The organism is Caulobacter sp., assembly GCF_017744445.1.
Taxonomy (GTDB): domain Bacteria; phylum Pseudomonadota; class Alphaproteobacteria; order Caulobacterales; family Caulobacteraceae; genus Caulobacter.
Genome location: NZ_JAGIBH010000001.1, coordinates 487,839 through 543,474, shown reverse-complemented (window position 1 = coordinate 543,474; position 55,636 = coordinate 487,839). Strand labels below are relative to the sequence as shown.

Here is a 55,636-nt window from a genome sequence, read left to right as displayed (position 1 = left end):
AAGCCCACGCGCACGTAGCGCGGCTCTTGGTAGGCGATCGGCTTGCGGTAGTTGGCCGAGTAGCCGCCACCGGTCGTTTCGCGGCGCTCTTCGTAGGACGTGATGGCGTCCGAGTTGAACACGTTGAAGACGTCGGCGCGCAGGACCAGGTTGCCACCCAGAGCCATGATCTTTTCCGGCACGGTGTAACGGACCGACAGATCGAGGGTCGTCTGCCAATCGGTTTCCTGAGCCGAACCGCGCGGAACCGGAGCGCTCGGGGCCAGCAGGGCGCCCGTGTCGCTGAAGGTCTTGCACCAGCGCGAAGCGGCGCCGTAACCGGCCGAGTTACCGTCGGTCGGGTGACGACCCAGGCAGCCCTGGTGCTTCGGCGAGATGACCGACGCGTTGGCGCCGAACATCAGGTTGTCGGTGAGGGCGTAGGTGCCGAACACCTTGAACTGGTGGGCGTGGTGGTTCGGCAGCAGACCTTGCTGGTAGTCGGTCAGACCGACGAAGTCATACAGCACGGTCGAACCGGCGTCGGCCTGGTTGTTGTCCGACAGAACGGTGCCTTCGTAGTTACCCTTGCTTTCCGACAGGGTGTACGAGCCTTGCAGGCCCCACTTGCCGTCGAAAGCGCGCTCGAAGGTGAACTCCAGAGCGATGTACTCACGCTTCGGCTTGGGGAAGCCCAGCTCTTGAGCGGTGAAGGTCAGTTCCTTCGGCAGGGCGGCGGCGGCGGCGATCGTCGCGGCGTCGTGCACCAGGGCGTTCGGCTGACGCAGCTTGATCGTCAGGTCTTCACCCGGGTTGAAGACGATGTACTGCCACGAGTTGTTGAAGATGTTCTCGCAGGCGGCCAGCGTCGCGCCAGCGACGTGGGCGTTACACCACTTCACGACGAACGGGTCGAGGGTGGTGTCTTCCGAAATGCGGTTCAGCTTGCGGTACGTCAGGTTGACGCCGCCCTTCCACAGTTGGTTGAACTGACGCTCGTAGCCGATCGTGAATTCGTCTTCTTGCGAAGCCTTGATGCCTTGAGCGGCCTTCGAGTAGGCCGGCTCGGCGACGCCGAGGCCGTAGGACACCGTACAACCGATCACGTTCGGCGAACCGGCGACGACCGACGACGGACAGACCGTCAGCGTACCAGCCGGGAGGCCCGGGTTGGTCGTGGTGGTGATCTGCGTGCCCAGGGCGGTCGGGGCCTGGTTGGCGCCCTTCACGAAGTCCGGGCCGTTCGTGGTGCCGTTGACATAGCCCGGCGCGTAGAAGAACGCGCTGTAGCCCAGGTCGGCGCCGCGGTAGCTGAGGTTCGACGCCGGCGGGATATAGTAGCGGCCGAACGAGAACGAGATCTTGTCCTTGCCTTCGCCGACCGGATCCCAGGTCACGCCAACGCGCGGGCCCCAGTTGTTCTTCAGGTTCAGGACCTGTTCGCCCAGCAGGTTGTCCAGGGTGAACTTGTCGTTGCGGATGCCCAGCTGCAGGCTCAGGTCCGGGGTGATGTCCCAGGCGTCCTGGATGTACCAGGCTTCGTTGACGCCGTGCACCGGCGCGCCGCCGAAGCGGTTCGTCTGCACTTCGACATAGTTCACACCGCCCAGCACGCCGTTGGCGTCACGAGCGGTCGGGTTGGTCGCGTCGAACTTCGGACGGTGATAGACGTAGGCGATACCCGTGGCGCCCGGACCGGTGTTGATCGAGGCGTGGTTCAGGGTCGTCTTTTCGTGGTCGAAGCCGCCACGGACGTGGTGCTTGCCCAGGAAGTCGAAGTACAGGTCGCCGTCGATGCGATAGAATTCACGCAGCGTCTTGCGGGTTTCGATCGTGGCTTGCTTCTGGTTCGAGATCGTCGTCGTGGCCTGGCCGTCGACGTCGCTGGTGACCAGCGGGTCAACGGTGTTGCCTGGCAGCACGCTGTTGGAGTCGCGGTTCTTGCCGTAGGCGGCCGACAGGGTGAACCAGTCGGTGAACGTGCCCGTATAGCGAGCCACGTAGTTCACGCCGCCCTGACGGTAGACGGTCGACGGCAGGGCCGCGCCGATGGTGTCGGTCGCCGCCGTGTAGCCGAAGGCCGAACGGTTGATGGTCTTCTGGGTGTCGAAATAGGTCAGTTCGACGCGCTGCTTGTCGGTGATGTAGCCGTCGATCTTGGCGCCCCAGAACGGGTCGTTCGACTTGTCGACGACGTACTGGCCGGTCGTCTTCTGGGCTTGCGCCGTCGTCAGATCGCGCTGCTGGTTCATCACGTAGAAGAACAGGTGGTCCTCGATGATCGGACCGCTGACTTCGAACGTGGCGCTCTTGTCAGTGCGCTTCGAACGGTGGTTGGCGATGATGTAGGTGTCCGGCGAGTCCTGGCGCCAGGCGTCGGCTTCGTAGTTGCCATGGACGCCGAAGCGGAAGGTGTTCGAACCCGACTTCGTGACGGCGTTGATGACGCCGCCGGTGGCGCGACCGAACTCGGCGGGATAGCCGCCGGTCTTCACTTCGATCGACTTGTAGAAGTCGAACGGCACTTCGGCGGCGCCGATGTACGTGTCGAAGTTCGTGATGTTCAGGCCGTTCACGTAGAAGGCGTTTTCAGCGACCGAGCCGCCGCCGACCGACGGTTGACCGCCGAAGTTGGCGGCCGACGGGGCCGTGGTGACGCGCGACGAGCTGCCGGTGACGACGCCCGGAGCCAGCTGGACAACGGCCGTCAGCGAGCGGCCGATCGGCGCTTGCTTGGTCAGGGTTTCGATGTCGACGGTCAGACCCTTGGTCGTCGCGGCGAAGTCGAGCTGCGGGTTGGCGGTGGCGGTGATCACCACTTCGCTGACCTGCTCGCTGGCGCCGGCCAGGGTGAAGGTATAGGCGGTCGAACCACCCAGGCCGACGCGGACGTTGCCGTCGTTGGTCGGTTGGAAGCCGTCCTTGTTGATCGCGACCGAGTAGCCGCCGATCGGGATCAGGGGAACGCGGAACTGGCCCTCGTCGTTGGTCGTGACCGAGCGGGTGAAGCCCTGGTCCAGCGACTTCACGGCGACGGTGGCGCCGGCGACCGGAGCGCCGGAAGTGTCGCGCACGGTGCCGACGAGCGAGCCCGAGCTGTAGTCCTGAGCGCTGGCGATCGTGGGCGCCATGGCCGCGACGGTCGCGATCGCAACCGGCGTGGCGACGGTCGCCAGACCGGCGAGCAGCGTCGTCGTCAGTAGACGCGCGCGGGCGCTACCTTTGGTGGAAAGCATGCTGTTCAAATCCCCTCTGAGCATGGCGAGAGCGGCAGATCGGACGAGTCCCCCTCTAGAAACTTTGTCCGAACTGGAGCGGAAATCCGCGTAGTTCACGCCACGAGATCACTGGTGTCCCGGAAACATTTCCCCGGTTGCGGCGACGTTAGGGGCCGCTACGGCCGAGGGTCAATTGTCATTGCAGAACTGTAATCCACATCGACAGCCCCTGTCGCAAAATCGCCACAGCCCCGCCACCATTCGGCAAACCGGCGATCAATAGGGATACCTTGACTATAAAATGGTCGGGCATGAGTTGATCATTGTCTTGTTTTGACGAGGTTATTTCGACCTCGAAGACCGCCGGTATCGCGCAACGCGTTTCGAAGAATTTTTTGCGACAATCTTGCCCTCGGCAATTGACAGGCAACAAATCATCCTCGCGACCGACCGGTTCTAGATAAAATTCTTTTAATGAACCCCGCCCTCGCGGCATGTTCTCCCTACGCATGGTCATTCCAAGTGCACGCTTGGAGGCGGCGGTGACCATTGCCTAGGCGCCCGCAGGTCGCGACAATGCGGAGCGGCGAAATTGCGTCGCGCCTTCCAGTTGCGGCGAACCGATGAGCGATTTCCGACGAGTCACCGAATCCCTGTCCGTCAGCCCGCAGGTGACGGAGGCCGATATGGCCCGCGCCGCGACCGAAGGATTCGTGCTCGTGATCAACAACCGCCCCGACGGCGAGGATCCCAGCCAGCCTTCGAGCGCGGTCATCGAGGCGGCGGCCCGCGCGGCGGGCCTGGACTATCTGCATGTGCCGGTGCGCGGCGGCCCCACCCAGGAGCAGGTCGACGCGGTGCGCGCGGCGGTCGAGGCGGCCGACGGGCCGGTGCTGGCATTCTGCCGCTCGGGCACGCGCTCGATCGTCACCTGGTCGATCGGCCAGGCGCTGGCGGGCGAGGACCGCCAGACCCTGGTCACCCAGGGCCTCCAAGCGGGCTATGACCTGTCGGGCGTGCTGCCTTCTTAGGCAGAAGGATTCTAGAAGGCGGCCGACTCGCGGGCCACCATCGGGGTCGGTTCGGCCTGGCAGCTGGCCAGGACGAACTGAGCCATGATGATACACACGATGGCGAAGGCCGCGCGCTGGAGCCGTTTTGAGACAAAAATCGCCGCGTCCGCCGCCATGGCCCGTCCTCCGAAGGTTACTGGAGGGTAAAAGCGCAAGACTGGCGCCGCCCCGGTCCGCGCCTTTTTGGAGACGCTCCCGATGATTCCCTTCGTTCGCGAGCTGGAATTCGAATACGGCCGCTGCGACGAGGTCTCGCCGCGGATCCGGCGGGTCATCGCCCGCAATCCAGGGCCGTTCACCTATACCGGCACCGGCGTCTACATCATCGGCCAGGGCGAGGTGGCGGTGATCGACCCCGGTCCCGACCAGGAAGAGCATTTCGAAGCGCTGAAGGCCGTTTTGGCCGGCGAGCGCGTCACCCATGTGCTGGTCACCCATCACCACCTGGACCACTCGCCCCTCGCCCATCCGCTGGCCCAGGCCTTCGGGGCCAAGGTCTATGGCCTGCCCGCCCCTGCCCCGCACGCCAGCGATGCTCCGGCCCTGGAGGAAGGCGGCGACGACCGCTTCCGTCCCGACGTGATCCTGGCCGACGGCGACGTGCTGTCCGGTCCTGGCTGGACGCTGGAGGCGATCACCACGCCGGGCCACACCTCCAACCATGTGTGCTTCGCGCTGAAGGAAGAGAACGCCCTGTTCTCCGGTGACCACATCATGGGCTGGTCGACCACGGTCATCACCCCGCCCGACGGCGACATGGGCGACTATTTCGCCAGCCTGGAAAAGGTGAAGGCGCGCGGCTTCCAGACCCTGTGGCCCACCCACGGCGCGCCGGTGCGCGAGGTCGGGCCGTTCATCGACGCCTATGTCGCCCACCGCCGGGCCCGCGAGGCCCAGATCGTCGAGGCCCTGGCCGCCGGTTTCACCACCATCAAGGCCATGGTTCCCAGCCTTTACGCCGCCGTGGACCCTCGCCTGCATCCGGCCGCCGCCCACTCGGTGCTGGCCCACATGCTGCAGCTGGTCCGCGAGGGACGCGTCGCGGCGACCGGCGATGGCCTGGACGCCGAATACCGGCTGGCCTGAGCGCAGAACCGCAAGATCGGTCGAGAAGGCTCCAGCCGTCAGCGCGTAACTGACGCCGCCACGGAAGAAGCGGGAGACGATGAAGGCGGCGCCCAAGACCTATCTCGAGACCTATAACGCCCGGATGCAGAGGGTGCTGGAGCATGTCGACCAGCATCTGGACGGCGATCTGGACCTGGAGGCGCTGGCCCGTGTGGCCGCCTTCTCCAAGTTCCATTTCCACCGGCAGTTCATGGCCACCTTCGGGGTGTCCGTGCACCGCTACGTCCAGCTGGCCCGGCTGAAGCGCGCGTCGCATCGGCTGGCCAATACGGGCGCTCAAAGCGTCACGCAGATCGCGCTGGAGGCCGGCTACGACGCCCCGGACGCCTTCGCGCGGGCCTTCCGGCAGCGGTTCAAGCAGTCGCCTTCGTCGTTTCGCAAATCGCCCGACTGGGCGCCGTGGCTTGCGGCCTTCGGGCCCTTGGACAACGCCAGGAGCAAGCTGATGCACATTACCTACGAAGCCGAAGACGTGATCATTCGCGACGCGGCCGCCACGCCTGTGGCGATCATGGAACACCGCGGCGACCGCGCCACGCTGCCGGCCACGATCGAGCGCTTCATCGCCTGGCGAAAGGCCGCCGGCCTGACGCCCGACAAGAACCCGACCTTCAACATCTTCCGCTCAGAGCGGACGCCTGAGAACCCCGCCGAATACGCCATGGACCTCTGTATCGGCACGGACATGTCGGTGGCGCCAGACGACCCGGACATGAAGGTCGGCCAGATCCCCGGCGGCCGTTGCGCGGTGCTGCGGGTGGCCCAGAACACCCACAACCTGGAGCCCGCCGCGCTCTATCTCTACCGCGAATGGCTGCCGGCCAGCGGCGAGGAGGCGCGGGACTTCCCGATCTACGCCCAGCGGCACTTCACGCTCTTCCCCGACAGGCCGGTGCATGAGGTGGTGTGCGAACTGTTCCTGCCGTTGAAATAGCGCCGCGCCTCACTGACCCTTCACCGCCGTGATCAGCTCGCCGATGCGGGCGCAGTTGCGGCCCTGGTCCGGACCGGCGTCGCGGCCGATCGAGCGCAGGTCGAGGCGCGAGCCTTGGGCGTCGGGGCGCACACGCACCACGACGTCGTCGGTCAGGCCGTACCAGAAGCTGCGGGCCGTGGCTTCCAGGCGGCCATCCACCGGGTCGTCGGTGACCAGGGTCATGCCCTTTGCCATGACCGCGGCCTTGATCGCCTCGTAGACGTCGCCAGGCGCGCGCTCGCTGACCAATGGGCGGGCGACGGGACAGGTCTCGGCGTTGATCTCGGCCAGGCGGCGGCCGGCATAGGCGGCCGAGCCCACCGGCAGGGACGGATCGTCGTCCACGATCTCGGCCGAGCCGCCGCGCGCGGCCATGGCCGCGTCGGAGAAGCCCAGCGGCGTCTTCCAGTCGGTCGAAACGTCGTGGATCGGCGGCGACTGGCCCACCAGCGCCTTGGCCGCGAACATCACCCCGAAGGTGACGGCCGTGGTGACCAGGGCCAGGATCGCCGCGCGGCCCAGACGCTTGAAGCCGGCGATCAAGGCGATGACCAGGCCCAGCAGGCCCGTGGCGACGCTGACGAAGGCCAGGCGCGGGGCCCAGTCCAGGGTCATGGCGGTGTAGCCCAGCGGCAGCGGGATCATGCCCAGCTTGACGCCCAGGGCGCCGCCGCCGGCCAAGATGGCCGGGGCCAGGGCGACCAGCAGGGCCAGATCCAGATAGAACGAAGCCCAGGCCGGCGGCTTGCCGGACGCCTTTTTCTCTTCGGTCTTCTTGGCCGCCTTGCTCCGCTTGCCCGGCGTGATCGGCATGGCGAACGGCAGGGCCTCGCCGGCGTCGGCCAGGACCGGGCTGGGCTTCGGCTCATGCAGGCGCAGAGGCGCTTCCGGCGCGGGCTCGGGCGGCGGCGCCTTCACCGGCGCGGCCTCGGCCCTGGGCTCGGGCTTCGGCTCGGCTTCGGCCACCGCCTCGGCGGCGGCGATCGCGGTGGCCTCGGCGATGATCGCGTCGGTGGCCGAGACGGTCTCGGGTTCGGGCTCCACGTGAGCCACGACTTCCGGTTCTGGCGGCGGCGCTTCGGGTTCGGGCTCCGGCTCGGCCAGGACGGTCTCGGCCGCGACCTCTTCCACCGGCTCGGGCGCGTAGATCACCGCCGCCTGCGAACCGTCGGCGGCCGCCAGGGTCGGGGCCGGCGGCGAAGGCTGCAGCGGCGTCGCCGGCAGCTCATAGCCCTCGTCGGCCAGGCGCTTGCGGATCACTTTCTTGTCGATCTTGCCGGTCGCGCCCAGCGGGATGTCGTCGACAAACAGCACGTCGTCGGGCATCCACCACTTGGCGATCTTGCCGTGCAGGAAGTCGATGAACTCCTGCTTGGTGGCGGTCTCGCCTTCCTTGAGTTTCACCAGCAGCACCGGCCGCTCGTCCCACTTGGGGTGCGCCGCGCCGACCACCGCCGCGAGGGCCGCCTTGGGATGGCCGACGGCGATGTTCTCGATCTCGATCGTGCTGATCCACTCGCCGCCGGACTTGATGACGTCCTTGGCGCGGTCGGTGATCTGCATGAAGCCGTGGTCGTCGATCGTGGCCACGTCGCCGGTGTCGAAGAAGCCCTCGTCATCCAGGATCTTGCCGCCGGCGCCCCGGAAGTATTCGGCGGCGATGATCGGCCCGCGGATCTTCAGGTGGCCGAAGGCCTTGCCGTCGTGCGGCAGCGGATTGCCCTCGTCGTCGCGCAGGCAGATCTCGACGCCCAGCGGCGGCCGGCCCTGCTTGAGGCGATATGGCATCTGCTGGTCGTAGGGCAGCTTCGACAACTCGTCAGTCATGACCGACAGCGTCCCGACCGGCGAGGTCTCGGTCATGCCCCAGGCGTGGACCACCTCGACATCGTACTTCTCCTGGAAGGCGCGGATGATGCTCTCGGGACAGGCCGCCCCGCCGATCACCACCTTCTTGAGCACCGGCAGCTTGGCGCCCGTGGCCTCCAGGTGCTGCAGCAGCATCTGCCAGACGGTGGGCACGGCGGCCGAGAAGGTCACGCCCTCGGTGTCCAGCAGTTCGAAGATCGAGGCGCCGTCCATCTTGGCGCCCGGCATCACCATCTTGGCGCCCGTGCCGGGGGCCGAGAACGCCACGCCCCAGGCGTTGGCGTGGAACATCGGCACCACCGGCAGGATGGTGTCCTTCTGCGACAGGCCCATCACGTCGGGCTGCAGGGTGATGAAGGTGTGCAGGAAGTTCGAGCGGTGCGAATACAGCACGCCCTTGGGGTCCCCCGTCGTGCCCGAGGTGTAGCACAGGCCGGCGGCCGTGCCCTCGTCGAAGCCGCCCCAGGCGCAGTCGGCAGACTGCTCGGCCACCAGGTCTTCGTAGCAGAGCAAGCCCTTGAAGTGCGGGGCCTCGGCCGCCAGCGGGAACTCGGCGGGCATGTGGGCGCGATCGGTGAAGACGATCACGTGCTCCACATGCGGCAGGCGCGGCAGCACCGCCTGCAGGATCGGCAGGAAGGTCAAATCAACGAAGATGGCGCGGTCGCCGGCGTGGTCGGCGATCCAGGCGATCTGCTCGGGAAACAGGCGTGGGTTCAGGGTGTGGCAGACAGCGCCGATGCCCATGATGCCGTACCAGGCTTCCATGTGGCGGCCGGTGTTCCAGGCCAGGGTGCCGACGCGGTCGCCCGGCTTGATCCCCATGGCCAGCAGGGCGTTGGAGACGCGCTTGGCCCGGTCGTGGATCTGGCCGTAGGTCGTGCGCACGATCGCGCCCTCGACCGAGCGGCTGACCACTTCACGATTGCCGTGCCATTTGGCGGCGTGGTCGATGATCTTGTCGAGGGTCAGCGCCCCATGCTGCATCAGCCCCTGCATCGACTCCCGCTCTCTCTCGGTTGCTTATCGTTGTTCAGGCGAGGCTATCGGGGGCAGACGCAACACGCAACGCGGGGCCGCTTCACAAGGGAAATCGACGAAAAGTGATCGGTCGCCTAGTCGACGCACGCGCTGATCGGTCGCACGCGTGTTAAGGAGACTCTTGGTTGCCGGCGGGGGATAGTCGCAACGTAGGCGAACAAATCGTCGTCGTCCAAAGAGGCGAGTCCTTGGGCTGGTGGGCCGATACCTTAGCAGATGAGCGACTGGACGAGGTCGCGGCCGACATTCGGCGGCTGGGTCCTTCGCGCATTATTTCCGGTTGTCTGGCGGCGGGCGTCATCGGCGTCGGTCTGGGCTATCGCACCGCTTTCGCCTGGCTTCTGAGCTTCCTGGTCGCCGAGGGTCTGGCGGCCCTGGCCACCCGCAACTTCGGCAAGGGACGTCCGGGCAGCCGCACCGATCGCGCCGCCTTCATGTTCGCCGCCATTCCGGTCAACGGCAGCTGGGCGGCGCTGGCGGCCCTGCTCTGGCTGCACGGTCCCGCTCACCTGAAGATCGCCGCCGTCGCCATCTGGTGCGGCCAGCTGGTGTTCATGCAGCAGTACCGCCACCAGCCGCTGGCCCTGCTGATCCTGAGCGGCGTGGCGCCGATCGTCAGCCTGCTCGCCTTCCCGTTCCTGTTCATGCCCGGCGGCGACCCGGCGACCCACGCCATGCGCTGGTCGCTGGTGCTGCTGATCGGCATCACCATCAATGTCGCCCTGCGCAACCGCGCCGCCGCCCGCCGCATGGACCAGCTGACCCGCGGCCTGCGCGACGAGCGCGAGCGCGCCCTGGAAGCCGCCCGCGCCAAGTCGACCTTCATCGCCGTCACCAGCCACGAGCTGCGCACGCCGATGAACGGCCTGCTAGGCATGGCCCACGCTCTGGGGCGTTCGAAACTGACCGCCGCCCAGCGCCAGCAGGTCGAGCTGATGATCAAGTCGGGCGACAGCCTGATGCAGCTGCTCAACGACGTGCTGGACCTGTCGCGCGTCGAGGCCGGCAAGGTTGAGCTGGCCCCCGAGATCGTCGAACCGCGCGCCATCGTCTCGGACGTGGTCGACGCCTGGCGCGACGCGGCCGAGGCCAAGGGCCTGTCGCTGTTCGCCCGCTACGACACCGAGGTTCCCGAGTGGGTCCGCGCCGATCCGCTGCGGATCCGTCAGGTGCTGACCAACCTGGTCTCCAACGCCGTCAAGTTCACCGCCCAGGGCCATGTCCGGGTGGCGGTCAGCGCGGAAAATGACGGCGATCAGCAGGTCATCCGCTTCGCCGTCTCCGACACCGGCCCCGGCGTGCCGGCCGAGGCCGCCGACCGCGTGTTCGACAGCTTCACCCAGGCCGACGAGACCATCTCGCGCGGCTATGGCGGGGCGGGTCTGGGCCTGGCCATCTCGCGCTCGCTGGCCCGCCAGCTGGGCGGCGACCTCGTGCTGAAGCCCACCCCGAGCGGCGCCTGCTTCGTGCTCAGCGTCCGCGCCCCGCTGGCGTCCGCGCCGGCCCCGGCCGAACCGGAACCGCAGGTCGACGACGAGAGCCTGGGCCAGATCCAGGTGCTGATGGCCGAGGACAACGCCGTCAACCAGCTGGTCGTGCGCACCATGCTGGAACCGGCGGGCGTGGCCCTGACCGTGGTCGAGAACGGCCAGGAAGCGCTCGAGGCCATGACCCAGCAGCACTACGACTGCGTGCTGATGGACATCAACATGCCAGTGATGGACGGCATCACCGCGCTGGAAGCCATCCGCGCCGGCCGCGCCGGCGACCCCGCCCTGCCCGTCATCGCCCTGACCGCCTCGGCCATGGCCGGCGACCGCGAACGGTTCCTGGGCCTGGGCTTCGACGATCACCTGGGCAAGCCGGTCAAGCCGATGGACCTGATCACGGCGATCATCCGGGCGGTGAACCCGGAGCCGCCGGATGAGGGGGCGTTGCGCGGGGCGGCTTGATAGATGCTCCCCCGTGATACGGGGGAGCTGTCGCGAAGCGACTGAGGGGGCGAGCTGGACGCGCGCCGCGTTAGCCCCCTCCGGCCCTCTGGGCCACCTCCCCCGCATCGCGGGGGAGGATCTTCATTACCCCATCGTCTCCGCCAACGCTCGGGCTTCGTCCTCGAACGCATTGACCGTATCCACCTTGCGCCAGGTGATCTCGCCGGCGTCGCGGGTCAACTGCGTCTCCAGCACCGCCACGTCGGCGTCCGAGGCGTCGTTGACGCGGGCGGCGACGCGCTGGCGCAGCACCTCGGGCGGAGCCTCCAGCCACACGCCTAGGAAGCCGACGTCCGCGCTCTTGGCCAGAGCCTCGGCGCGGGCGCGTTCCTCGGGCTTGAGGAACACCGCGTCCAACACCACCGAGCGGCGGGCCTTCAGGCACAGCTCGGCGTCATGGAACAGCTGGTCATAGACCTTGGCGCTCATCTCCGGCGTATAGGCCTCGCGCGGCAGGCGCTCCAGCGAGGGCACGCCCCACAGGCGTTTGCGGATCTCGTCGGTGCGCAGCACCACCGCGCCGGGGGCCGAGCCCAGGCCGGGGGCGCAGACGCGCGAGAAGGTCGACTTGCCCGAGCCCGACAGGCCGCCGGCCGCCACCAGGCTGACCGGCTTGGGGGCCAGGTGATCCAAGGCGGTCTGCAGATAGGCCCGCGCGGCCTCGTCGTCGCCGGTATAGGCCCAGACGTGGGTGCGCACGGCGGCGCGGACGCTGAGCATCAGCGGCAGGGCGGCGAGACCCGTCCACAGGCCTTCGCCGAAGGTGCGGGACGCCTCGTCCAGATAGGCGTTCAGCACCCGGCCGGCGGCGTCGCGGCGACGGCGGAAGTCCAGGTCCATCAGCAGGAAGGCCAGGTCGTACTGCACGTCGATGTCCGACAGGGTGTCGTTGAACTCGATGCAGTCGAACAAGATCGGCTGACCGTTCTCAATCAGGATGTTTCCGAGATGCAGGTCGCCATGGCAGTGGCGAGCGAAGCCGTCCTTGGCGCGGCCGTCCAGCAGCGGACCCAGACGCTCCAGGGCGATGTCGGTCTCATGCACCAGGCGCTCGACCGCCTGCTTGCCCAGGCGCGAGGACAGGCCGCGCAGCAGGTTGGCGTTCGAGCGGATCGTGTAACCGAGCGCCGACACGCCGCCGCCTTGCGGACGCAGGCTCGAGCCGGCGTGGAAGCGGGCCACCGTGCGGCCCAGCGAATCCTCCAGCGCGTCGTCGATCGCCCACGGCTGGGTGGCCAGGACGCCGTTCTGGTCGAAGCGGCGCATTTCCAGCAGGTACTCGACGATCTCGCCCGCGCCGTCGAACTCGATGCCGCCGTCGGCCGTCCGCGTCAGGCGGCGCACCTCGCGATAGATGTCAGGCGCGGCGGCGCGGTTGAAGGTCAGCTCGCGCTCCAGCGCCCAGCGGCGCAGCTCCAGCGTCGAATAGTCCAGGAAGCCGAAGTCGACCGGGCGCTTCACCTTGAAGGCCGAGCCGCCGATCAGGAACACACGCGCGCACGAGGTCTCGATCGTGCTTTCGGCCCGGCCTTCGAACCAGGCGGCCACTTCCTGCTCGCGCGCGGCTTCCGCGTCCTTGATCACGCCGAAAATCCCATCTGTCCGCGCACGAAATCGGCGCCGGGGCTGCATAGCCGAAAGCCGAACGAGAGTCCTCTAACGTCAGCCTTGCTTACCCCTCGTTTTCGCGGCTAGATTGCATCGAAGCCATCCAGTGTGAGTGCACATATGCTTGTCGGCGCGGGTTTGAAGCGGTCGGGTCACAAGCGCGAGGAAATCCTCGGCTCTGCCAGGAGCCTGTTTCTTCGCCAGGGTTACGCCGATGCCGGCATGGAGGTGGTGGCCCGTGCGGCGGGAGTCTCGACGGCCACGCTGTACGCCTACTTCCCCAGCAAGGCCGACCTGTTCAAGGCCATCGTCATGGAGACGGTCAGCGGCATCGCCGCCCCGGTCCGCGAGGCGGTCCGCACCAAGGGCGACGCCCGCACGCGGCTGACGGCCCTGGCCAATGCCTACGCCCTGTTCTTCTCGCGCCCCGACACCCGCGCCATGTTCCGCATGGTCACGGCCGAGCGCCGCCGCTTCGAGGACGTCGCCGAATATTTCCTGCAGAGCGCCCGCGACGAGCTGGGCGGCGCGGCGATCGCGGTGATCAACGACCTGGTCCGGGCCGGCGAGCTGAAGGTCGACAAGGCCTCATGGGCCGCCGGCCAGCTGATGGGCATGCTGGACCACGTGACCCTGGTGCTGGGCCTGTCGGCCGGCGACGATGTCCAGCCCCGCCGGCCGATCAAGGCCATCGCCGAGGACGCGGTGGAGACGTTCCTATGCCGCTACGGCGTCCGATAGTCGCAAGAGCCCTGCCCCGACTTGTAGCCGCGCTTCGCATCGGCTAGTCCTGCGTCTGCATCAAGAGTTGGGCCGCGCCCAACGCCAACCTGCCTTCCCGGGCAAGGTGGCGCTCCTTCCGAGGAGGATGTGGCCGAGACGGCAACGAAACGGGTGATCTCCACCTCCGTCCCGCGTCGATTGTTGTCGAAGTCCAGGGGCGAAGCCTTGCCGATCAAGATTCCGGATTCACTGCCTGCCCGCGCCACCCTCGAAGCCGAGGGCGTGGTCGTCATGCGCGAGACCGACGCCGCCCGCCAGGACATCCGTCCGCTGCGCATCGGCCTGCTGAACCTGATGCCGGACAAGCCCAAGACCGAGACCCAGTTCGCGCGCCTCCTGGGCGCCACGCCGCTGCAGGTCGAGCTCTCTCTGATGCAGCTGGCCAGCCACACCCCGCGCAACACCCCGGCCGAACACATGGCCGCCTTCTACCGGTCGTGGGACGAGATGCGCGACCAGCGCTTCGACGGCTTCATCGTCACCGGCGCGCCGGTCGAGACCATGGCCTTCGAGGAGGTCGCCTATTGGGACGAGCTGCGCCGCATCTTCGACTGGAGTCAGGCCCACGTGCACAGCTGCCTGACCATCTGCTGGGGCGCGCAAGCCGCGCTGCGCCACTTCCACGGCGTTGACAAGCAGGTGCTGCCGGCCAAGCGCTCGGGCGTCTATGCCCACCACCTGGTCGAGCCGACCTCGGCCTATCTGCGTGGCTTCGCCGACGAGGTCGACATCCCGGTCTCGCGCTGGACCGAGGTCAGCCGCGCGGCGGTCGACCAGGCGCCCGGCCTGAAGGTGCTGCTGGAATCGGACGAGGCCGGCCTATCCCTGATCGAGGACGCCCAGCGCCGCTCGCTGCACATGTTCAACCACCTGGAATATGACGGCGAGACCCTGCGCGACGAGTATGTCCGCGACAGCGCCAAGGACCCGTCGACCCCGCAGCCGGCCCACTACTTCCCCGGCGGCGACGCCAGCCGCGCCCCGCGCAACCGCTGGCGCGGCCACGCTCACCTGCTGTTCTCCAACTGGATCAACCAGATCTACCAGACGACTCCGTTCCGCCTGGACGACATCGGCCGGACCTCTTGAACTCCGCGCGTCCCCGTGACCCTCTAGAGGCGTCGGGGACAGACGGAGATCATCCATGTTCAGGCCCTTGCCCACGGCGGCGCTGATCGTCGCCCTCGCCGCTCCGGTCGCCGCTTTCGCGCACCACGGCTGGAGCTCCTACGACGCCGAGAAGGTCATCAAGGTCACCGGGCCGGTGACCGAGGTCTCGTGGGGCAATCCGCACGGCGCGGCCAAGGTCCGCTACCAGGGCAAGACCTGGGACGTGGTTCTGGCCCCCGTGGCCCGCATGGAAGCGCGCGGCCTGTCCCAAGCCATGCTGGCGCCCGGCAAGGCCGTGACCCTGGAAGGCTATCCCCGCAAGGACGGCGTTCCCGAGATGCGTATCGAGCGCGTCACCGTCGACGGCAAGACCGTCGAGCTGCGCTAGCGGATGGAGGCCATCGCGGCGTTGCAGGCCTCGGCGTTCGGTGCCTGGGCGCGCGGCTCGGCCTATGCCTATCCGCTGGCCAACCTGATCCACCTCTTGGGCCTGCTGTTGCTGGTCGGCGGCGTAGGCGTGCTGGACATCAGGCTGGCGGGGCTCTGGCGCAATCTGCCGGTCGCGGCGCTGTCGCGAGCCCTGACGCCGCTGGCGATCGCGGGTCTGGTTCTGATGCTGCCCAGCGGCTTCACGATGTTCGCCGCCGACGCCAAGACGCTGGCCGCTTCGCCGCTGTTCCTGTGGAAGCTCGCCCTGATCGGACTGGCGGTGATCAATGCCGTCGCCTTCCGCCTGGCTTGGGGCAAGCGGCTGGATCGCTGGGGTCACGCGGTCCCGCCTGGCGCGCGGGCCATGGCGATCGCTTCGCTGAGCCTGTGGCTGGTGGTCGGCGCCCTGGGCCGGCTGATCGCCTACGCCTGAGGCCTCATTTAACCGTGTAGGCGACCGCGATCTTGAAGTTCGAGCCCGCCGCCATCGCCCCGCGCGGCTTCAGGCGGATGTGGGTCACCTGGGCTTGCGTCGCCGCCGTCGGCAGGAACAGCCAGCTCGAGCCCCCGTCGGACGAGAACTCGACGTCGTCGCTCAAACTGGTCGAGGACGTGTAGGTGAACGCCAGGCCCGAGGCCGGGCTGCCCTCGGTGAAGACCACCGACGCCCCGCCCGCGCCGTCGCCGTCCAGCGCGATCGAGGTCCCCGCCGGGGTGGCGATCTTCAGCTCCATCGTGTTGCTGGCCAGCGCCGAGGTGTCGGGATTGCTGACCGTGACGGTGGTGCGCTGCTTGCTGCCCGGAATGGACTTGGGGTTCGTCGTGCCGTTCTTGTCGTCATAGACCACGGTCGTCGTCGTCGTGACGGTCGCCGGCTTGCCGCCGCTGATCGTCAGATTGACCGTGACGATGGTCGACTTGGTGTCCTTGTCGGTCACCCCGATGCAGCTGCTGCCCACGGCCAGCGAGCACAGGCTCCAGTCCCACAGGATCGTGAACGTGCCGGTATAGACCCCCGACTTCACCGCGCCCGCGATGGTCGGCTTGATGTAGACAGGCACGCTGGTCGGCGCGAAGCCGATTAGGTTGGCCAGATCCACCGACGTGCCGTTGACGTAGTAGGTCGCCGTACCCGACAGCGGCTTGGTCCCCGCCGCGTCGGCCGACAGCACGTAGTTGATGTCCGGCGCTCCGGCCTGGCTGACCTTGTAGCCGTTCGACGTCGTGATCGTGGCCTTCACATAGTTGCCGGAGAACGAGATCCACAGCGGGCTGCCGGCCGCGCAGCCGAAACCGGCCCCCATGCTGGGCGTCACGGGCGTGACGGCGTTGGGCGAATAGGTGGCCGAACTCGTCGCCGTGCTCGTGGCCGTACAGGCCGCCGACGCGCCGGACGCGCAGGCCAGCAGCGTGAACGCCGCCGCCAGGGAGGTGAGGATCGAGCTTAGACGCATCGGCCAAAAGCCTAGGCGCCGGCGGTTAATCGCACCTCAAGGATGTTCCGTCGCCAGACACTCAACCGCTAGACTTTAGTCTACGGAAACAGTCGCTTGGTGGTCCAACCGCCATCCGCGCGGTCGAAGACCAGGCGTTCATGCAGGCGGAAGGGGCGGTCGCGCCAGAACTCGATGGTCACCGGCACGATACGGTAGCCCGACCAGTGCGGCGGGCGCGGCACCTTGGAGAGGCCGAACTTCAGGCCCATCTCGGCGACGCGTTTCTCAAGAGCCAGACGGTCGGGCAGAGGCTGCGACTGGTCGCTGGCCCAGGCGCCGATCTGGCTGGCGCGGGCGCGGCTGGCGAAATAGGCGTCGGCCTCGGCTTGCGTGGTCGGCTCGACGGTCCCGCGGATCCGCACCTGGCGGCGCAGCGACTTCCAGTGGAACAGGATGGCGGCCTTGGGGTGGGCGTTCAGCTCCTGGCCCTTGGCGCTGTGGGTGTTGGTGTAGAAGACGAAGCCGCGCGGATCGAAGTCCTTCAAGAGCACCATGCGCGAGTCCGGCATGCCGTCGGCGTCGACGGTCGACACGGTCATGGCGTTGGGATCGTTGGGCTCCTTCTTGCCCGCCTCTTCCAGCCACTCGGCGAACAAGGCGAACGGATCGTCTTCCGACAGCAGGGCCGGCGCAACCGCCTCGGTGACCTGGCGGACATAGTCGTCTTCGCTGGGCGAGGCGGGGATCAAGGTCGGGTCGGCGCTCATGGCCTTGATATAGGCCCCTGCGACGCGAGGGACCACACCCGGCCGATACCTTAGGGGGATGGCCCCTAAAGTCTTAACTTAACCCGCCGTTGACCATCCCGGCGGCAGGGTCCCGGGAATGACCGCCCGTCCGTCCGCCCTGACGCTTTCCGCCGCCCGCGCCCTGCTGGGCGTGGCCGCGGACGCCGATGAGCGCGAGCTGCGCACCGCCTATCGCGAGGCGGCCAAGCGGGCCCATCCCGACCGTCCGACCGGCGACGCGGCCCTGTTCCGCGACGTGCTGGCCGCCTATCGCCTGCTGCAGGAGCATCCCTACCAGCCGGCCACCTTCCCGCCGGCGGTGACGACCCCGCCGCCGATCGCCGACCGGGTGTTCCTGGATATCGACATCGCCACCGCCGTCGCCGGCGGCGCCGAGGACCTCGCCATCGACGGCCGACACCTGCGGCTGAAACTGCCCGCCGGCCTGCGCGAAGGCGACAAGGTGCGGGTCGAGGGCGTGATGTTCGAGGTCCGCTATCGCGCCCAGGACGGCGCCCTGGTGCGCGGCGACGACCTGTGGCTGACGGGCAAGGTCGACCCGCGCGTGCTGGCCGAAGGCGGTCGCGTCGACGCCGACACCCCGCTGGGCCGCCGCCCGGCCTGGATCTCGACCAAAGCCGCCGCCCGGGGGCTGGTCCGGTTGCCGAACCAGGGCTTGCCCGCGCGGGCGCAGCATAAGGCTGGGGATCTGTTCCTGCGCCTCGAAGCCGCCGAGGCTGGCGCCGAGAGCCCGGCGCGGTCGCTGCTGAAGCGCTTCGCGGCCGCCTGGGCGGCCTAAAAAGATGCTCCCCCGTGATACGGGGGAGCTGTCGCGGAGCGACTGAGGGGGCCAGCGCGGCCTCTACCCAGCTAGCCCCCTCCGGCCCTGCGGGCCACCTCCCCCGCATCGCGGTGGAGGATCGATTACATCGCGCGCGATCTTTTTTCACGAACAGCACTTGAAGACTGATCGCGCGCGATTAAGTCCTCTGCATCGAACCAAGCAAGGGAGCTACCAAGATGACCACCCTCTACACCACCCGCGCCACCGTCGTCGGCGGCCGTGACGGCCAAGCCCGCAGCGAAGACGGCCTGCTGGACGTTCAGCTGTCGATGCCCAAGGCCCTGGGCGGCAAGGAAACCGGGACCAATCCGGAGCAGCTGTTCGCGGCCGGCTACGCCGCCTGCTTCCAGAGCGCCATGGCCCACGTCGCCCGCACCCAGAAGATCGCGCTGGCCGGCTCGACCGTGACCGGCCAGGTCGGCCTCGCCACCCAGGAAGTCGGTTTCAAGCTGGAAGTCGCCCTGGAAGTCGAAACCCAAGGCCTGAGCCAGGCCGACGCCGAAGCGCTGGTGGCCACCGCGCACCAGGTCTGCCCGTATTCGAATGCAACGCGCGGTAACGTGGACGTGGCTATTACCGTCAAGGCGGCCTAGTCTTTGATCCAATGAGCAAGAAACCGACGCCGTCCGACCGTCCCGTAGAGTCTCTGCGCCTGGACAATCAGTTGTGCTTCGCCCTCTACGGCGCGGCCAACCGGATGACGCGGCTTTATCGACCCATGCTGGACGCGCTAGGCCTGACCTATCCGCAGTACCTGGCCATGCTGGTGCTGTGGGAGAAGAGCCCGCAGACGGTCGGGGCCCTGGGCGACGCCCTGGACCTCGACTCCAGCACCCTGACCCCGCTGCTCAAGCGCCTGGAAGCCGGTGGCCTCGTCGAGCGCCACCGCGACCCGGAAGACGAGCGGCGGGTGATCGTGGGCCTCAGCGACAAGGGCCGCGCGCTGCGCGATCAGGCCGAGGCGGTCCCCGAGCAGATGATCTGCGCGCTGGACACGCCGATGAACGAGTTGATGGCGCTGCGCGAGCGCCTCAAGATCCTGGCGAAATAGAGCCTAGACCTGCTGGCGCGGCGGTTGCTGCGCGGCCTGCTGGCGGGCGCGGTGCGCGGCGTGGTCGGCATCGCTGGTCTGGCGCAGGGCCCGCAGGTCCTCGCTGATCCGGAAGATGGCGACATAGAATTCGCAGAAGGCGCGCCACAGCAGCACCAGGGCGCCGGCGACCAGCAGGCCCGCGATCAGCACCGGGAAGGCCAGCAGCAGCGAGCCCAGGCCCGGCTCCTTCAGCGCCAGGCCCACGGCGGCGCCGACGACCGAGAAGCCGAACAGGGCCACGACGCCCAGGCCGGCCCAATAGATGAAGTGAATCACCGGCCCGGTGACCAGACGGTCGAACGTGAGCAGGTCCCACATCAGCGAGCCGGAACGCTTAGTCTTGTTAGCCGGAGGCATACGAAACCCCAAGTCGGCGATTAACGCCCCTCTTGAGGGTCATCGCTACCAGTGACGAGCCCGCTCGGCAATGCCGAGCGGGCTCGCGGTTGTATCGGTCCTGTCAGGAGCCGTTATTGCTGGGGCTTGGCGCCCGCGACGGTGGCGTCGATCTGGGCCTTGGTGGCCGTGGTCGAGACGCTGCCATCGGCGCCCGCGCTCAGGCTATTGCCCGGCAGGGCGAACTTCACGCCGCCGTTGGTGACGATGACGTTGGTCGAGCCGTCGGCGCCGGTGCTCGTGCCGGTGATCTGGCCGACCGAGACGCCGGCGGCGTCCTTCACGGCCGAGCCGACCTTGAAGCTGGCCACGGTGGCCGAGCTGGGGGTGGCGGCCGCGTCAGCCGGATTGGCCGAAGGCGTCGTCGTGCTTTGGGTGGTGGTCGAGCCGGCCGGCGTGGTGGTGGTCGTCGTCGACTGAGTCGGGGCGGCCGTGGTCGGCGAGGTCGGCGCGGCCGGGTCGGGCATGGTGGTTTGAGCCGGAGCCGTCGCCGGGGCCGTCGGGGCCGGGGCGGTCGTGGTCTGGCTGGTGGTGGTCGTGCTCTGGGCGAAAGCGGCGCCAGCGAACGTCAGGGACGCGGCGGCGGCGAGCAGGGCGAGCTTGTTGGTCATTTCTGTACTCTCCGTCGGGAGCCCCTCCCGGCCAAAACAACGTCACCTTGCGTTGACGGTTCCGTCGGAAAGTCGACGTGAGGGTGAGGGCTACGCGCTCCGCGCGACCAGAAGCGCCGAAATATAGGCCTCCATCAGCCGCACCAGCTCGTCCTCCAAAGCCTGCGGGTTCAGGGCCAGCTCGCTCTCGATCGTGGCCGCCCGCAGCAGGCCGACGACGGCGTGGGTCAGCACGAAGCCGGCCTCGGGCGAGAGGTCGAAACCCAGCGCAGCCTTGCCCGCGATCATGTCGAAGAAGGTGACGTGGTTGCGCATGACCACGTCGTCGCCGCCCTCGGCCGTCAGGGCGTCCAGCAGCGCGCGGCGGGTGGCGGGCGAGCCTTCGAAAGCGGTCGCCAGAGTGCGGACGATCAGGCGCACCGCGCCCAACTCCGGACCCGCGATGACGATCTCGGCGATGCGGTCGCGGGCGGCCTCGGCGCGCTTGTGGGCCAGGCCCGCCAGGATCGCCTGCTTGCCGCCGAAGTACTGGTACAGCGTGCCGACGCTGACCCCCGCCCGCTCGGCGATGTGGTTGGTGGTCAGGGCTTCGATCCCGTCGGCCTCCAAAAGTTGAAAGGCCGCCTCGAGAATCGCCTCGACCGTCGCCTCGGACCGTGATTGGCGCGGCGTTCGCCTCGTCTTTTCAGTCACTTGCGGCATGGCCTCCGGGATGCGGGCAAGGCGAGTAGCGCGGGGGTCTTGAGGGCATAACCTAGAGCCCGAGACAGGGATCCGTCACGTATCCCGCTACGAGAGGTTCATATGACCGCGCTGGAAAAGGTCCGGGCCAAGGTCGCCTCGCAGAAGACGCTTCTGCCGGCGCTGTATGGCGACGTCGATTTCGACAGCACGCCCGAGCGCTTCACCGATGACCCGAAGGCCAGCGTGGCCCCGCGCCTGCGCAATCTGGATCCCGACAAGGTCGCGCTGATCAAGGCCTACACCATGCTGGGCGACGTGGTGGCCGACGCCTATGCGGCGCTGATGCCGCAGTACGGCTTCCGGCCGCTGATCCAGATGCTGACCAAGGCCTGCGACGAGGGGATCGACGCCGTTCCCGACGCCCCGCCGGAACTGGCCGCCTTCATCGCCGACATGGAAGCCGCGCCCGACTGGCTGGACATGGACCTGGTCCGCGAAGGCCAGCGCCTGGACCGCAACGCCGCCGCCAATCTGGGCCCCTTCGCGATCCGGGGCGCATTCATCGCCACCTTCATGAACAAGTACGCCGCCCTGCCGATGGCCCTGACCGGGACCCTGTCGAACGACACGGCCGCCCGCCGGGTCAACGAGACGGCGACCTTCTTCACCACCACCCTGCTGCCGGGCTCGCTGGAGCGCCACGGGGCCGGCTTCCGCGCGGCGGCCATGGTGCGGCTGATGCACTCGATGGTGCGGTTCAACGCCCTGAAGCGCTCGGACCGCTGGGATGTCGGCGTCTATGGGATCCCGATCCCGCAGGTCGACCAGATGCCCGCCGGCCTGATCCCGATCTTCCTGATGAGCTACAAGATCGTCGGCCAGGGCCGGAAGACCTTCACCGCCGACGAGCGGGCCCGGGTCGAGCTGGCCCGCTACCGCTGCTTCCTGCTGGGCCTGCCCGAGGACCTGCTGGCCGACACCCCACAGGGCGTGGTCGACACCATGAACGCCCGCAGCGGCACCCTGCGCGCCGGCTTCGACGACGCCACCTGCGGCGAGCTGGTCCGCGCCACGCTGAACGCCTACCTGCCGCCCGACGAGCGGCCGGAGAACAGGCTGTTCGACAAGGTCGAGCGGCGGTTCTCCAAGGTGTTCTTCCTGCGCAACTTCATGAACGGCGACGTCGCCGCCGCCCGCCGCATGGGCGTCGAGATCGGCCCGCGCGACTTTGCGATGTTCGGCTTGGTGGCCCTGCTAGTGACCAGCCAGCTGATGGCCTATCGCCTGGCGCGGAATGTCCCCGGCGTGGCGGACCTGGCCGACGCGCATCTGGTGGCCAAGCTGAAGAAGCAGCTGGCGCGGTATGGGCATGCGGAGTTTGCGTCGGACGCGGAGAAGTATCGGCCGACCGGGAAGCCTGTAGCGGCCTGATCCCCCTCTCCCCTTGCGGGAGAGGGTGGCCCGCGAAGCGGGTCGGGTGAGGGGTCACGCGGCGCGACCGTGCAACCCCTCATCCGTCGGCTTCGCCGCCACCTTCTCCCGCAAGGGGAGAAGGAGACATCAGAAATCCAGCTCCATCCGCGCTCCCGCCACTCGCGCCTTGTAGTCGCGGTCGCCGTTGGGCAGTGGCGTAGCGTCCGTATAGGCCAGGACCCCGGCGTTGAGGTTGAAGCGCAGGAACTCGACCGGCTGCCAGATCAGCGCCGCCAGCCAAGCGTCCTGAGTTCCGCCGACGATGCTGCGATCGTTCAGGTCCAGATAGTCGTAGCGGACATTGACCTGCAGCGTGCCCAGGCCGCCTCCGCCCAGGGGGTTCTTCGGCTTGGCGCGCTCGAAGATGCCGCTCTTGTAGCCACGGGTGTCGTCGGTGAGGAAGAAACCGAGCTCCGCATAACCGCCGAAGAACCGCGCGTCCGGGCCGGTCTTCAGCTGCGCGTCCAGCCAGTGGGTCTCGGCCGCGCCGTGCCAGCGGCCGCGTACGAAGCCGGCCTCCAGGCCGTAGTGGGTCTCCTGGCGCACCGGCAAAGCGGCCGTTCCGATCAGGCGGCTGTTGCTGGTGTGGACGTAAGGCCGCTGGCGATAGCGGGTGGCTGTGTCGCCTACCCGCTTGAGCTGACGCTGGTGGGCCGAGCCGCCGAAGTGCCACTGGGTCTTGCCGATCTTGGGCGCATAGACCACCCGCCCGTCCAGGCCATAGCTGTTGTTCTCATCGCCGCCGGCCGGGCCGTCGCTGGCATTGGCCAGGGCGGTGATGTCGTCGGCGAACAGCCCCGCCTGGACTAGCCAGGGGCCCTTCTCGTACTGGGCCGACAAGCCCAGTCGGCGCTCGAAATTGAAGGCGTCGGTGAAGGCCGCCCGCTCCATCAGCGAGCCCGAGGTGTCGCCGGTCAGCTCGTCCAGCGACTGGAACTGGTTCTGGTTGCCCAGCGCCAGCAACCACGGCCCGGCCTTGTAGGTCACGAAGGTGTCGACCAGGTCCACCGTGTTGTCAGAAAGCTCCAGCTCCAGCTTGTAGCCGATGCCGGCGCCCAATCCGCCCTCCCCGCCCAGGCGAATGCGGCGCATCTCGGCGGCGTAGCCCAGGCCGCGATCGGCCAAGGCCTTGGGCGCGTCGACATAGCCGACGTCGGCCTGGATCCGCCCCTTGGCCTTGAAGCTGCGCCCGCCGCTGGCGGAGATCACTGGCGAGCCCTTCCAGGTGATCTCGGCGCTGGCGGGCTTGGCGGGGGCGGCGATGGCCACAGGAGCAGCCGGCGCGGTGCGCTGGATCCCGCTGGCCGCGTCCAGGCGGCTCTCCATACGCTGCACCTGCGCCTTCAGCCCCGCGATCTCGGCGCGCAGGGCGGCGATCTCTTCGGGGCTCAGCGTATCTTGCGCGAAAACAGGCGACGACAGCAGGCAGGCGCCCGCCGCGCTAAGCGCGACGAGGGGCGTAAACTTGGGATGCAAAACAGCACCATGGGAAAGAGCAACCTGCCCGCCCCTAATGCGACATCTCGATGACGGTTTTACGACAGCCGCTGAGTTTTAGACCATCCCCACCGTGCGCAGGCGGGCGCGCGGGTGGATTTCGTTCTGGCTCATGACCACGGTCTGGCCGCGGAAGCGCTCGATGATCGAGCGGACATAGGGGCGGACGCCGGGGCTGGTCAGCAGGACCGGGGCTTCGCCGGCCAGGGCGGCGCGTTCGAAGCTGTCGCGAACCCCGCGGATGAAGTCCTGCAGGCGCGAGGGCGGCAGAGCCAGCTGCTTGTCGTCGCCGGGGCCGATCAGGGCTTCGGCGAAGGCCTGCTCCCAGTCGGCCGACAGGGTGATGATCGGCAGCGCGCCGTCGTCGCCGCGGTTGGCCCAGCACAGCTGGCGGGCCAGACGGGCGCGGACCTGCTCGACCAGCTGGGTGACCGAGGCGGTGTGCGGGGCGGCCTCGCCGATGCCTTCCAGGATCTGCGGCAGGTCGCGGATCGAGACCCGCTCCTTCAGCAGCGACTGTAGCACGCGCTGCACCGTGGTGGCCGTGGCGGTCGAGGGGATCAGGTCGTCGACCAGCTTGCGCTGCGCCTCGGGCATCTCCTTCAGGAGCTTCTGCACCTCGGCATAGGACAGCAGGTCGGCCATGTTCTCCTTGAGGATCTCGGTCAGGTGCGTCGTCAGCACGGTGGCCGGGTCGACGACCGTGTAGCCGCGGAAGGTGGCTTCCTCGCGCAGGTCGTCGGCGATCCAGGTGGCCGGCAGGCCGAAGGCGGGCTCGCGGACGTGCTCGCCGGGCAGCTCGACCTGGCCGCCGCGCGGGTCCATGGCCATCAGAGAGCCCAGGCGCACTTCGCCGGCGCCGGCTTCCATTTCCTTGATGCGGATGGCGTAGCCCTGGTTGGCCAGGCGCATGTTGTCCAGGATCCGCACCGGCGGCATGACGAAGCCGAACTCGCCGGCCAGGGTCTTGCGCAGGGCGCGGATCTGGTCGGTCAGCTTGCGGCCGTCCAGGTCGTTGATCAGGGTCAGCAGGCCGTAGCCCAGCTCGATCTTGACGTCGTCGATGGCCAGCGAGGCGCTGATTGGCTCTTCCTCGGCCTCGGCGGGCGCGGAGGCCTGTTCCAGCAGGGCCGGATCGATCGGCTTGGGTTTCTTGGCGTCCTGGATGCGCTTGTAGGCCAGGGCCCCGGCGCCCAGCGACAGGGCCGCGAACGGGATGATCGGCATGCCCGGGATCAGGGCGATGACGCCCGACGAGGCCGAGACCATGCCCAGGGCGACCGGGTTCATGGCCAGCTGGGTGGTCAGGGCCTTGTCGGCCGAGCCTTCGACGCCGGCCTTCGACACGACCATACCGGCGGCGATCGAGATGATCAGGGCCGGGATCTGGCTGACCAGGCCGTCACCGATCGTCATGATCGTGTAGGACGACGCGGCTTCGCCGATCGGGATCTTGTGCTGCACGACACCGATGATGATGCCGCCGACGATGTTGATGCCGGTGATGATCAGGCCGGCGATCGCGTCGCCCTTCACGAACTTGCTGGCGCCGTCCATGGCGCCGAAGAACGTCGATTCCTGCTCCAGCTCCTTGCGGCGCAGCTTGGCCTGGTCCTGGTCGATCAGGCCCGTCGACAGGTCGGCGTCGATGGCCATCTGCTTGCCGGGCATGGCGTCCAGGGTGAAGCGGGCGGCCACTTCGGCGATCCGGCCCGAACCCTTGGTGACGACCATGAAGTTCACCACCACCAGGATGATGAAGATGATGACGCCGATGACGAAGTTGCCCTGCATCATCAGGTGACCGAAGGCCTCGATGACCGCGCCGGCCCCGCCGCTGCCTTCCTGGCCGTGGCTCAGGATCAGGCGGGTCGAGGCGACGTTCAGGGCCAGCCGGTACAGGGTCGAAACCAGCAGGACGGTCGGGAACGAGGTGAATTCCAGCGGCCGCTTGATCAGGATCGCCGTCATCAGGATCAGAACCGATCCGGTCAGCGACACCGAGAGCAGCAGGTCCAGCAGGATGGCCGGAACCGGCAGGATCAGCAGGACGATGATGCCCACGACGCCGACCGCCAGGCCCATTTCGCCGCGCAGGATCCCATCGACCAGCGACTTGGCGCTGGGGACGGATCTCGCGGCTGTCGGGGCGGCGGCGTCGGCCATGCTGAACCTTGAACCGTTGATGGATAAGCTAGACCAGCGCTTGGAGCGATTTGCGGTCCGCCGCCATCTCCTTAACCAAAATTAGCCATGTTCGGCGCCGCGCGGAGTGTCGCGGGCGCCGCGACATGTTGGCCTATCAGGCGGCGGCGCCCACGCCACCTTGCGGCGGCGGAACGGGGACGCCGGCGTCGCCGTATTCCTTGAGCTTGTTGCGCAGGGTGCGGATCGAGATGCCCAGGATGTTGGCGGCGTGGGTGCGGTTGCCCAGGCAGTGCTCCAGGGTGTCGATGATCAGCTTCTGTTCGACTTCGGCCACGGTGGATCCCACGAAAGTACGAGAAACGGCGTCGGCGGCCATCTGGGCGCCGCGGGCGACTTGAGCGTCCGGCGACGGAGCCGGCGCCAGCTGTTGGCCGTCCGGCAGGCGGATGGCGAATTCTTCGATCTCCGGACCGGTCGACAGCAGCACCGCGCGGTGCATGGCGTTTTCCAGCTCGCGGACGTTGCCCGGCCAGCGGTGGGCGATCAGGCGGCGCTTGGCCTCGGCCGAGATCGGCTTTTCCGGCATGCCGTTGGCGGCCGAATACTTCTTCACGAAGAACTCGCACAGGCTGATCACGTCGGCCGGACGCTCGCGCAGCGGCGGCAGGCGCAGGTTCACGACGTTCAGGCGGTACAGCAGGTCTTCGCGGAAGTGGCCGTCCTTCACGGACTGGGCCAGGTCGCGGTTCGAGGTCGCCAGGATGCGGATATTGACCTTGACCGGCTTGGAGCCGCCGACGCGGTCGATCTCGCGCTCCTGGATGGCGCGCAGCAGCTTGGCCTGCAGGCGCACGTCCATTTCGCTGATTTCGTCCAGCAGCAGCGTGCCGCCGTCGGCTTCCTCGAACTTGCCGATGCGGCGGGCCATGGCGCCGGTGAAGGCGCCCTTCTCGTGGCCGAACAGCTCGCTTTCCAGCAGGTTCTCGGGGATGGCGGCGCAGTTGACGCTGATGAAGGGCGCCTTGGCCCGGCGGGACTTGCCGTGGACGTAGCGGGCCATGACCTCCTTACCCGAACCGCTTTCGCCGGTGATCAGGATGGAGGCTTCGGACGGCGCGACCTGGTCGGCCAGCTTGATGACCTGTTCCATGGCCGGGTCGCGGACGACCATCGGCTTTTCGTCGTCGGTCACGGCGGCCAGGACGGCGGCGATCAGCTCGGCGTCCGGCGGCAGCGGGATGAATTCCTTGGCGCCGGCCTTGATGGCGGCGGCCGCGCGCATCGGATCGGCGTCGACGCCGCAAGCCACCACCGGCACCCGCATCCGCTCGCTCTCGTTGGCGGCGATCAGGCTGGCGATGTCCAGCGCGTAGTCGACCATCAGGAGGTCGGCGCCCTGCCCCGCGCGCAGCGCATTGGTCGCCTGCTCCGTCGACTCGACGTGCGAGACCTTGGCGCCCGCGTTCATCGCCATTTTCACGGCGACCGAGAGCTGTCCGTTCAGTTTACCAACGACGAGAAGCCGCATTTCTTACTCTCCCTCGACCTGGGCTTTAGCCCTGGTCGCCGTCCTTGATGATTTCCGTCATGGTCACGCCCAGGCGTTCGTCGACGACGACGACCTCGCCCCGGGCGACCAGGCGGTTGTTGACATAGATGTCGATCGCCTCGCCGACCTTGCGGTCCAGCTCCAGGATCGAGCCCTGGCCCAGCTGCAGCAGCTGCGCCACGGACATGTGCGCGCGCCCCAGCACGGCCGAGATGTTGACCGGCACGTCGAAGACCGGCGCCAGGTCCGACGCGGTCTTGTCGCTGAGCTCGATCGGCATTTCCGAGGCGAGCATCGCGCCTCCGAATTCGTCGAGCGGGAGATTGTCTTCGGCCATCGTACTTCAGCCTTCTCAGGAGAACATGGGTTCGGCGTGGAGGCCTTCGGCGGCGATCGCCCCCTCCAGCGCTTCGGCGACGCGGTGAGCGGCGCCTTCCGGGTCGAAGGCCGCGCGGCCGTCTCCCCAGTCGAAAGTGAAGGCCGCGGGGGCCATGCCGCCGTCGGCGCGGGCGACGATCTGGCCCTGGTAGCCGATCTGGGCGGCGACGTTTTCCAGCGCCGCCTGCGTGCGCTCTTCCAGCTCGGGCGAGACCCGGACGAAGATGCGCGGCTGGGCCTCGACCTCGCGGGCCAGGGCCTCCAGGGCCGCGGCGACCGGGGCCTCGGGGAAGTGGTGCAGGGCCGCGTCGGCGATCTTGCGGGCGCAGGCCAGGGCCAGCATGGCCGAGCCTTCGCGGTGCTCGTGCGCCACGTGGGTCAAGGCGCCGAAGGCTTCGCGGATGGCGTTGGCCACGTCGTTCAGGGCGTGGGCGGCTTCCTGCTCGGCGCGGGCGACGGCCGAACGCTCGCCGTCCTGGAAGCCCTGCTGGCGCGCGGCTTCGACTTCTTCGGCCGTCCAGGTCTTCTTGACCTTGGGCGGGGTGTAGGCGACGCCGCCGCGGTCGTCGAAGACCGTGTCGAAGCCGAACTTGCGAGGGGTGTCCATCATGATGCCATCCTCCTCAGTAGATCAGCTCGTCGTCGCCGCCGCTGCCGGCCAGCATGATCTCGCCCTTGGCGGCCAGGTCCTTGGCGACCTGCACCATGCCCACCTGGGCGGCGTCGACGTCCTTCAGGCGCACGGGGCCCATGCTCTCCATGTCCTCGCGCATGATCTTGGCGGCGCGTTCCGACATGTTCGAGAAGAACAGGTCGCGCAGCTTGTCCGAGGCGCCCTTCAGGGCCAGGGCCAGCTGTTCCTTCGGCGTGCCGCGCAGCAGGGTCTGGATGCCGCCCGGGTCCAGCTTCGACAGGTCCTCGAACACGAACATCAGGGCGCGGATACGCTCGGCCGCCTCGCGGTTGCGCTCTTCCAGGGCGGCGATGAAGCGGGCTTCGGTCTGGCGATCGAAGTTGTTGAAGATCTCGGCCATCATCTCGTGGCTGTCGCGCTTGGACGTGCGCGCCAGGTTCGACATGAATTCGGTGCGCAGGGTCATCTCGATCTTGTCGAGGATTTCGCGCTGCACCGGCTCCATCCGCAGCATGCGGGTGACGCATTCCAGGGCGAAGTCTTCCGGCAGGCAGGCCAGCACGCGGGCGGCGTGGTCGCTCTTCACCTTGGACAGCACGACGGCGACGGTCTGCGGATATTCGTTCTTCAGATAATTGGCGAGAACGGCTTCGTTCACGTTGCCCAGTTTGTCCCACATGGTTCGACCCGCCGGACCGCGGATCTCTTCCATCAGGGCGTCGACCTTTTCCTGGGGCATGAACGAGGCCAGCAGGCGCTGGGTCTGTTCGTACGAACCCATGATCGCGCCGGTCGAGCTCATGCCCGAGACGAACTCGACCAGCAGCTCTTCGACCACGCTGGCCGAGACCGTGCCGAGGCCGGCCATGGCCTGGGAGACTTCCTTGATCTCCTCGTCGTCCAGGGCTTCCCAGATCTTGGTGTGGTCTTCACCGAGCGCGAGCAGAACGATCGCGGCCTTTTCGGGCCCCGACAGGTTCTTCAGGTCAGTGACGGCGACTTTCATGGCCATCAGTTCGACTCGTGCAGCCAGTTACGCAGGATGGCGACCGACTCGTCGGGGTGCTTTTCGACGAACTCGGAAACCCGCTTGATCGACGAGGCCTTAACCTGACCCTCGATCTTGGCGATGTCGATACGCGAGTCGATGTCGCTGCCGCCGCTGGGGCCGGCGATGGCGATCGGCTCGCCCGACTGGTCGACCACGACCTGCTGCTGGGTGCCGTCCGACAGGGTGACCAGGCGGGTCACCGGCTGGCCAGGGCCGGCCAGGGCCATCTGGGCCGGCGCGGGGGCCGACAGGTTCTTGATGAACGGACGGACCGCGAACAGCAGGATCAGCAGGGCCACGACGCCCAGGATGCCCAGTTCGGCGAAGCGCATGATGTCGTTCTTGTCGAAGCCCGACAGCAGGCCCTGCTTTTCCAGGCCCTGGTCCTCGGGCTGCGGGAACTTGATGTTGGTGACCTTGACCTGGTCACCGCGCTGGGCGTCGAAGCCCACGGCGGTCTTCACCAGCTCTTCGATCTGGGCGATCTCCTGCGGCGTGCGCGGGGTATAGGCGCCCGGCGTCCCGTCCTTGGCGGGAGGCGCGGTGACGCCGTCGATGGCCACGGCCACGGCGACCTTCTTGATCGTGCCGGGCTCCTGGACCGTCGTCTTCACCGACTTGGAGATCTCGTAGTTGGTGACGGTGCCGGTCTCGTTCGAGCGCGAGCCCAGCGGCTGGAAGCCGGCGCCGCCGCCCTGGCCGGGCACGTTCGAGGTCGCGGTGACGCCCGAATTGTCGTCGTTCTTGGTTTCGGAGCTGCCCGCCTCGTTGGAGCTTTCCGAGCGGACGACCTGGCCATCCGGATCGAAGCGCTCTTCTTGCGTGGTGACGCGGTCCAGGTTGATGTCGGCGGTGACGTTGACGCGGGCCTTGCCCGGGCCGAGCACGCCTTCGATCATGTCCTTGACGGTCTTGGCGATGCGGGCCTCGGCCTCGGTGCGGCGGTCCTCGGCTTCCTTGCCGGCCAGGCTGTCGTCCGACGGGGCCGACAGGGTCTTGCCGTGCTGGTCGATGACCGCGACCTTCTCGGCCTTCATGTTCGGGACCGACGACGAGACCAGGTTCTGGATGGCGCGGACCATTTCCGACGAGGGCTCGCGAGCGCCGACGCCGATCGTGACGGCGGCCGACGGTTGCTCGGCGTCTTCCTCGAACAGCTGACGCTTGGGCAGCACCAGGTGGACGCGGACGCTGTTGACGCCCTGCATGGCCTTGATGGTGCGTTCCAGTTCGCCCTGCAGGGCGCGTTGACGGTTCAGCTGCTGGACGAAGTCGGTCTGACCCAGCGCGTTGTTGCCGTCGAAGATTTCGTAGCCAATGGAGCCCGAGCTCACCAGGCCCTTGCCGGCGATCATCAGGCGGGCGCTGGCGACCTTGTCGCGCGGCACCATGATGGTCGAGCCGTCGCCCTTGGTCTCGTACTTGATGCCGGCCTGATCCAGCGCCTGGGTGACGGTGGAGGCCTCTTTCAGGTCCAGGTTCGAATACAGCAGTTCACTGGGCTCCTTGCCCATGAACATGACGAGGGCCACCAGGACCGCGACGACGCCGGCGCCAACGCCCAGCATCGCGGCCAGACGGCCGACGCCAAACTGCTTGATCGAACCCAGAAAGCTTTCCACGAAGCCTCACCCTTGATCCCACGGCCCTCCGCCAAGGAGGGACCGACGAGGCGAACGAGAACCGCCCGTCGGTAGGCAAGATTTACCCGGTACAAGGTAAACGAGGCGTTTATATTTGGGTCCGGAAGGGGGCGTCGGAGGCGCCAAAACGTCGCGGCCGCCCCCTTTCGGGAGCGGCCGCTGAACGTCTTCAAACCCTTTTGGCGCAAGGCCTTGGGGATTTTCAGGACCGTGAGAGGGTGGTCACATTAACGCACCCCCTCGCGGGTCTTAACGATACTGCTGGATCCGCGTGGTCCGCAGGCCCGCCAGACCGTGCCGGTCGATCGATTGCTGCCAGCTGAGGAACTCGTCGTTCGTCAGCTTGTAGCGATCGCAAGCCTCGTCGAGCGAGAGCAGACCCCCGCGGACGGCGGCCACGACCTCGGCTTTACGACGGATCACCCAACGCTGGGTTTCCGGCGGCGGCAAGTCGGAGAGAGTCAGAGGCGCACCGGTCGGACCGATGACGTACTTTTCACCCCGGCTGTTCGTGCGCTGCTGTTGCAACATGGCTTTACGCCTTTCCCACAACCATCACTGTTGAGGCCTCACTATAGGCGCCGCCCAATAACAGCGGCTTAATTCCAACAGTAAAAAAAGACCTAAACGAGATGGCTCTTAAGCAGTCCGTAGTGTCTCGATGTGAAACACAAGAATTAAAGAGCGTTAATCCCTATGATCAGCGCTTAATGTTCAGAAGTTCTTCCAGCATTTGGTCCGCCGTCGTGATGATCTTCGACGAAGCCGAGTAAGCACGCTGGGTCGTAATCAGACCCGTGAACTCGGTCGACAGGTCGACCGTCGAAGCTTCCAGGGTCGACGGGGCCAGCGAACCGGCGCCGCCCGAGCCCGGAGCTTTCAGGCTGTAGGTGCCGCTTTCGTTGGTGACGCGGTAAGCGTTACCGTTGACGCCCTTCAGGCCGTTCGGGTTCGAGAAGGTCGCCACGGCGACCTGAGCGATCCGGCGGGTGACGCCGTTGTCGAAGATCGCCGAGACGTAGCCGTCTTCGTCCACTTCGATGTTGGTCAGGTTACCGAAGGCCGTACCGTTGGTGTTGACCGACTGGACGACCGACTGGCTGTTGTACTGGGTCAGGCCGCCGGCGGCGCTGGCCAGGTCGATCTGGACGTCCTGGGTGTCGATGCCCAGGCCGTCGGCCCAGATCGGGGCGTTCGGGTTCAGCGGGTCAACGGCGGTGCCCGAGGCGGCGATCGAGATCGAGGTCGGGCTGCTGGTGCCGAACAGGTTGCCCGTGTCCTTCAGCTTGCCGTCCGTGGTGAACTCGACGATGCCCGAGCTGATCAGGCCGTTGCCGTTGTTGGCCAGGTCGCCCGGCTTGGCGCGCAGTTCGGCGTACCACTGGTTCGGGCCCGGAGCCTTCAGCAGCGACAGGGTGACGGTGCGCTGACCGCCCTTGGAGTCCGACAGCGGGATCTGGATCTCGAAGTCGGGCTTCACGCCCTTGCTGTTGTCCTTGGCGTAGTCCGACATCGACCAGGTCGAGGGGTCGTACAGCTTGCCGGCCTTGGCGTCGGTGTCCGCCGGCGTATTGCCGACGATGCCCAGGTCGGAAAGCTGGACGGTGTCGGTGCCGTTGATGCGCACGGTCGTGGTGCTGCCGACGACCGGCGAGGCGCCCTTGTAGTCCAGGGTCGAGCTGAGCAGGGCGCCCGAGGTCGCGTCATAGCCGACGATGCCGGTGGCGACGATGACGCCGTTTTCCTTGATATCGACCTGGTACTGGTTCTGGCTGGGCGTGCCCACCGGGTTGGCGACGCCGGTCGAGCTGTAGACGACGTCGAAGTCGTGGTTCTTGGAGGGCGTGGCGCTATCCGGAACGCCGGTGAACGACGCCGAGCCGGCGGTGCCGACCTTGTACGAGACGGCGGCGGCGACGGGCTGCTCCGAACGCAGGTTGGCGTTGACGCCGACGCGGGTGGTCTTCTCGGCGGTGCCGCCGACGGTGCCCACGTTGATCGACGACAGCTGCATCAGGTCCGACGGGTCGGGCGTGATCATGCCGGTGACCGGGTCGGCCAGCCAGCCTTGCAGGTACAGGCCCGCGTCGTTGCGCAGGTAGCCCAGGCTGTCCAGCTGGAACGAGCCGGCGCGGGTGAACGAACGGGTGTCGGTGGCGGTCAGGCCTTCCGGCTTTTCCGTGGCGACGAAGAAGCCCGAGCCCGAGATCGACAGGTCCAGGTTCGACGTCGTCGACTGGGTCAGACCCTGCTGGCTGATGAACTGGTGCGTCTGGGCCTTAACGCCGCCGGCGCTGTAGGTCTGGTTCTTCGAGCCCGAGGTGACCAGGGTCGAGAAGTTCGAGGTCGAACGCTTGTAGCCGACCGTGTTGACGTTGGCGATGTTGTCCGAGATCGCGGCCAGGGCCGACGAGTTGGCGATCAGACCGGAAACGCCGGCGAGCATGGCGCTGTTGATGCTCATGACTGAAATCCTGCTTCTAAATGGGGTTCGAAGGGTTCAGCGCTGTTTGCGTTTGGGTCCGGGGGAAGACCGTCTTCCGGGGACCGCGTCGGCGTCTTTCTGACGCCCGTTCGATAGGAGAATTAGCGAGAGAGGGATCAGGCGGCTTCTTTGTCCGCCTCTGGAGTGCTTGCGACGGCGGTGACGCCGATGACGTTGTCGACCGGGACCGACTTGCCGTTGATGACGACCATCGGCTGGCCGGTGGAGTTGTCGACCGCCGTGACCAGGCCTTCGGTGCGGCCCTTGACGTTGGTCGCCTTGATGTCCTTGCCGTCGGCGCCCTTGGCGATGACGTTGATCGTGTAGACGCCGCCGTCTTCCAGCTGCACGCCCGCGTCGTCCTTGCCGTCCCAGGTCAGGCTGTGGGCGCCGCTCTTCTGGTCGTCCGGCTTGATGGTGCGGACCACCTTGCCGGCGGCGTTCTTGACTTCGACGCTCAGCGAGCTCGAGGCGCCCGGCTGGCTCCAGGTGAAGGTGGCCTTGCCGTCCTTCAGGGTCGAGTTGTCGGTCGTCGCCGTGACCTGCTTGCCGATCATGTTGACGCCTTCCGACAGACCCGTGCCGGTGTTCATGCCCACCAGGGCGGCCAGCAGGTCGTTGGTGACCAGCTGCTGCTCCACACCCGTCATCTGGGTGATCTGCTGGGTCATCTGGGTCGTGTCGGTCGGCGACAGCGGGTCCTGGTTCTTCAGCTGCGTGGTCAGCAGCTTCAGGAACGTGTCCTCGTTGTTGGCCAGCGAGGTCCGCGAGTTGTTGATCTTGTCCAGGACGGACTTGGTGTTCTGCGACGAGATGGCGTCGGTCATAACGCTGTCCTTCCTAGATACGGATGTCCAAACCGCTGTCGGCGGTCGTCTTCAGACCGGGCAGCAGTTCGGGGGTGATGAGAATGTCTTCGTCGCCGTTCAGGGCGGACTGGAAGGCCCGGCCCGAGAAGGCGCGCTGGCCCTGATCGCCGAAGTCCTGGAAGGCGAGGAAGGGATTGGAGTTCTGGCCGTTGTTCTGGCTGGAGACGTCGAACGACAGGCCGTTGTCCGAGACGGTGAAGCCGGCGTCGCTCAGGGCCTGGCGCAGTTCGTTGGCCTTGCCGCGCAGCTCCTGGGCGGCGTGCAGCGTGTCGAACTTCATCGAGGCGGTCATCGTGCCGTCGCGAGCGATCTCGATGCGCACGTCGACCTTGCCCAGGTTGTCCGGGGTCAGGGTGACGTCGAAGCGGGTCGCCTTTTCGCCGGCGCGTTTGACGATTTCGGCCGACAGGGCCGCGACCGTCTCGGGCGAGCCACGCACCGGAGCGGCGGCGGCCGTGCTCGCGGCGTTGCTGGCCGAGGCCTGGGCGGCCGGGGCCGGCGCGGCCATGGCGTTGGTGTCGACGTCGGCGCTGGCGGCCGCGGCCGGAGCGTCGACCGAGGCGACCGCCGCGACGCCGGCGTCCGAGCCCTTGGCGACGGCGTTGGTTTCGGCGCCGGCGACGCCTGCGGCGACGGCGGTCACGGCTTGGGCGGTCTCGACGGCGACGGCGTCGGCGGCCTGGGTCTGGGCGGCGGCGGGCGACGACGCGGCCTTGGGAGCCTCGGCGGTCTTGGCGGCGGTCTTGGCGACGTCCGGCGCGACGGTCTCGACGGCGACGGCGTCAGCGGCCTGGGCGATGGCTTCCGGCGCGACGGTTTCAGCGGCGGCGTCGGCCGGAGCGGCGTCGGCGACGATCTTGGCCTCGACCACGGGCGCGGCGACCGGCGCGGCCGGCGTCGGGGCCGGGGCGACGGGCTGAGCCGTGACGGCGGCCTTCGGGGCCTCGGTCGTCTTGGCGGCGTCGGCGGTCTTGACCTCGGCGGCCTTCGGCGCGGCGGCGTCCTCGGCGACCACCGGAGCGGCTTCCTCGGTGGCCAGCTGGGCCAGGGCTTCCAGGGCGGCGGCGTCGACGGCCTGGCCTTCCGGCGCGGCGGCGACCGGGGCGGTCGTCGCGGCGGCCTGCGCCTGAACCGGCTGGGCCTGGACCTGGGCCTGGGCTTGAGCCTGGACCGGCTGGGCCACGGCGGCCTGAGCCGTCTGGTCGCCCTCGGCGGCCACGGGCTGAGTCTGGGCGGCGTCGACGGCGGCGGCGAAGGCCGTGGCCTGGTCGGCGGTCGCGGCGGTCGCGTCGACGACCGGCTGGGCCTCGGCGGTCGGCTCGGCCTGGACCGGGGCTTGCACGGGGGCCGTCATCGCCGCGATCAGCGTGGCGGCGGCCTGGGCGGCGGCTTGCGTCGCGTCGACCTGGCCGGCGTCCTTGTCCGCGACTTCGGTCTTGGCGTCGCTCTTGTCGCTGGCGACGTCGGCCTTGGCGTCCTTGGTCGCGTCGGTCTTGTCCGAGGCCTTGGCGTCAGCCTTGGCGGCGGCCTTGGCGTCAGCGACGTCCGACTTGGCGTCGGCGGCGGCGGCCTTGGCCTCCTGGGCGTCGTCGGCGCGATCGGCGGCGCGGTCAGCGCGGTCAGCGCGGTCCGCACGATCCGAAGCGCGGGTGTCGTTCTTGGAGTCGGCGCGGGTCGGCTTGTCGGCCTTCACGTCGCGGCGGTCATCGCGGCGATCGTCATTGACGTCACGTCGGTCGTCACGGACGTCGCCGCGGCTGTCGTCGCGAGCGTCGCTCTTGAGGTCCGCACGCGAGAAACGCGGGGCCGGAGCCGGCGCCGGGGCCTCGTCATCGCGACCGGCGATCGCCAGCATGGCGTCGAAGGCGTCGTTGGACGTCTTGGCGCCCGTCGCCAGGGGCGGCGCGGCGGGAAGAGCGGCGGTGGGTGCGGCGATCGCGGTCATTCGCAGTCGTTGCTCGGGCTGGGCGGCGGTCCATGACGAACACGCCTTGTTCGGCCTCCCTCTGAGCAACGGTCGGGCCAACTCGGAAAATTGCACTCAACATGCTGTTTTCATTGAGTTTAACCCCCTGTTTACGAAGCAAAATCGGTCGTCGTGCGGCGCTTTTTGCCGAGTCCTCGGGGTCATGAGGGACGTGAGTTGCCGCGTCGGCGCGTCGCGCCCCCCTCACCGGGCGAGTTGGCGCCGTAATTGCGCATGGTCCCTTGTCGAATTTCCGACCACCGGAACTTATCGCCTTGAATTTCAATGGCTTGGCACATCAACGGGGCCTGATCCCCACCGCGACCCGGCAAGTTTCGCCGGGCAATGACGCGTCGTGCGTTGCGCGGTTTGCCGAGCTGAAGGGGGTTACCGCATGTCGCTGAATGCGATCATGACCACGGCGACGTCCGGCATGATGGCCGCGCAGACGAGTCTGCGCGTCACGTCGGACAACATCGCCAACGTCAACACCGTCGGCTATGTCCGCAAGACGGTCAGCCAGTCGAACCTGCTGTCCAACGGCATGGGCGTGGGCGTCAGCATCGACGCCATCAAGCGCGCGACCGACCGCTTCCTGCAGTCGGCCAGCCTGAACGCCGCCTCGGACAGCGGCCGCGCCTCGGTCGTCGCCAGCACGCTGGACAGCGCCCAGCAGTTGTTCGGCAACCCCAGCGACGACACCAGCTTCTTCACGACGCTGGACAGCATCTTCTCGGCCTTCTCGTCGGCCCAGGACGATCCCTCCTCGTCCCTGCTGCGCACCCAGGCCCTGACCCGCGTGGACGACTTCCTCAGCGAGTCCAGCCGCATCACCTCGTCGCTGTCCAAGCTGGGCAAGGACGCCGACACCCGCATCTCGGCCGACGTCAACCGCGTCAACGACCTGCTCAGCCAGATCGACGGCCTGAACACCGACATCACCCGCGCCAAGGTGGCCGGGGCCGACGCCACCGGCGCCGAGAACGTCCAGAGCGGCCTGATCGACGAACTCAGCAAGCTGATGAACGTCCAGGTCGCGCCCCGCACCCTGGGCGGCGTCTATGTGCGTTCGACCGAAGGCCTGCCGCTGGCCGGCGACGGCTCGGCCAAGATCAGCTACGAAACCTCGCCGACCGCCACCGGCTACCTGACGGTGCAGCTGGCCAACGGCTCGGTGCAGCCCACCCCGCTGAACATCACCAGCGGCGAGATCCGCGGTCTGCTGGACGTGCGCAACGTCGACCTGGTCAACCTGTCCGACCAGCTGGGCGAGTTCACCTCGCGCGCGGCTGAAGAGATCAACCGCGCGTCCAACGCCGCCTCGTCGGTGCCCGCGCCGACCACCCTGACCGGCCGCAACACCGGCCTGGACGCCCAGGCGGCGATCACCGGCATGACCGGCAAGACCACGATCGCCCTGACCGACTCCAGCGGCGTCATCCAGCGCCGCATCGACATCGACTTCGACGCCGGCACAATGAGCGTCAACGGCGCGGCCGGCCCGGCCTTCAACACCACCAACTTCATGACCCAGTTGAACACCGCCCTGGGCGGCCAGGGCAATGCCGGGTTCTCGGGCGGGGCGCTCAGCATCAGCGGCTCGGGTGGCCTGGGCGTGGCCATCCAGGACGACGCGACGACCCCGGCGAACAAGGCCGGCAAGGGCTTCAGCCACTATTTCGGCCTGAACGACATCATCCGCACGAACGGCTATTCGCCGTACGAGACGGGCCTGACCCCGACCGACCCGAACGGCTTCACCTCGGGCGCCATGACCATCCGCCTCACCGACGTCGAAGGCGGCCGCATCCGCGACATCGTCGTGGCGCCGCCCGTCGGCGGCACCATGCAGGACATGCTGGACTCGCTGAACTCCCGCGCCAACGGCACGGGCCTGTACGGCGTGTTCACGATGAACGACAAGGGCCAGATCAACTTCACCTCGAACGCCACGACGCCGGTGACCATGTCGGTCGTGGCCGACACCACCGAGCGCGGCGTCGGCGGCCCCTCGGCCAGCCAGCTGTTCGGCATCGGCCCGGCCGAGCGCAGCACCCGCGGCGAGAAGTTCTTCGTCAGCAAGGCGATGGACGCCGACCCCAAGCTGGTCCCCTTCGCCCAGCTGGACCTGACCCAGATCGTCGGCGGCAGCCCCGCCCTGGCCATCGGCGACGGCCGCGGCGCCCTGGCCCTGGCCAAGGCCGGCGACAACACCACCGCCTTCGGGATCGCCGGCGACGCGGCGGCGGTCAATATGAGCGTCAACCGCTACGCCTCGGACTTCAGCGGCTCGATCGCCCGCAAGTCCGCCACCGCCGCCAGCCGCAAGGACGCCGCCGAGGCGGTGTCCAGCGAGGTCGACAGCCAGCGCCAGTCGGAAGAGGGCGTCAACCTCGACGAAGAACTGATCAACCTGACCACCTACCAGCAAGCCTTCAACGCCTCGGCCCGCCTGATCCAGGCGACCAAGGACATGTTCGACGTGCTCACCGGAATCCTGGGGTAAGCCATGACCCGCGTCTCCACCGTCCAGAACTACAACATCATGACCTCCAACCTCATGAGGGCGCAGATCCGCCAGAACGAGGTCGGCGGCCAGGTGTCCAGCCAGAAGGTCGCCAGCGACCTGAAGGGCTATGCCAAAAACGCCGAAATGCTGACCGCCATGCGCAGCACCCAGACCAAGATCAATGGCCTCGTGGACCAGACCAAGATGGTCGGCAACCGGCTGGAGATGCAGGACACCGGCCTTGGCCGGATCTCCAACGCCACCCAGAGCGGACGCGAGGCCATCGCCAACGCCCTGGCGGCCGGCAGCGCCACCACCCTGATGCAGCAGATGACCGCCGCCTTCGGCGAGGTGGTGCAGGGCCTGAACGCCAAGTCGAACGGGCTCTATGTCTTCTCGGGCGCCAAGACCGACACGCCCACGACCACCGCCACGACCATGAACGACCTGACCAGCGTGCCGATCACCTCGGACCTGTTCCAGAACGACCAGTACATCGCCACCAACCGGGTCGACGAGCAGACCAACGCCAAGACCGGCATCCTGGGCGACGCCATCGGCACGGACGTGTTCGAGGCCTTCAAGCAGGTGCAGGCCTATGTCGACGCCAACGGCCCGTTCACCGGCAATCTGGACGACGCCCAGGTCAACTTCCTGAAGGGCCTGCTGCCGGTGTTCGACGCGGCCCAGAAAAGCGTGGTCGACGCCCAGGGCAAGAACGGCGTGACCCAGAAGCGCTTCGAGGCCGCCGAGACGGACCTGTCGAACCAGTCCGACACCCTGACCGCCATGGTCGGCGGCATCACCGACGTCGACATGGCCGACGCTGTCACCCGCCTGCAGGCCGCCCAGCTGGCCGTCCAGGCCTCGGCCCAGGTGTTCTCGACCCTGCAGGCCTCGTCGCTGCTGAACGTGCTGAAGTAAGGGGGCGGCGACACGCCGCCCTCCCCTGACCTCGCAAAACCGCCCCCCAGCCGCTATATGGCGGCGGATGAACGCCGACGTCCTGACCACCGCCGCCCCGAACGACACCGACGCCCTCATCGCGCGCGCGGTCGAACAGGTGCGCGAGGCCGTCGGCCTGCCGGAAGGAACGCGGATCGTCGCGGCCATGTCCGGCGGCGTGGATTCCACCGTCACCGCCGCCCTGCTGGCCAAGGCCGGCTATGACGTCGTCGGCGTGACCCTGCAGCTCTACGATCACGGCGCGGCGATCACCAAGAAGGGCGCCTGCTGCGCCGGCCAGGACATCCTGGACGCCCGCATGGCCGCCGAGCGCATCGGCATCCCGCACTATGTGCTGGACTACGAAAGCCGCTTCCGCGAGCAGGTCATCGAGGACTTCGCCGACGCCTATCTGCGCGGCGAGACGCCGATCCCCTGCGTGCGCTGCAACCAGACCGTCAAGTTCCGCGACCTGCTGGACGTCGCCCGCGACCTGGGCGCCGAAGCCATGGCCACCGGGCATTATGTGCAGCGCGCGTTCGCGGGTGGCGGTAACCGCCCGCAACTGCGTCGCGCCGCCGACCCCGCCAAGGACCAGAGCTACTTCCTGTTCGCCACCACGCGCGACCAGCTGGACTTCCTGCGCTTCCCGCTGGGCGGGATGGACAAGCCGACCGTGCGCGCCGTCGCCTTCGGCCTGGGGCTGGCCATCGCCGACAAGCCCGACAGCCAGGACATCTGCTTCGTGCCCGAAGGCAAGTACACCACGGTCATCGACCGCATCCGCCCGCAAGGCGCGGAAGCCGGCGACATCGTGCACCTGGACGGCCGCGTGCTGGGCCGCCACGAGGGCGTGACCCGCTACACCATCGGCCAGCGTCGCGGCCTGAACATCGCCGTCGGCGACCCGCTGTTCGTGGTCAAGATCGACGCCGACCAGCGCCACGTCATCGTCGGCCCGCGCGAGGCCCTGCTGACCGCCTCCCTCACCCTGAAGGAAGGCAGCTGGCTGGGCGGCCAGGACAGCCTGGAGGCCGCCGCCCAGGACGGCCAGCCGGTACTGGCCCGTGTGCGCTCGACCCGCGAGCCGGTCGCCGGTCGCCTGACGCTGTTGGGCGACACGGTGTCGGTCGTGTTCGACGGCGCCGAGGAAGGCGTCGCGCCCGGCCAGGCCTGCGTGCTCTACGACCCCGCCGACCCCGAACGCGTGCTGGGCGGCGGCTTCATCGCCGCCACGGTCCGCGAGATGGACCTCGCCTAAGGAGCCCTCGATGTCCGAAGCCCCGATCCGCCTCTTCTCCTACGGCACCTTGCAGCAGGAGAGCGTGCAGATCGAAACCTTCGGACGCCTCCTGAAAGGCCAGGCCGACACCCTGCCCGGCTTCGCCAAGACCATGGTGCGGATCACCGATCCGGCCGTGTTGGCGACCAGCGGCCAGGAATTCCACCCGATCGTCACCCCCAGCGACGATCCGGCCGAAGCCATCCCCGGCGCGGTGTTCGAGATCACGGCTCAGGAACTGGCGGCGGCCGACGACTACGAGGTCGACGACTACAAGCGCATCGCCGTGGTGCTGGGCTCGGGCCTGGACGCGTTCGTCTACGTCAAGGCTTAAGCGTCGGATCGAACCGGGTCTTCCGGGGTTCAGACCAAGAACCCACACGGAAGACCCACATGCTCCGATCCCTGCTCATCGGCCTGTCGGCCGGCTCTCGTTCCATGACCCCGCTGGCCGCCGTCAGCGAGGCCGCGCATGGCGGCCATCTGGAAGCCAACAACCCCTCCGCCCAGCTGCTGGGCCATCCCCTGATCGCCGCCGGGACCAAGGCCCTGGCCGCCGGCGAGCTGTGGGGCGACAAGCTGAAGTCGGCTCCGGACCGCATCGTGCCGCTGGGCATCGCCGCCCGGGTCATCACGGCGGGCTTCACCGGCGCGGCCTTGGCTCCACGCAAGAGGATGCTGCTGGGCGGCGCGCTGGCCGCCGGCGCGGCGGTGGCGGCGGCCTATGTCACCTTCCACCTGCGCATGAAGGCCCTGGACCGCTTCGGCCAGACCAAGAGCGGCCTGGTCGAGGACGCCCTGACGGTGGGCGCGGCCCAGCTGGTGACGCGGGCGCTGCGCTGATGGAACGCAAGGACAAGGAGCCGGTCGAGCCGGAGATGACGCCCGCGCCGGAGGCGGACGCCACGGCCGACGGCGTCCGCCGTCAACGCCAGCACATCGAGGAGCTGGACGGCGAGGATCCGTTGCGCGGCGGGGTGGCGGACTAGTCCCGGCCCTTGGGCTTCTCGCCCTCGCCGCCGAGCACGGTCGGCCCGTATCGCGGAGGATCGGCCGCATGCGCGCTGCGCCCCTCGGCCAGCTCGACGAACTCCCAGACGGTCAGCCTCGGCAGCGCCATCAGGAGCGAGACCCCCACGGCCAGGCCCACGCTCAGGGCCGACACGCCGAATACGAACAGCGAGCCCATCGGCGTGATCGCCAGCCACCACGGGATCACCTTCCAATGGAAGGCAAGCAGGCGCCGGTCTTCTCGCGGCGCCATCTCGCGGACCATGAAGCCGGTGAAAAGCACCGCCACGCCGCACGCGACCACGGCCAGGATCAAGGCCGCCTTGACCGCGACAATGTCCGTCTGATGCCCGATGATCGCGCCCGTCCAACCTAGCCCGGTGCACACCACCGCGAAGGCGTAGGCGCGAACGCGCGCCTCGCGGCCGAGGCCTGTCTCCTGGGTCACGATGCGGACTTCGCTCCTGATTGAACGGAGCGGCATGATCCGAACACAGCCGCCCAGTGGGAACATGTTGGCTCCGCACAGTGCGAAGAGCATCGGCTTTTAATTCCACCCAAGAGATGAATTTTAAACGAACTCAACCCAAACAATATGCCGTGGTTGGAGGGTTTGAAGAATGACGGCGATCGACAATGAAGATCCGCGCCAGGAGCGCGGCTATCGCTTCGAGACGCTGGCCGCCAAGCTGTTCGAGACTCAGAAGTTTAAAGTCGAAAGGTCTATCCAAACCGCCATAGGCGGTGAGGGCAGAACCATCACCATCGACATGCTTTTGACTTCGCCTTCCGGCACGCGATCCGTCGTCGAGGTAAAACTTTATCGAACTCGCGCGCCGAATCCCCTCGACGTCCGTCGTACGTGTGAGCGGCTTGACGCGGCCCAAACCTCCCTTCAGGCAAACAACGCGCTCCTCATAAGCAACCTCCCCCGTAGCCAAATGCCCAACGAGCAGAGCGTCTTGAATGGCGTAATGCTGTTAGGTCTAGATGATCTCCTTGTTTGGGCTCGCAGAGACGCTGACTTGCTTAACGAACTCACTGAGTTCGACCGCGAGCTGAATTCGGCATTGAAGGACTTCGACCGTCCAATCGAGCGCGCTCCGGACGCTGCCAAGGACGCCGCACCAGACGAGGATGCCGTAGTCGACCATGCAGAAATTCTGCGCATAAAAGTACAGGCGCCGCGCGCTACTGCGCGCGTATATCAGCCCTCGGCGCCGCCAAAAGGCTACAGCCTGATCCAAGAGCTCAAAGAACTTGGGACATTTTCCACCAGCAGCAAGAAGAAGATTAAGCTGAAAAGCCCACCTCAGCGCGAAGGTGCCGCTTGGTGGTTATTCGAGCAAATATGCCAAGATGCTTTGATCCACGTCTTCGACGGGGTGCTCGATAAATGGACTTCTCAGAAATCGGTTGATGGCGAGGACAAGCGCTACGACGCGCTGGCCAAGGTGACCGGTGAAGATGTTTTCTGCCGCACGCTGATTGAAGACTTCAGCACGCGCTACATCCTGTTCGAGTTCAAGAACTATAAGGATCCAGTGCCCCCGAACCTGATCCACATCACCGAGAAATATCTCTATCCAAAAGCCCTGCGCGCCACGGCCGTCATCATCTCACCCAAGGGTCTCAGCGACGACGCAAAGGCCGCCGCGCGCGGCGCGTTGCGCGAAAATGGCAGACTGATGCTCGAACTGACGGTGGGTCAGCTGTGCAAGCTGCTCGACGCCAAGGACAACGGTACGTCCGGCGGCGCTGGGATGGAGGAATTGCTGGACAAGTTCCTACTGACCCTCGGCCGATAACAGCCCCTACTCGGCCGCGATCTTGATGGCCTCGAGAGCCTCGCCGACGGTCATCGGGTGCTGGTCCTGGGAGATGCGCTCCAGGTCGCGGCGCTGGACCACCTCGCCGCATTCCTCGCAGGCCAGGACGGGGTGGAAGGCGCAGCCACAGCTCTTGTGGCGGAACAGGACCGGGGAGTTGTCGCGACCATAGACGTGGCGATCGCCCCATTCCGACATGGTCAGCAGCACCGGCGACAGGGCCTTGCCCTTGTCGGTCAGCCAATATTCGTGGCGCGGCGGGCGCTCGGAATAGCGCCGGGTCTCCATGACGCCGTGGCCGACCAGGGTCTTCAGGCGCGCGGCCAGGACGTTGCGGGCCACGCCCAGCCGCTCCTGCCACTGCTCGAAGCGCTTCACCCCGGCGAAGGCGTCGCGGAGGATCAGCAGGGTCCACGGATCGCCCACGACCTCGAGGGTGGCGGCGACCGAGCAACGTTCGTTCGTATAGTCAGCTGTGCGGCCCATTTTGGCAGGGTGCGGCGTTCCGCGGGGGAAAGCAAGAGACCGTTGCGTTTGAAGATGAACCACAGTAGGTTTTTTATCGCAATTGACTCTCTCGGTTATTGCACGACTGGCGAGGAGGCGCGGCTTTGGCCAACACCTCCTCGCCCCTTTCCCATCACAATCTCGCAACCCTCTTGCGCATGATCGGGTGATGAAGGCCTATCTCGCCTCAAAATCAGTTCAGGGAGCCTAGTTCATGTCCTCGTCCGATCCCGTCGTCATCGTCGCCTACGCCCGCACGCCGATGGGCGGCTTCCAGGGCGCTCTGGGCGGGGTGAAGGCCACCGATCTGGGCGCGGCGGCGGTCAAGGCAGCCATCGAGCGGGCCGGCGTGGCGGGCGACAAGGTCGAGCAGATCATCATGGGCTGCGTGCTCCCGGCGGGCCTGGGCCAGGCGCCGGCGCGTCAGGCGGCGCTGGGCGCGGGCCTGCCGCTCTCGGTCGAGGCGACCACAGTCAACAAGATGTGCGGCAGCGGCATGCAGGCCGCGATCATGGCCCATGACGCCCTGGCCGCGGGCTCGGTCGACGTGGTCGTGGCTGGCGGCATGGAGAGCATGACTGGCGCCCCCTACCTGATGTCCAAGCACCGCGGCGGCGCCCGCATCGGCCACGACCAGATGTGGGACTCGATGTACCTGGACGGCCTGGAGGACGCCTACACCCCCGGCAAGCTGATGGGCGCCTTCGCCGAGGACACGGCGGCCCAGTACCAGTTCAGCCGCGAGGCCATGGACGACTACGCGACCCGAGGCCTGGCCAAGGCCAAGACGGCCATCGAGAGCGGCGCCTTCAAGGCCGAGATCACGCCGGTGAGCGTGACCACCCGCAAAGGCACGGAAGTCGTCGACACCGACGAGCAGCCGCTGAAGGCCGATCCGGCCAAGATCCCGACCCTGCGCCCGGCCTTCGCCCGCGACGGCGGCATCACGGCGGCCAACAGCTCGTCGATCAGCGACGGCGCCGCCGCCCTGGTCATGACCCGCGAAAGCGTCGCCAAGGCCCTAGGCTTGCCGATCGTCGCCAAGGTCGTCAGCCACGCCGCCCACGCCCACGAGCCGGGCCTGTTCACCACCGCCCCCGTGCCGGCCATGAAGAAGGCGCTGAAGAAGGCCGGCTGGGAGGTCTCGGACGTCGACCTGTTCGAGGTCAACGAGGCCTTCGCCGTGGTGGCCATGATCGCCCAGCAGGAACTGGGCATCGATCCCGACAAGCTGAACGTCAACGGCGGCGCCTGCGCCCTGGGCCACCCGATCGGCGCCTCGGGCGCGCGGATCCTGTGCACCCTGATCTCGGCGCTGCAGGCGCGGGGCGGCAAGAAGGGCCTGGCGTCGCTGTGCATCGGCGGGGGTGAGGCCACGGCCATGGCGGTGGAGCTGGTCTGACCCCATCTAGGGCGGATCAGATTGGCCGCGAGACGCGTTCACCCGTCATGACCGACACCTTCCGCCACAACCCCGAACTCAGCCGCTACGAGCTGGAGGTCGACGGCCTCCTGGCCGTGGCTGACTATCAGCGCTCAGGCCACCGGCTGGTGATCCCGCACGTGGAAGCCGACATGGCCCTGCGCGGCACCGGCGCGGCCGGGCGGTTGATGACCAAGGTCGCCGAGACGGCCCGCGCCGAGGGCATGCGGATCACCCCGCTGTGCTCCTACGCGGCCGCCTGGCTGAAGCGGAACGATCCTGATCTGATCGCTTAGCCGCGCGGCTGGCCCATGAACGCCACGCGGTCCAGCACGTCCTGCTCCGCCGTCGGGCCCGCGCCATAGACGAAGGAGCGGCCGTCGATCGGCTTGCCGCTGACCTTGTCGATCAGCACCGGCTCGGCCGGCAGTCCGGTCTCGATGTCGAACAGGGCGCTGGCCACGCCGTCGGGGAAGAAGTGACGGTTGCCGAACGCCATCAGCGCGGTCAGCACCGGCTGGAAATCGCGCCCCAGGTCCGTCAACACATACTCGTAGCGCGGCGGCCGCTCGCTGTAGCGGCGCTTTTCCAGCAGGCCGCTCTCGACCAGACCCGCCAGCCGCTTGGTCAGGATGTTGGGGGCGACGCCCAGGCTTTTCTCGAACTGGTCGAACCGGGTCAGCCCCTGGGAGGCATCGCGCAGGATCAGGAACGACCAGGGGTCGCCCACCCGCTCCAGCGTTCGCCCGACGGGGCACTGCTTGTACCGCGAGCTGCCGCCGGCGGACGACAGGGTCTCGAAAGAAGGCTGGGGCGGGATTTGCGAAGCGGCCATGGAAATAATTTGGGAAGTCACTTGCGAATTGCAAGTTACCTCATAGCTAGGGGTCACGCCGGACCGATGGGGCCTCGGCAACAGACTGAGGACTACCACGATGAGCACTGCCAGCACCAAGGGCGTCGCCCTGATCACCGGCGCTTCGACCGGCATCGGCGCCACCTATGCCGACCGCCTGGCCAAGCGCGGCTACGACCTGATCCTGGTCGCCCGCGACGAAGCCCGCCTGAACGCCCTGGCCGACCGCCTGCGCGCTGAAGCCGGCGTCAAGATCGAGGTCATCAAGGCCGACCTGACGAACAAGGCTGATCTGGCCAAGCTGGAAGACCGCCTGGCGACCGACACGGCCATCACCCTGCTGGTCAACAACGCCGGCGCTTCGGCCTCGGGCGGCTTCGAGGCCGTGGACCGCGACACCCACGACAAGCTGATCCAGCTGAACATCACGGCCGTGACCCGCCTGGCGGCGGCGGCGGCCAAGAACTTCCTGCCGCGCGATGCGGGCGCGATCATCAATCTGTCGTCGGTGGTGGGCCTGCTGCCCGAGTTCCGCTCGCCGGTGTACGGCGCGACCAAGGCCTATGTGACCTATCTGACCCAGGGTCTGCGGGTCGAGTTCGGCGACAGCAAGGTGCGCCTGCAAGCGGTCCTGCCCGGCGCCACGCGCACGGAAATCTGGGAGCGCTCGGGCTCCGACGTCAATGCGCTGGATCCCAACATGGTCATGGACGTCGACGACCTGGTGGACGCGGCGCTGGCCGGTTTCGACCAGGGCGAGCTGATCACCATCCCGTCGCTGCCGGACGCGGCCGACTTCGACGCCTATAACGCCGCCCGCCTGGCCATGGCTCCGAACCTGTCGCGCAACAAGCCGGCCGCCCGTTTCGCGAACGCCTAAACAGCAGAAAGCTCGCCGGCGCGGCGCTCACTCCCGCGCCGGCGAGTCCGCCCTGATGGGCTTTCCCGGGTTGATGCGCACCGGGAAAACCCATCTGGAACGCGAAACTAGCTGAGCACCATCACGACGACGCGGCGGTTCTGGGCCCGGCCTTCGCGCGTTTCGTTCGGGGCGACCGGGGCTTCCTGGCCGTACGAGATCGTCGCCATCCGGTTCAGGGCGACGCCGTGGCCGCTCAGGAACTTGCGCACGGTCTCGGCGCGCTTCTCGCCGAGCTCGTCGTTGTATTCCTTCGAGCCCGAGTTGTCGGTGTGACCCTGGATTTCCAGGTACACGTTCTTGTTGTCGGTCTTCAGCTTCTCGGTGAACTCCGCGAGGCGCTGTTCGGCTTCCGGCGAAAGGGTCGCGGCGTTGACCGGGAACTTCACGCTGTCGTCGCTCAGCACCAGGGCGTACTGGAACTTGCCTTCGGCCAGCTTGCCGGCCGCGATGGCGCGGTCCAGGGCGTCCTTTGAGGTCTTGTCCAGTTCACCGATCTGGGTGTCATGAGCGCTGACCCGCTCGTTGACCGCGCCCACCTGGGTGTTCACGTACTTCTTGGTGGCGCAGCCGCTGACCGACAGGCCGCCCATCACCAGGGCGGCGGCGACCATCATCGTCTTCGTGCTTGCTATCATTGTTTCCATCTCATCCGTAGTGGGGGCGAGACGTCCTGCAACGCTCGCAGGACCAAATCGGGCAGCCGAACTTGGCCAAAGATGGGCGCGATTCCGGCGCTTCCGGGCCAAGCTATACCGTTGTAATGGCAGCGTTTTCAGAGCCAGTAGAACCGCGCACGAGCGCCGTTTTCGGCGTTTGGTTCCGAAGATTCTTTATTGATTTTCAGTGCTGGAAAGCCACGCCTGAAAGGCCTTCAGGGCCGGAGTAGGAGCCCTGGATTTCAGCCAGGTCAGCCAGTAGCGACCCGCGCTGACCTGAGTCGGGAACGGCCTGACAAGGCGCCCCTGCTGCAGGTCGCGAGCAAACATCATCGGCGGGGCCAGCGCCACCCCAAATCCCTGGATCGCCGCCTCGACCATCACCCACGAGCTGTCGAACACCGGCCCGCGGATGGGCGGCGGCGACAGGCCCGCGGCGGCGAACCAGTCGGGCCAGTCGGCGGCGCGGTAGCTGCGCAGCAGGGTCTCGGCCAGCAGGTCCTTGGGCTCGGCGATCCGTTCGGCGATGGCCGGCGCGCACAGCGGGCTCATCGGCGCCTCGAACAGGGGCGAGGCCTCGGTGCCGTGCCAGGCCCCGTCGCCGAACCGCACCGCGCAGTCCAGCCCCTCGCCCGCCAGGTCGGTGCGGTTGTTGTTGGTGAAGAGCCGCAGGTCCACGAACGGATGGGCCTCCCTGAAGGCGGGAAGACGCGGCAGCAGCCAGCCGACCGCGAAGGTGCCCACCACCCCGACGCTCAGCACCTCCAGCACCCGGCCGCCCTCGAAGCGGGCCAGCACGTCGTCCAGCCGGTCGAAGGAGTCGCGCACGCTGGGCAGCAGGGCCAGGCCTTCATCGGTCAGGGCCAGACCGCGCGGCAGGCGACGGAACAGGGCCGCGCCCAGGCGGGCCTCCAGCCCCTTCACCTGATGGCTGACGGCGGCCTGGGTCACGCACAGCTCGATCGCCGCCCGTGTGAACGACAGGTGCCGGGCCGAGGCCTCGAAGGCGCGCAGGGCGTTCAGGGGCAGCTGAGCGCGGCTCATTAAGGATGACCCTAGATGAACTAATGGGTCCGCCAAGGTATCGTCGTTTGCGGCCAAGGCCAGCCCCCGGCAGGTTCCGCGGGCAAGGAGACCCCCACCCATGTTCCACCGTCGCAAGTTCTTAACGGCCCTGGCGGCCGCGCCTGTTGTCATGCCCGCTTTCGCCAAGGCCGCCGTGTTCAGCAATGCGCCGCCTTCTGCCCTTAGCTCACGTATTAACGAATTGGAGCAGCGCAGCGGCGGCCGCCTGGGCGTGGCGGTGCTGGACACCCACACCGGTCGCCAGTTCGCCTGGCGCGGCGACGAGCGCTTCCGGATGTGCAGCACCTTCAAGGCGCCCCTGGCGGCGGCGATCCTGCGCCGCGTCGACCAGGGCCGCGAGCGCCTGGACCGCAAGATCGTCTATGGCCGCGAGGTCCTGATGGGCAATTCGCCGGTGGTCGAGAAGCATGTCGGCCAGGGCATGACCGTCGGCGACCTGTGCCAGGCGACCATCGCCTGGAGCGACAATGCCGCCGCCAACCTGCTGCTGGACGCCCTGGGCCAGAATGGCCCCGCCGACCTGACCCGCTTCCTGCGCGCCATCGGCGACAAGACCACCCGCTGCGACCGCCGCGAGCCGGAGCTGAACACCGGAACGCCCGACGACCTTCGCGACACCACCTCACCGGCCGCCATCGCCCAGACCTGGCGGACGCTGTTCACGACCGACACCCTGACCCCCGCCTCCCGCAAGCAACTGACGACCTGGGTGGTGGGCAACCGCACCGGCGACAAGCGCCTGCGGGCGGGCTTGCCCAAGGGTTGGCGGGTCGGCGACAAGACCGGCAACAACGGCGTGGATACGACCAACGACGTGGCGATCGTCTGGCCGCCGGGCAGGAAGCCGCTGGTAATCGCGAGCTTCCATGATCGGGGCAGTTCGGACGATGACGTGCGTAGCGCCGTGCTGGCCGACGTGGCGCGGGCGGTCGTGGCGGCGGGGTTCGGGGGGTAGAAAGTTATCCACAGCCCTCCCCCTTCTCCCCTTGCGGGAGAAGGTGTCGCCGCAGGCGACGGATGAGGGGTCGCACAAACGAAAACCGCCGCGACAGCCGATAGGCCGGTCGCGGCGGTTCTGTCTTTCAACCCCTCACCCGACCCGCTACGCGGGCCACCCTCTCCCGCAAGGGGAGAGGGAAATCCCGTGCTTGTCCCCGCTCAGTCACCGACGTTTCCCTGTCATCACAACCTCTTACCCAAAAACACCCGTTTCTTATCCCCGCCCTTCCCGCCTGCCTCATGCTAACCCCATGAGCCAGACCCAAACCCCCGCCGCCTGGTGCGCCGACCTGCAAGCCAAGCTGATGGCCGCCCTCGACGCCGCCTGGGCCATCGCCGAGACCAGCGACGACCCCGCCGTCATCGCCAAGGCCCGCGACAAGGCCCGCCTGTGCGGCCAGATGGCGGCCGAGGTCCGCAAGGTCGCCGCCATGGTCCCGCAGCCAAAGCCGCGCCAACTGTCGGCTATGGTCCACGAAGCCTTCGACCGCCTGGACACCGCCACCGCGCCCCTGATCGCCGAAGCGGCCCGCCAGCAGGCGCGCGACGCGGGCAAACCACCCGCCGCCCAGGCCCAGGCGATGCAGGCCGCCCTCCGCAAGCTGAAGCGACGCTAACCGTCGCTATTGTTACCGCTACCTTTTCTGCTAGCTTCCCCGCGCTGACACCGGTGACGAAACCGGGACGGGGAGAGAAACGACCATGCTGAAGACCATCGCGCCCTCGCTGATCGCGCTCGCCATCGCCTCGTCAGCAACGGCCCAGACCCTCCCCTACCAGGACCCGAAACTCCCCGCCGCCCAGCGCGCCGCCGACCTGGTCAGCCGCATGACGCTGGAGGAAAAGGCCGCCCAGCTGCGGCACGCCGCCCCCGCCATTCCGCGCCTGGGCGTCCCCGCCTACAACTGGTGGAATGAGGGCCTGCACGGCGTGGCTCGCGCCGGTGAGGCCACCGTCTTTCCGCAGGCGATCGGCATGGCCGCCACCTGGGACGCGCCGTTTGTCCATGAGATCGCCGACACCATCGCCACCGAGTTCCGCGCCAAATATGTCGAGAAGGTCGGCCCCGACGGCAGCTCGGCGCAGTATCGCGGCCTGACGGTCTGGTCGCCCAACATCAACATCTTCCGCGACCCGCGCTGGGGCCGGGGCCAGGAGACCTGGGGCGAGGACCCCAAGCTGACCGCGACCCTGGGTTCGGCCTTCGTCGAGGGCCTGCAGGGGCCCGATCTGAACCACCTGAAGACCCTGGCCATGGCCAAGCACTTCGCCGTGCATAGCGGCCCCGAGGCCGATCGCCATCGCGATGACATCCACCCCTCGCGCCACGACCTGGAAGACACCTACCTGCCGGCCTTCGAGGCCCTGGTGACCAAGGCCAAGGCCCAGTCGGTGATGTGCGCCTATAACGCCGTCGACGGCCAGCCGGCCTGCGCCAGCGACATGCTGCTGAAGGACAAGCTGCGCGGCCAGTGGAAGTTCGACGGCCACGTGGTCTCGGACTGCGCGGCCATCGCCGATGTCTGGCTGCCGACCTCGCACGCCTATCGCGAGACGCCGGCCGAGGCCTTCGCCGTGACGGTCAAGGCCGGCACCGACCTCTTGTGCGACTTCGGCGGCGCCAACGGCGTCGAGGCCCCGGCCATCGTCGAGGCCGTGCGCACGGGCCTGGCCACCGAGGCCGAGGTCGACCAGGCCGCCCGCCGCCTGTTCGAGGGCCGCATGCGCCTGGGCCTCTTCGATCCGCCAGGCTCGGGCCCGTACGCCAAGATCACCGCCGCCGACAACGACACCCCCGCCCACCGCGCCCTGGCCTTGAAGGCCGCGCAGAAGGCCATGGTGCTGCTGAAGAACGACGGCCTGCTGCCGCTGAAGACCGCGCCGAAATCGATCGCCGTGATCGGCCCTAATGCCGACAGCGTCGATGCTTTGGTGGGCAACTACAACGGCACGCCGTCCAAGCCGATCACCGTGCTGGCCGGGATCCGCGAGCGCTTCCCCGACGCCAAGGTGACCTATGTCGCGGGCACGGGCCTGATCGGTCCGCCCAGCGCGCCGGCGCCGGACGCGATCTTCTGCCAGGACGCCGCCTGCGCGGCCAAGGGCCTGAAGGTCGAGGAATTCGCGGGCCTGGACCTGGCCGGCGCACCGACCACGACGCGCGTCGACGCCAATGTCAACTTCCGCTGGGGCTGGCCGACGCGCACCGAGCGTAAGGCCTCGGTCCGCTGGAGCGGCTTCGTCACGCCGACGCAGAGCGGCCCGCACAGCTTCGCCATCGACGGCGAGCGCGGCTGGCGCATCAAGATCGACGGCAAACCGGTCGCCGACGCCTGGGACGCGCTCCAGGATCCGGGCCAGGCCCAGACCATCATGCTGACCGCCGGCAAGGCCTATGCGATCACCATCGAGGCCCGCCAGGACGGCAATCGTGGCGGCCAGAAACTGACCTGGAGCCAGCCGGCCGACAATGCCGACACCGCCATCGCCGCCACCCAGGACGCCGAGCTGATCGTCTTCGTCGGCGGCCTGTCGGCGCGGATCGAGGGCGAGGAAATGCCGGTGCACGCGCCGGGCTTCGCCGGCGGCGACCGCACCAGCCTCGACCTGCCCGGCCCGCAGCAGAAGCTGCTGGAAGGCCTGGCCGCGACCGGCAAACCCACCGTGCTGGTGCTGGTCAACGGCTCGGCGATGTCGGTGAACTGGGCCGACCAGAAGCTGCCGGCCATCGTCGAGGCCTGGTATCCCGGCGGCGAAGGCGGCAAGGCCGTCGCGGGCCTGCTGGCCGGCGACTTTAGCCCGGCCGGCCGCCTGCCGGTGACCTTCTACCGCTCGGCCGACCAGCTGCCGCCGTTCAAGGACTATACGATGGCGGGCCGCACCTATCGCTACTTCACGGGCGAGGCGCTGTACCCGTTCGGCTACGGCCTGAGCTACACGAGCTTCAAGTACGGCAAGCCGGTGCTGAGCAAGGCCAGCGTCAAGGCCGGCCAGCCGCTGACCGTCAGCGTCGACGTCACCAACACCGGCGGCCGCGATGGCGACGAGGTGGCCCAGCTGTACGTCACCCGCCCCGGCGTGGCCGGCGCCCCGGTGCGCGCGCTGAAGAGCTTCCAGCGCGTCACGCTCAAGACCGGCGAGACCCGCAAGCTGACCTTCGCCCTGGACGCCGCCGCCTTCGCCACGGTCGACGCCGACGGCAAGACCAGCGTGGTCCCGGGCGCGGCGGATCTCTGGATCGGCGGCGGGCAGCCGGTCAGCCGTCCGGGCCTGCCCCCGGCGGCGGGCGCGGCGGCCAAGGTGACGGTGACGCCCTAGCATCCACCTAAGGCGCCAAGATCGCCGACAGCTCAGCTTGAGGGTGTTTAGCAAACACTATATAGGCTAGCGCAACGCTCGCCCGTCGCGAGCGATCGGGAGCGTTGCGTTCATGGCCACCACCCTGCATGCGCTGAAGACCTATTATGACAACGTCATGCGGTCGGACTTCAGCCACATCCCGGCGACGCACCTGACCCTGCTGACCACCCTGTCGACCCAGGTCGACGGCGGGACCCTGACCCTGGCGGCGGCCCAGGCCCAGGTCGTCCGGCTGGCGGTCGACACGACCTCGGTGGCCAGCCTGGCCTACAACTTCTTCACCGGCTCGACGCCGTTCCATCACGGGTTCGACTACCTGGTCTCGGCCGGCGGCCCGAACCCGAACAACCTGAACTCGGCCTACTACCAGGCCTTCAATGTCGAGAACCGCTACATCAACTTCGCCATGAACCTGGGCAAGGGCGGCGAGGGCGCGGCCTGGTTCAGCGCCAATTACGGCGCCCTGACCATGGGCCAGGCGGTGGCCAAGGCCTATGGCGAGATCTTCGGGGTCTCGCCCACCGACGCCAAGATCGACGAGCTGCTCAACAGCCAGGTGCCTGATGGTCGCGGCGGGACCTATACCCGCAACGCCTACTTCGCCACGTATGGCGGCGACGGGCTGGACGGCATCGGGACCAAGGCCGCCATGGTCGGCTGGCTGCTGGCCGCCGCCGCCAAGGAAGACATCGGGACCTACGCCAAGGCCAATGACGCCTTTCTGGCCGACCTGGCGACCGACGGCGTGGCCTTCTTCCGCGGCGAGCTGACGACGATCTACGGTCCCCCGCCGGCCGCGACGCCCGCCGACGACACCATCACCGTCACCGGCGACCTGGCGGCCGGCCAGACCCTCGCCGCCGGCCCGGGCCACGACAAGGTCACCGTCACCGGCACGGTCTATGGCCGCGTCACCGCCGACGGCGGCGACACCCTGGTCCTGGGACGCCTGGGCCTGACGCCCGGCTCGCTGGGCGTGCCAGAGCAGATCAGCAGCGTCGCCGTGACTGGCGGCGGCAACACCGTCTGGCTCAAGGGCGGCTCGGTCCCGGGCGCGACCGTGACCGCGACGGGCGCCTCCAACACCCTGCATATCGACGGTGGGACGACCTTCCACGAAGGCGCGATCAGCGGCTTCCAGACGGTCTACCTGCACTCGGGCGGGATGCCGTCGGTGCAGGGGGCGACGGTGATCTACGACCTCGTCAACGACCCGACCGCGGGCATGGTCAGCATCGGCGCCAACAATCGCGAGCTGGTGGTGCTGAAGGACGCGTCCAATGGCGTGATCCTCTCGGCCAACGGCACGACCGACCAGAGCGCGCGCGTCGACGTCCACCTGCAGAACTTCATGGGCGCGCCCACGACCAAGGAAAGCGTCGGTCGCGGCTACTACCAGCCCGACGGCGGCGCGATCGTGTTCTATGCCCGCAGCGACGGCCCGCTGGACAACAACGCGACCCTGGCCCTGCACGTCGACACCGACAGCACCGCCGGC

The 55,636-nt window shown here is 67.8% G+C and carries 53 protein-coding genes, 2 pseudogenes and 1 riboswitch (2 of these 56 only partly in view); of the genes and pseudogenes, 28 read left to right on the top strand and 27 right to left on the bottom strand.

All coding sequences use genetic code 11. From position 1 onward, the window contains the following. Together J7528_RS02680 and J7528_RS02675 are read right to left on the bottom strand one after the other, a co-directional pair. Positions 1-3,215 carry the 5' portion of a TonB-dependent receptor gene (locus J7528_RS02680; RefSeq protein WP_291871044.1) on the bottom strand. It extends 16 nt beyond the left edge of the window, so only the first 3,215 of its 3,231 coding nucleotides appear in the window; its start codon is at positions 3,213-3,215; its stop codon lies beyond the left edge, outside the window. Positions 3,216-3,393: 178 nt separating this feature from the next. Next, complete coding sequence (locus tag J7528_RS02675; protein ID WP_291871042.1) at positions 3,394-3,747, bottom strand: hypothetical protein; 354 nt, start codon at positions 3,745-3,747, stop codon at positions 3,394-3,396. Positions 3,748-3,820: 73 nt separating this feature from the next. On the opposite strand from J7528_RS02675, the gene J7528_RS02670 reads away from it, so the two are divergent. Continuing rightward, a complete protein-coding gene (locus J7528_RS02670) occupies positions 3,821-4,228 on the top strand; it encodes a TIGR01244 family sulfur transferase (protein ID WP_291871040.1) in 408 nt (135 codons plus the stop codon). Positions 4,229-4,239: 11 nt separating this feature from the next. Here the strand turns inward: J7528_RS02670 and J7528_RS02665 are convergent, their stop codons facing one another. After that, positions 4,240-4,386: a hypothetical protein gene (locus tag J7528_RS02665; RefSeq protein ID WP_291871038.1), complete on the bottom strand. Its 147-nt coding sequence runs from the start codon at positions 4,384-4,386 to the stop codon at positions 4,240-4,242. Positions 4,387-4,468: 82 nt separating this feature from the next. Between J7528_RS02665 and J7528_RS02660 the strand changes: the two genes are divergently transcribed. Next, complete coding sequence (locus tag J7528_RS02660; protein WP_291871037.1) at positions 4,469-5,356, top strand: MBL fold metallo-hydrolase; 888 nt, start codon at positions 4,469-4,471, stop codon at positions 5,354-5,356. A 79-nt stretch (positions 5,357-5,435) separates the two neighbouring features. After that, positions 5,436-6,332, top strand: a complete 897-nt coding sequence (locus J7528_RS02655; protein WP_291871035.1) for an AraC family transcriptional regulator — start codon at positions 5,436-5,438, stop codon at positions 6,330-6,332. Between the two features lie 9 nt (positions 6,333-6,341). Here J7528_RS02655 and J7528_RS02650 read toward each other — a convergent pair whose 3' ends face one another. Next, positions 6,342-9,242, bottom strand: coding sequence for a long-chain-fatty-acid--CoA ligase (locus J7528_RS02650; RefSeq protein ID WP_291871033.1), 2,901 nt, complete (start codon positions 9,240-9,242; stop codon positions 6,342-6,344). Between the two features lie 230 nt (positions 9,243-9,472). On the opposite strand from J7528_RS02650, the gene J7528_RS02645 reads away from it, so the two are divergent. Further along, entirely contained in the window at positions 9,473-11,236 is a 1,764-nt protein-coding gene (locus tag J7528_RS02645; RefSeq protein ID WP_291871031.1) for an ATP-binding protein, read from the top strand. A 126-nt stretch (positions 11,237-11,362) separates the two neighbouring features. On the opposite strand, the gene J7528_RS02640 is transcribed toward J7528_RS02645, so the two are convergent. Beyond that, entirely contained in the window at positions 11,363-12,862 is a 1,500-nt protein-coding gene (locus J7528_RS02640; RefSeq protein WP_291871029.1) for a bifunctional aminoglycoside phosphotransferase/ATP-binding protein, read from the bottom strand. A gap of 144 nt (positions 12,863-13,006) precedes the next feature. Between J7528_RS02640 and J7528_RS02635 the strand changes: the two genes are divergently transcribed. The 4 genes from J7528_RS02635 (at position 13,007) to J7528_RS02620 (ending at position 15,641) form a co-directional block, all read left to right on the top strand. Next, a complete protein-coding gene (locus J7528_RS02635) occupies positions 13,007-13,627 on the top strand; it encodes a TetR/AcrR family transcriptional regulator (RefSeq protein ID WP_291871027.1) in 621 nt (206 codons plus the stop codon). 52 nt (positions 13,628-13,679) lie between these two features. Further along, positions 13,680-13,786: riboswitch (SAM-I-IV-variant riboswitch) on the top strand. Positions 13,787-13,834: 48 nt separating this feature from the next. Further along, a complete protein-coding gene (gene metA / locus J7528_RS02630; protein WP_291871025.1) occupies positions 13,835-14,758 on the top strand; it encodes a homoserine O-succinyltransferase in 924 nt (307 codons plus the stop codon). A gap of 55 nt (positions 14,759-14,813) precedes the next feature. Next, on the top strand, positions 14,814-15,167 hold the full coding sequence (locus J7528_RS02625) for a DUF6152 family protein (protein WP_291871023.1): 354 nt from the start codon (positions 14,814-14,816) through the stop codon (positions 15,165-15,167). A gap of 3 nt (positions 15,168-15,170) precedes the next feature. Beyond that, positions 15,171-15,641, top strand: a complete 471-nt coding sequence (locus J7528_RS02620) for a hypothetical protein (protein WP_291871021.1) — start codon at positions 15,171-15,173, stop codon at positions 15,639-15,641. Positions 15,642-15,645: 4 nt separating this feature from the next. On the opposite strand, the gene J7528_RS02615 is transcribed toward J7528_RS02620, so the two are convergent. After that, positions 15,646-16,662, bottom strand: a complete 1,017-nt coding sequence (locus J7528_RS02615; RefSeq protein WP_291871019.1) for a hypothetical protein — start codon at positions 16,660-16,662, stop codon at positions 15,646-15,648. 80 nt (positions 16,663-16,742) lie between these two features. Then, complete coding sequence (pdxH, locus tag J7528_RS02610; RefSeq protein ID WP_291871315.1) at positions 16,743-17,411, bottom strand: pyridoxamine 5'-phosphate oxidase; 669 nt, start codon at positions 17,409-17,411, stop codon at positions 16,743-16,745. A gap of 118 nt (positions 17,412-17,529) precedes the next feature. Between pdxH and J7528_RS02605 the strand changes: the two genes are divergently transcribed. The 3 genes from J7528_RS02605 (at position 17,530) to J7528_RS02595 (ending at position 19,327) form a co-directional block, all read left to right on the top strand. Beyond that, entirely contained in the window at positions 17,530-18,231 is a 702-nt protein-coding gene (locus J7528_RS02605; RefSeq protein ID WP_291871018.1) for a DnaJ domain-containing protein, read from the top strand. Positions 18,232-18,452: 221 nt separating this feature from the next. Then, on the top strand, positions 18,453-18,869 hold the full coding sequence (locus tag J7528_RS02600; RefSeq protein ID WP_291871016.1) for an organic hydroperoxide resistance protein: 417 nt from the start codon (positions 18,453-18,455) through the stop codon (positions 18,867-18,869). An 11-nt stretch (positions 18,870-18,880) separates the two neighbouring features. Next, positions 18,881-19,327, top strand: coding sequence for a MarR family transcriptional regulator (locus tag J7528_RS02595; RefSeq protein ID WP_291871014.1), 447 nt, complete (start codon positions 18,881-18,883; stop codon positions 19,325-19,327). Positions 19,328-19,330: 3 nt separating this feature from the next. Here J7528_RS02595 and J7528_RS02590 read toward each other — a convergent pair whose 3' ends face one another. From J7528_RS02590 to J7528_RS02580, 3 genes are all read right to left on the bottom strand, one after another. Further along, a complete protein-coding gene (locus J7528_RS02590) occupies positions 19,331-19,738 on the bottom strand; it encodes a DUF4282 domain-containing protein (protein ID WP_291871012.1) in 408 nt (135 codons plus the stop codon). A 101-nt stretch (positions 19,739-19,839) separates the two neighbouring features. Further along, positions 19,840-20,376, bottom strand: a complete 537-nt coding sequence (locus J7528_RS02585; RefSeq protein WP_291871010.1) for a hypothetical protein — start codon at positions 20,374-20,376, stop codon at positions 19,840-19,842. A 90-nt stretch (positions 20,377-20,466) separates the two neighbouring features. Then, a complete protein-coding gene (locus J7528_RS02580) occupies positions 20,467-21,069 on the bottom strand; it encodes a TetR/AcrR family transcriptional regulator (RefSeq protein ID WP_291871313.1) in 603 nt (200 codons plus the stop codon). A 111-nt stretch (positions 21,070-21,180) separates the two neighbouring features. On the opposite strand from J7528_RS02580, the gene J7528_RS02575 reads away from it, so the two are divergent. Then, entirely contained in the window at positions 21,181-22,491 is a 1,311-nt protein-coding gene (locus tag J7528_RS02575) for an oxygenase MpaB family protein (protein WP_291871008.1), read from the top strand. 2 nt (positions 22,492-22,493) lie between these two features. Here the strand turns inward: J7528_RS02575 and J7528_RS02570 are convergent. From J7528_RS02570 to J7528_RS02515, 12 genes and pseudogenes are all read right to left on the bottom strand, one after another. Beyond that, positions 22,494-22,605, bottom strand: a pseudogene (locus tag J7528_RS02570) (hypothetical protein); the annotation flags it as partial. 15 nt (positions 22,606-22,620) lie between these two features. Continuing rightward, complete coding sequence (locus tag J7528_RS02565) at positions 22,621-24,009, bottom strand: porin (protein ID WP_291871005.1); 1,389 nt, start codon at positions 24,007-24,009, stop codon at positions 22,621-22,623. A 78-nt stretch (positions 24,010-24,087) separates the two neighbouring features. Next, entirely contained in the window at positions 24,088-26,196 is a 2,109-nt protein-coding gene (gene flhA, locus J7528_RS02560) for a flagellar biosynthesis protein FlhA (RefSeq protein ID WP_291871003.1), read from the bottom strand. Positions 26,197-26,332: 136 nt separating this feature from the next. After that, positions 26,333-27,706, bottom strand: a complete 1,374-nt coding sequence (flbD, locus tag J7528_RS02555) for a sigma-54-dependent transcriptional regulator FlbD (protein ID WP_291871001.1) — start codon at positions 27,704-27,706, stop codon at positions 26,333-26,335. 25 nt (positions 27,707-27,731) lie between these two features. Then, entirely contained in the window at positions 27,732-28,064 is a 333-nt protein-coding gene (fliN, locus tag J7528_RS02550) for a flagellar motor switch protein FliN (RefSeq protein WP_291870999.1), read from the bottom strand. Between the two features lie 15 nt (positions 28,065-28,079). Beyond that, positions 28,080-28,715, bottom strand: a complete 636-nt coding sequence (locus J7528_RS02545; protein WP_291870997.1) for a flagellar assembly protein FliH — start codon at positions 28,713-28,715, stop codon at positions 28,080-28,082. Positions 28,716-28,728: 13 nt separating this feature from the next. Next, complete coding sequence (gene fliG, locus J7528_RS02540) at positions 28,729-29,751, bottom strand: flagellar motor switch protein FliG (protein WP_291870995.1); 1,023 nt, start codon at positions 29,749-29,751, stop codon at positions 28,729-28,731. Next, on the bottom strand, positions 29,751-31,412 hold the full coding sequence (gene fliF, locus J7528_RS02535) for a flagellar basal-body MS-ring/collar protein FliF (protein WP_291870993.1): 1,662 nt from the start codon (positions 31,410-31,412) through the stop codon (positions 29,751-29,753). Before fliF ends, fliG begins: the two co-directional genes overlap by 1 nt. A gap of 270 nt (positions 31,413-31,682) precedes the next feature. Next, the gene (gene sciP / locus J7528_RS02530; RefSeq protein WP_099580735.1) at positions 31,683-31,964 is read right to left on the bottom strand and encodes a CtrA inhibitor SciP; all 282 of its coding nucleotides are present in this window, start codon (positions 31,962-31,964) and stop codon (positions 31,683-31,685) included. Positions 31,965-32,133: 169 nt separating this feature from the next. Then, on the bottom strand, positions 32,134-33,897 hold the full coding sequence (gene flgE / locus J7528_RS02525) for a flagellar hook protein FlgE (protein WP_291870988.1): 1,764 nt from the start codon (positions 33,895-33,897) through the stop codon (positions 32,134-32,136). A gap of 137 nt (positions 33,898-34,034) precedes the next feature. Continuing rightward, positions 34,035-34,745, bottom strand: a complete 711-nt coding sequence (locus tag J7528_RS02520) for a flagellar hook assembly protein FlgD (RefSeq protein ID WP_291870986.1) — start codon at positions 34,743-34,745, stop codon at positions 34,035-34,037. A gap of 13 nt (positions 34,746-34,758) precedes the next feature. Next, positions 34,759-36,732 carry a flagellar hook-length control protein FliK gene (locus tag J7528_RS02515; RefSeq protein ID WP_291870984.1) on the bottom strand — a complete coding sequence of 658 codons (1,974 nt, stop codon included), beginning with the start codon at positions 36,730-36,732 and terminating at the stop codon, positions 34,759-34,761. A gap of 296 nt (positions 36,733-37,028) precedes the next feature. Between J7528_RS02515 and J7528_RS02510 the strand changes: the two genes are divergently transcribed. From J7528_RS02510 to J7528_RS02480, 7 genes are all read left to right on the top strand, one after another. Beyond that, on the top strand, positions 37,029-37,157 hold the full coding sequence (locus J7528_RS02510) for a hypothetical protein (RefSeq protein ID WP_291870982.1): 129 nt from the start codon (positions 37,029-37,031) through the stop codon (positions 37,155-37,157). Next, entirely contained in the window at positions 37,148-39,259 is a 2,112-nt protein-coding gene (flgK, locus tag J7528_RS02505; RefSeq protein WP_291870980.1) for a flagellar hook-associated protein FlgK, read from the top strand. The genes J7528_RS02510 and flgK overlap by 10 nt, the downstream gene beginning before the upstream one ends. A 3-nt stretch (positions 39,260-39,262) precedes the next feature. After that, positions 39,263-40,186 (top strand): flagellin, encoded by a 924-nt coding sequence (locus J7528_RS02500; RefSeq protein ID WP_291870978.1) that lies wholly within the window; start codon positions 39,263-39,265, stop codon positions 40,184-40,186. A gap of 67 nt (positions 40,187-40,253) precedes the next feature. After that, entirely contained in the window at positions 40,254-41,468 is a 1,215-nt protein-coding gene (mnmA, locus tag J7528_RS02495) for a tRNA 2-thiouridine(34) synthase MnmA (RefSeq protein WP_291870976.1), read from the top strand. Positions 41,469-41,478: 10 nt separating this feature from the next. Next, positions 41,479-41,823 carry a gamma-glutamylcyclotransferase family protein gene (locus J7528_RS02490; protein ID WP_291870974.1) on the top strand — a complete coding sequence of 115 codons (345 nt, stop codon included), beginning with the start codon at positions 41,479-41,481 and terminating at the stop codon, positions 41,821-41,823. Positions 41,824-41,882: 59 nt separating this feature from the next. Then, positions 41,883-42,332, top strand: coding sequence for a DUF4126 domain-containing protein (locus J7528_RS02485; protein WP_291870972.1), 450 nt, complete (start codon positions 41,883-41,885; stop codon positions 42,330-42,332). Beyond that, on the top strand, positions 42,332-42,478 hold the full coding sequence (locus J7528_RS02480) for a hypothetical protein (protein WP_291870970.1): 147 nt from the start codon (positions 42,332-42,334) through the stop codon (positions 42,476-42,478). The genes J7528_RS02485 and J7528_RS02480 overlap by 1 nt, the downstream gene beginning before the upstream one ends. Here the strand turns inward: J7528_RS02480 and J7528_RS02475 are convergent. After that, positions 42,475-43,014 carry a hypothetical protein gene (locus J7528_RS02475; protein ID WP_291870968.1) on the bottom strand — a complete coding sequence of 180 codons (540 nt, stop codon included), beginning with the start codon at positions 43,012-43,014 and terminating at the stop codon, positions 42,475-42,477. The two genes, J7528_RS02480 and J7528_RS02475, sit on opposite strands and share 4 nt — an antisense overlap. Before the next feature lie 106 nt (positions 43,015-43,120). Here J7528_RS02475 and J7528_RS02470 point away from each other — a divergent pair, with 106 nt between their 5' ends. Next, a complete protein-coding gene (locus J7528_RS02470; protein WP_291870966.1) occupies positions 43,121-44,308 on the top strand; it encodes a hypothetical protein in 1,188 nt (395 codons plus the stop codon). Positions 44,309-44,314: 6 nt separating this feature from the next. On the opposite strand, the gene J7528_RS02465 is transcribed toward J7528_RS02470, so the two are convergent. Beyond that, a complete protein-coding gene (locus tag J7528_RS02465; protein ID WP_291870964.1) occupies positions 44,315-44,815 on the bottom strand; it encodes a helix-turn-helix domain-containing protein in 501 nt (166 codons plus the stop codon). A gap of 235 nt (positions 44,816-45,050) precedes the next feature. Between J7528_RS02465 and J7528_RS02460 the strand changes: the two genes are divergently transcribed. Both J7528_RS02460 and J7528_RS02455 read left to right on the top strand, forming a co-directional pair. Beyond that, the gene (locus J7528_RS02460; RefSeq protein ID WP_291870962.1) at positions 45,051-46,238 is read left to right on the top strand and encodes an acetyl-CoA C-acyltransferase; all 1,188 of its coding nucleotides are present in this window, start codon (positions 45,051-45,053) and stop codon (positions 46,236-46,238) included. Positions 46,239-46,285: 47 nt separating this feature from the next. Then, entirely contained in the window at positions 46,286-46,555 is a 270-nt protein-coding gene (locus J7528_RS02455) for a GNAT family N-acetyltransferase (RefSeq protein ID WP_125156035.1), read from the top strand. Here the strand turns inward: J7528_RS02455 and J7528_RS02450 are convergent. Next, complete coding sequence (locus tag J7528_RS02450; protein WP_291870957.1) at positions 46,552-47,094, bottom strand: helix-turn-helix domain-containing protein; 543 nt, start codon at positions 47,092-47,094, stop codon at positions 46,552-46,554. The genes J7528_RS02455 and J7528_RS02450 overlap by 4 nt on opposite strands. Positions 47,095-47,194: 100 nt before the next feature. On the opposite strand from J7528_RS02450, the gene J7528_RS02445 reads away from it, so the two are divergent. Continuing rightward, complete coding sequence (locus J7528_RS02445) at positions 47,195-47,995, top strand: SDR family oxidoreductase (protein ID WP_291870955.1); 801 nt, start codon at positions 47,195-47,197, stop codon at positions 47,993-47,995. 107 nt (positions 47,996-48,102) lie between these two features. Here J7528_RS02445 and J7528_RS02440 read toward each other — a convergent pair whose 3' ends face one another. Together J7528_RS02440 and J7528_RS02435 are read right to left on the bottom strand one after the other, a co-directional pair. Then, on the bottom strand, positions 48,103-48,672 hold the full coding sequence (locus J7528_RS02440; protein ID WP_291870953.1) for an OmpA family protein: 570 nt from the start codon (positions 48,670-48,672) through the stop codon (positions 48,103-48,105). Positions 48,673-48,867: 195 nt separating this feature from the next. Next, on the bottom strand, positions 48,868-49,737 hold the full coding sequence (locus tag J7528_RS02435) for a LysR family transcriptional regulator (protein WP_291870951.1): 870 nt from the start codon (positions 49,735-49,737) through the stop codon (positions 48,868-48,870). A gap of 100 nt (positions 49,738-49,837) precedes the next feature. Here J7528_RS02435 and bla point away from each other — a divergent pair, with 100 nt between their 5' ends. From bla to J7528_RS02410, 5 genes and pseudogenes are all read left to right on the top strand, one after another. Then, positions 49,838-50,734 (top strand): class A beta-lactamase, encoded by an 897-nt coding sequence (bla, locus tag J7528_RS02430; RefSeq protein ID WP_291870949.1) that lies wholly within the window; start codon positions 49,838-49,840, stop codon positions 50,732-50,734. Positions 50,735-50,765: 31 nt separating this feature from the next. Then, a pseudogene (locus tag J7528_RS02425) lies at positions 50,766-50,917 on the top strand (hypothetical protein); the annotation flags it as partial. Positions 50,918-51,029: 112 nt separating this feature from the next. Beyond that, positions 51,030-51,395 carry a DUF2330 domain-containing protein gene (locus J7528_RS02420; protein ID WP_291870948.1) on the top strand — a complete coding sequence of 122 codons (366 nt, stop codon included), beginning with the start codon at positions 51,030-51,032 and terminating at the stop codon, positions 51,393-51,395. A gap of 85 nt (positions 51,396-51,480) precedes the next feature. Then, on the top strand, positions 51,481-54,096 hold the full coding sequence (locus J7528_RS02415; protein ID WP_291870946.1) for a glycoside hydrolase family 3 C-terminal domain-containing protein: 2,616 nt from the start codon (positions 51,481-51,483) through the stop codon (positions 54,094-54,096). Positions 54,097-54,208: 112 nt separating this feature from the next. Beyond that, a protein-coding gene (locus tag J7528_RS02410) for a bluetail domain-containing putative surface protein (protein ID WP_291870944.1) crosses the window boundary here: on the top strand, positions 54,209-55,636 show its 5' portion. The gene runs 729 nt beyond the window's last position; only the first 1,428 of its 2,157 coding nucleotides appear in the window; the start codon lies at positions 54,209-54,211; its stop codon lies off the right edge, out of view.

Excerpts from the sequence above, each read along its gene's own strand:
- flbD (WP_291871001.1), bottom strand. The coding sequence starts at position 27,706 with ATGCGGCTTCTCGTCGTTGGTAAACTGAACGGACAGCTCTCGGTCGCC.
- J7528_RS02435 (WP_291870951.1), bottom strand. The coding sequence starts at position 49,737 with ATGAGCCGCGCTCAGCTGCCCCTGAACGCCCTGCGCGCCTTCGAGGCC.
- J7528_RS02415 (WP_291870946.1), top strand. The coding sequence starts at position 51,481 with ATGCTGAAGACCATCGCGCCCTCGCTGATCGCGCTCGCCATCGCCTCG.
- J7528_RS02470 (WP_291870966.1), top strand. The coding sequence starts at position 43,121 with ATGACGGCGATCGACAATGAAGATCCGCGCCAGGAGCGCGGCTATCGC.
- bla (WP_291870949.1), top strand. The coding sequence starts at position 49,838 with ATGTTCCACCGTCGCAAGTTCTTAACGGCCCTGGCGGCCGCGCCTGTT.
- J7528_RS02605 (WP_291871018.1), top strand. The coding sequence starts at position 17,530 with ATGACCGCCCGTCCGTCCGCCCTGACGCTTTCCGCCGCCCGCGCCCTG.
- fliN (WP_291870999.1), bottom strand. The coding sequence starts at position 28,064 with ATGGCCGAAGACAATCTCCCGCTCGACGAATTCGGAGGCGCGATGCTC.
- J7528_RS02620 (WP_291871021.1), top strand. The coding sequence starts at position 15,171 with ATGGAGGCCATCGCGGCGTTGCAGGCCTCGGCGTTCGGTGCCTGGGCG.
- flhA (WP_291871003.1), bottom strand. The coding sequence starts at position 26,196 with ATGGCCGACGCCGCCGCCCCGACAGCCGCGAGATCCGTCCCCAGCGCC.
- J7528_RS02460 (WP_291870962.1), top strand. The coding sequence starts at position 45,051 with ATGTCCTCGTCCGATCCCGTCGTCATCGTCGCCTACGCCCGCACGCCG.
- fliG (WP_291870995.1), bottom strand. The coding sequence starts at position 29,751 with ATGGCCATGAAAGTCGCCGTCACTGACCTGAAGAACCTGTCGGGGCCC.
- J7528_RS02585 (WP_291871010.1), bottom strand. The coding sequence starts at position 20,376 with ATGACCAACAAGCTCGCCCTGCTCGCCGCCGCCGCGTCCCTGACGTTC.
- sciP (WP_099580735.1), bottom strand. The coding sequence starts at position 31,964 with ATGTTGCAACAGCAGCGCACGAACAGCCGGGGTGAAAAGTACGTCATC.
- flgK (WP_291870980.1), top strand. The coding sequence starts at position 37,148 with ATGTCGCTGAATGCGATCATGACCACGGCGACGTCCGGCATGATGGCC.
- J7528_RS02625 (WP_291871023.1), top strand. The coding sequence starts at position 14,814 with ATGTTCAGGCCCTTGCCCACGGCGGCGCTGATCGTCGCCCTCGCCGCT.
- mnmA (WP_291870976.1), top strand. The coding sequence starts at position 40,254 with ATGAACGCCGACGTCCTGACCACCGCCGCCCCGAACGACACCGACGCC.
- J7528_RS02650 (WP_291871033.1), bottom strand. The coding sequence starts at position 9,242 with ATGCAGGGGCTGATGCAGCATGGGGCGCTGACCCTCGACAAGATCATC.
- J7528_RS02600 (WP_291871016.1), top strand. The coding sequence starts at position 18,453 with ATGACCACCCTCTACACCACCCGCGCCACCGTCGTCGGCGGCCGTGAC.
- J7528_RS02475 (WP_291870968.1), bottom strand. The coding sequence starts at position 43,014 with ATGTTCCCACTGGGCGGCTGTGTTCGGATCATGCCGCTCCGTTCAATC.
- J7528_RS02445 (WP_291870955.1), top strand. The coding sequence starts at position 47,195 with ATGAGCACTGCCAGCACCAAGGGCGTCGCCCTGATCACCGGCGCTTCG.
- flgE (WP_291870988.1), bottom strand. The coding sequence starts at position 33,897 with ATGAGCATCAACAGCGCCATGCTCGCCGGCGTTTCCGGTCTGATCGCC.
- J7528_RS02655 (WP_291871035.1), top strand. The coding sequence starts at position 5,436 with ATGAAGGCGGCGCCCAAGACCTATCTCGAGACCTATAACGCCCGGATG.
- J7528_RS02660 (WP_291871037.1), top strand. The coding sequence starts at position 4,469 with ATGATTCCCTTCGTTCGCGAGCTGGAATTCGAATACGGCCGCTGCGAC.
- J7528_RS02500 (WP_291870978.1), top strand. The coding sequence starts at position 39,263 with ATGACCCGCGTCTCCACCGTCCAGAACTACAACATCATGACCTCCAAC.
- J7528_RS02665 (WP_291871038.1), bottom strand. The coding sequence starts at position 4,386 with ATGGCGGCGGACGCGGCGATTTTTGTCTCAAAACGGCTCCAGCGCGCG.
- J7528_RS02450 (WP_291870957.1), bottom strand. The coding sequence starts at position 47,094 with ATGGCCGCTTCGCAAATCCCGCCCCAGCCTTCTTTCGAGACCCTGTCG.
- J7528_RS02545 (WP_291870997.1), bottom strand. The coding sequence starts at position 28,715 with ATGATGGACACCCCTCGCAAGTTCGGCTTCGACACGGTCTTCGACGAC.
- J7528_RS02615 (WP_291871019.1), bottom strand. The coding sequence starts at position 16,662 with ATGCGTCTAAGCTCGATCCTCACCTCCCTGGCGGCGGCGTTCACGCTG.
- J7528_RS02420 (WP_291870948.1), top strand. The coding sequence starts at position 51,030 with ATGAGCCAGACCCAAACCCCCGCCGCCTGGTGCGCCGACCTGCAAGCC.
- J7528_RS02490 (WP_291870974.1), top strand. The coding sequence starts at position 41,479 with ATGTCCGAAGCCCCGATCCGCCTCTTCTCCTACGGCACCTTGCAGCAG.
- J7528_RS02520 (WP_291870986.1), bottom strand. The coding sequence starts at position 34,745 with ATGACCGACGCCATCTCGTCGCAGAACACCAAGTCCGTCCTGGACAAG.
- J7528_RS02515 (WP_291870984.1), bottom strand. The coding sequence starts at position 36,732 with ATGACCGCGATCGCCGCACCCACCGCCGCTCTTCCCGCCGCGCCGCCC.
- J7528_RS02670 (WP_291871040.1), top strand. The coding sequence starts at position 3,821 with ATGAGCGATTTCCGACGAGTCACCGAATCCCTGTCCGTCAGCCCGCAG.
- pdxH (WP_291871315.1), bottom strand. The coding sequence starts at position 17,411 with ATGAGCGCCGACCCGACCTTGATCCCCGCCTCGCCCAGCGAAGACGAC.
- J7528_RS02485 (WP_291870972.1), top strand. The coding sequence starts at position 41,883 with ATGCTCCGATCCCTGCTCATCGGCCTGTCGGCCGGCTCTCGTTCCATG.
- J7528_RS02595 (WP_291871014.1), top strand. The coding sequence starts at position 18,881 with ATGAGCAAGAAACCGACGCCGTCCGACCGTCCCGTAGAGTCTCTGCGC.
- J7528_RS02675 (WP_291871042.1), bottom strand. The coding sequence starts at position 3,747 with ATGGTCACCGCCGCCTCCAAGCGTGCACTTGGAATGACCATGCGTAGG.
- J7528_RS02635 (WP_291871027.1), top strand. The coding sequence starts at position 13,007 with ATGCTTGTCGGCGCGGGTTTGAAGCGGTCGGGTCACAAGCGCGAGGAA.
- J7528_RS02455 (WP_125156035.1), top strand. The coding sequence starts at position 46,286 with ATGACCGACACCTTCCGCCACAACCCCGAACTCAGCCGCTACGAGCTG.
- J7528_RS02575 (WP_291871008.1), top strand. The coding sequence starts at position 21,181 with ATGACCGCGCTGGAAAAGGTCCGGGCCAAGGTCGCCTCGCAGAAGACG.
- J7528_RS02465 (WP_291870964.1), bottom strand. The coding sequence starts at position 44,815 with ATGGGCCGCACAGCTGACTATACGAACGAACGTTGCTCGGTCGCCGCC.
- J7528_RS02440 (WP_291870953.1), bottom strand. The coding sequence starts at position 48,672 with ATGATAGCAAGCACGAAGACGATGATGGTCGCCGCCGCCCTGGTGATG.
- J7528_RS02480 (WP_291870970.1), top strand. The coding sequence starts at position 42,332 with ATGGAACGCAAGGACAAGGAGCCGGTCGAGCCGGAGATGACGCCCGCG.